Raw genomic sequence first — 54820 nt, 5'->3', positions numbered from 1 at the left:
CCCACCACACTCAGCGAAGAACAAGCCTGGGTGACCGAGTTGCGGGAGGCCGACTACGACCCCGACACGTTGCGCCGACCCGCGCACCGTGCGCCGGCGTCGCTCGATGACCTCTCGGTGCAGACCGTTGCAAACCGGGCGCTGGATCGCTGCGCCGCCGGTAGTTCGGCGTGGACGCGGCATACGGTGCAGGAGCACGCGACCCGGATCATGACCGAGTATGGCGTGCAGGCTGCACCGGCCGAGATACGCGAGTTCGTGCAGGTTGCAACACTGTTGGCGATGGAGGATTGCTTCTCGATCCTCCCGTCCGGCGCACCGGCCCCGGAGCATGTGGCGCATCTCACGTCGCTCAGGGTGGTGCAGGCGGAGACGGAGCTGCGCGACCTGATCGCCGCGCGCCTCCTGCAACAAGATCCTGGGCACCCGGACGTGCGCAAGGCGGCGCGCAAGCGCGGCCTGGACGCCGGGCAGGAGCGCGCCGCCGCCGCGGTCGCATCGACCGACTCGCTCGTGGTTGTGGAAGGTGCAGCGGGGAGTGGGAAGACGACGATGCTCGGCGTTGCAATCGAAGTCGCTACACGACAGGGGCGGGCGTCGCGGGTGGTTGCGCCGACGTTGCGCGCCGCACAGGTCGCACACGACGAACTCGGCGTGCCCGCAACATCGGTTGCGGCGCTCGTGCACGCGCACGGTTGGCGATGGAACAGCGACGGCGTATGGACGCGCCTCGCACCCGGCGACACCGACCCCGAAACCGGACGCACCTACCGCGGCCCGGCAGAGGGCGCACGGCTGGTACGGGGTGAGCGGGTGATCGTGGACGAGGCCGGGATGCTCGACCAAGACACCGCAATCGCGTTGCTCACCGTCACCTCAGAGGCGGGCGCGACCGTCGCGCTCGTCGGTGACCGGGCGCAGCTCGCCGCAGTCGGGCGCGGCGGGGTGCTCGATATGGCCGCACAGCTCCGAGGACGCACGTTCGACATGGCCGAGGCGCATCGCTTCACCGACCCCGCTTACGCCGAGGTCACGGTGCGGATGCGCGACAGGCGCGACCCTGGCGAGGTGTTCGATCGGCTCACCGCGCTCGGCCTTGTGCGCCTACACGCGAGCGACGAGGAGGTGCGCGAGCACATCGCCGGACACCGCCGGGAGGGAGAGGCGGTCACGGTCACGTCCAACGACGAGGCCCGCGCTGTCAACGCGCGTATCCGTGACGAGCGCGCGGCGCGCGGCGAGGTCGACGGCCACCGCACTGCGACCGGCAGCGACGGCCTCCCCATCGGGGTCGGGGACGTGATCCAGACGCGCAAGAACAACACCGGCATTGGTGTGGCGAACCGGCAGAACTGGATCGTGCAACACGTCGAGCAGGACGGCACGCTCAGAGTGCGCGAGGCGGGGAACGGGCGGAAGCGGCAGCGCACCGTGCTCCTACCCGCCGAGTACGTGGCAGAGCACGCGCACCTGTCATACGCGGCAACTGCCTACGGGGCGCAGGGCGCAACCGTCACCGGGTCGCACACGATCCTCACCGACGCGACCAGCGCCGCGGGGGTCTATGTCGGCATGACCCGGGGCAGGGAAGAGAACCTGTTGCACGTCGTCGCCGAGAGCCAGGAGCAGGCGCGGGAGCAGTTCGTCGCGGCGATGGAACGCGACCGCGCCGACCGCGGCCTCACCGACGCGACCGAACGCGCAGCGGACGCCGTGCGGGGGCTCGTGGAGGATGGGCCGGTGCGTCTCGTACAGACCGAGCGGGCACGCCTCACCCAGGTCATCGAACGCGCGGAACAGCACGCGGCCGTGTTCGAGGACGCCGCCGCGCGATTCGTCGCGCAGAAGCAAGCGCAGCACGTCGAGGCCGAGGAGCACGCCGCGCGTGTGACCCACGCGAAGGAGACTGCCGAGCACACCCGCCACACGGTCACCACAGAGGTGGAGACGCGAGCACGCACCGACGGGCAAGAACTCGTAGAAGCTCGCGCGCGCCTCCACGCCGCGCGCGATGAGGCGCGGGCGGGAAGATTCGGGCGCAGGCGCGCCGCCGCCCGGAACATAGACACCGCGGCGGAGTCGGTCGAGAAGATCGAGGAGCGCGTCACCCAGACCTGGGGCACCGCGCCCTCTTTCTTGCGGCCCGCCACCGAGTGGGCGCAGACGATCGCAACGCAACGGGCCGCCGCCCATCCCGAGGTGCGGGCGGCTGAACAGGCCCTCAGCGACACCGAGGCCGCGAAGCAGCAGGCGGCCCAGCGGCAGGCCGTCGAGCGGGAGCGTCTCACCGTCCAGTTGTACGGGGCGGAGCAGGCGCGGCAGATGCGGGGCACGTTCCGAATCCCCAACCCCAGAGCAGACGCCGAGCACGCCAGACGGCGCGCGGCCGAAGCGCGGCGGGTCATTGCGGAGCTGGACGCGCGCCCTGTCGCGGAGGCCGCCGAATGGCTCACCCAGCGACGCGAGCAGCAACGAGCCGAACGCGAAGCCCTGCAAGCCCGTCAGGAAGCCCTCACGCGCCGCAACGACGGGCTGACGAGAACCGGCCCGGATCAGCGGCGAGAAAGCCCGGGGCGCAGCTTGTGATCTGGTCTGGTGAGGCTACAGAGACAGCCCGCCGTGGGGCGTTGGGGGTTCCGGGCGGCGTGTCTCCGTACTGAACGGCTCCGGGGTCGGGTGAGTACGTCGGCGGCGGGCTGCGTCGAGTTCGCGATCCAGCGCGTCCGGTATCCGGGAGATGCCCCGTGCTTGGAAGCTGCGCACCTGCTCGGCCGTCAATGCCTCCGCAGGTGGCCTGCCTGCGTCGAGCCGGTGGAGGTTCGGTCGGATCAGCGCGTCGATGCCTGTGTGGTCTTCCACGATGGCGAGGGTGCGGGCGTGGGCGAACACGTCGCCGGGAATCTGCGACCAGTCGATGACCCATCCGGCGTCGCGGGCGAGCTGGTTGAACATGATGTGCTGGCTGCGGGTGTTCACGTCGCGGAACGGGTGGATCGCCGTCGTCTCACCCCACGCCCATGCCAGCTGATCGGAGAACGCATCCGCGTCCAGTCCGCGGAGGTGGTCGCGGGCGGCGAGTTCGCCGAAGACGCGCTCGGCCTCGGGCACGATGAACGGCGGGCGGCAGTGCGCGATGCCCGTGCCGCCGGGGTGCGTGTCGGTGTCGCGGATGTCGCCGCCCCAGACATACAGGTCGTGCGTCAGATGCCGGTGGATGGCCTGCAAGTGTGGGAGGTCGTATCGGCCGGGGATCGGGTGTTCGGTGAGTTCGACCATGCGCTGATGGATCGCGGCCGTCTCGACGGCTTTCCATCGGTCGTAGTCGGTGATGCCGAGTTTGTTGATCAGAACCAGGCTGTTCGGGTAGCTGTAGCGGTCGGGCACTGGTGCTCCTGCCCGGACGGGTTACTTCTCGGGGAAGCGGTCAAGCGTCGCCGCGATCGCCTCGCGCACTGCCTCGTCCGCGGACAGCTCGCCGCGCACCTGGCGGCGGGCGATCTCCCGATCCGTCTCAGAAACGACGGCACCGGCCGTGACCTGCCCGGCTTCGACCTCCGCGAGCACGCGCCGGACATGAGCCTCGGATACCGGAGTCTTGAGAGCCATGCGGGTGCCTCCTTGTGGTTGGCGTTCTGGGGCTAGTTTACGTCGCTCCTCCGACATTCACCGGGAAGCCGGACACGGGGGTGCCGAATCGGCACCGCCGTATCCGAGTGTCAGGACTCGCCGGTATCGGTCACGGCATCGGCGAAGAGGGCAAGGAACTTCTCGCGCGGGATCACGATGCGCCGCCCGAGCTTGACATGCGGGATCGTGCCCTCGTTGATGCTCGTGGTGATCGTGCGGGGATCGACGCCGAGGGCTTCGGCGGCTTCCTTGCGGGTGATGACCAGGCTGCGCCGCTTGCGGAGGTCGTCCATGTCGAGGGTGCTCTGCCGCATGTCGCACCATCCGTTCGTGTCAGCGCCGAGAAATGTGGTTCATCCCACCGTAGAGAATCGCACTTGCGCTGTCAAGCATTGCGTTGTAGTTTTCTACTATGGAAACCGAGAGGGTGCGGGGCAACCCCGCAGGCATCACGAACACGCACGTCGCGCAGAACATCCGCGCGGCACGTCAAGCAATCGGGATGGACTTGCGCACCATGTCCGACGGGCTGAAAGCCGCTGGGCGCAAGCTCTCCACTTCGGGCATCAGCAAGCTGGAGGCCGGGGATCGCCGCGTGGACGTGGACGACCTGACCGTGATCGCCTACCTGCTCCGCACTACCCCTGCCGCACTCCTGACGCCCCCGGACGAGCAGACGACGCTGACCGGGGTGCCGGAGGGGTATGAGCCGGAAGAGATCGACAGGTGGATGCGCGGGGAACTCGTCCTCACCGACGAGGGGCTGTTCAACTACTGGCAGCAGGAATGGGTGATCTGCACCGACCGCATCCATCACCTCGAAACCACCCTCGCAGGCATGACCGCCCCAAGCCCGGACGCCCCCGAGAAGCCCAGCGCGCACCCGAAGACCATCGCCGCCTACCAGGAACGCTTGGAGGCGGCGCGGGCACGCGCGCGCGTGATCCAGGAGCGGGGCGTGCAGCTCGACCCGGAGGGGCGCGTGTTCAACGCCGCCGACTACGCCGAGAACTACGCCGACAGCCACCGGCCTGGCAAGACCACGGCAAGGAGCACCCTGTCATGACAAAGAAACAGCACGCCGACACAGGCGGCGAGGGTGAGAAGCAGCAGCGGCGTTCCCGTTCGCGGCAGCCAGGCTCTATCCAGGCCTACGACACCGACGCAGGGAAGCGGTGGCGGTTCCAGATCTACGTCCTGAAAGACCCCGAGTACCCCGAGATGGGATCGCGCAGGCTCACCCGCTCCGGGTTCACCAGCACCGACGAGGCCAACGACGCCTTGCAGGAGGCGTTGAAGCAGCGGAAGCAGAACGAGAAGTTCGGCAACAAAGTCCCGACCGTGGGCACCTATGCGGACGAATGGGTGGCGGGGCTCAAACTCGCAGCCTCCACGATCACGGGGTACAAGAAGATCATCCGCAACCACATCCGCCCCCAGCTCGGCGCGATCCGGCTCGACAAGCTCACCGCCACGAGGATCGCCCGCCACTACCGCGACCTCGAAGACCACGGCCGCAACGACGAATACGGCAAAGGACAGCCGCTCTCGGCCAACTCGGTTCACAAGGTGCACGTCGTGCTCGGGGCGATCCTCGACGCCGCGATCGACGACGGGCACCTGACCGTGAACCCGGCGAAGAAGAAGCGCACCGTGAAGCCCCCGAAGTCCAGCGAGGTGCGGGCGCAGAAACCCGAGATCGCGACATGGACAGCCGAGCAGTTGCAGACCTTCCTCACCTGGAACCGCGACACGCTCGAAGACGAGCTGTTCCCGCTGTGGCGACTCATCGCCTACACCGGCATGCGCCGCTCCGAAGCCCTCGCCCTGGAATGGTCGGACATCAACACCAAGACGATGCGCGTCAGCATCCGCCGCGCCGTCGATACCGACGACTGGACGAAGACGAAGACCACCAAGACCGGGCAAGCCCGCGTCATCGACATCGACGCCGAAACTCTCAAGGTGCTCGCCTCGTTCAAGGTGGCACGCGCCGAGGTGTCGTTCGAGCTTGCGAAAGCTGACGCCTACATCTTCGGCGACGACGACGGGAAGCTCCGCTCCCCCGACGCGATGACCAGCCGATGGGATCGCCGCCTCAAGTGGGCCACCGCGACGTTCGACTCCCTGCACCGCGTCACGATCAAAGGGCTACGTCACACCCACGCGACCCTGCTGCTCGAACTCGGAGAACACCCCAAGGTCGTACAAGAACGACTCGGACACTCAACGATCACCACGACGATGAACATCTACTCCCACGTCACCCCGACCATGCAGAGGTCGGCAGTTGACCGTTTCGCGGCCCATCTCGGCAAGGCTTAGCACTCTTTCTAGCACTTCCGACGAAAACGACCCCCAACCTGGAACATAAAATCCCAGGTCAGGGGCCATTTCATTCGCGTGCGCGAGGGGGGACTTGAACCCCCACGCCCTATACGGGCACTAGCACCTCAAGCTAGCGCGTCTACCTATTCCGCCACCCGCGCAACCGGGTGCCCGATCTCTCGACCGGGGCTGTGGCCGCCGTGGCAACCGAAAAGAAACACTACCACGCGGTGAACCCGGTGACGAATCGCGCCGCGGACCCGGGCGCGTCCTCGGGACCGGGTCAGGCGAGCGTCACGCCGAATGCGAGGCCGAGGAGGTACGTAACGGCGGCCGCGCCGTAGCCGATCGCGAGCTGGCGGAGGGCGCGCTTCAGGGGCGAGGCGCCCGACAGCAGGCCCACTGTCGCCCCGGTGCCGAGGAGCGCGAGACCCACTAGGACGAGCGCCGTCACGACCGCCGGCACGCCTGTGAGCCCGAACAGCCAGGGAAGGACCGGGATGACGGCGCCGCTCGCGAAGAACAGGAAGCTGGATCCGGCGGCGCGCCACGCACCGCCGACCACCTCGTGCGTGTCGATGGGGCCGGTGTGCACGGGAGCCCGGCCCGCGTGGGCCTCGGCGATCGCCTTCCGCGCGCGCTCGATCGCCGCCTCCTCCGGGATGCCGCGCGCGCGGTAGACGAGCGCGAGCTCGTTCGAATCGATGTCGAGGTCGGGCAGGGCCGTGTCGCCGTAGGTGCTGCCCGGATCGGTCGCATCGAGCATCTCGCGCTGCGACCCGACGGAGACGAACTCCCCCGCCGCCATCGACAGCGCACCCGCGAGAAGGCCCGCGATGCCGCTGAAGAGGACGAGCTGCGGTGCGACGCCGGTCGCCCCGATGCCGAGGACGAGCGCCAGGTTCGATACGAGGCCGTCGTTCGCTCCGAACACGGCCGCCCGGAACGTGCCGGATAGCCGTCGGCGGCCGCGCGCCGCCAGGCCGCGCACGACCTCGTGGTGCACCTTCTCATCGGCGCGCATGGCGGGCGTCGCGTACCGCTCGCCGTCGTACGGCGACCGCGCTTCCGCCTGCTGGGCCAGGGCGAGCACGAAGATCGTGCCGAACCGGCCGGCCATCCAGCCGAGTATGCGCGTGCGAAGGCTCGCGCGCGGCATCCGCTTCGGTTCGCCTCCGAGCAGCGTCAGCCAGTGCGCCTCGTGGCGACCCTCCGCGGCGGCGAGCTGCTCGAGGATCGCACGCGTCTCGCCCTCCTTCGAGGCGGCGAGCCGGCGGTACACGTTCGCCTCGGCGCGCTCGTCGGCGAGGTACTGCGCCCAGCGGCGACGGTCGGCGGATGTGGCGGCGGGCGCGCTCAAGAGGCCTCCAGAGAGGGAAGACGAGGGGGATCACTCCACGGTAGCCAGTCGACGGCGGCTTCCCCCGTCAGGCGCCGGGATTGGCAGGTTTTCGGGCCCCCGAAGGGGCGTCCCGCACCGCGCGGCGCAGTCCGCGCTCCCCCGCGCGCATCACGATGCGGTGGCCGAGCGCGAAGACGCGTCGCAGCACCGGGCCCGCGGCGATCATCCAGCGTCGCCGCGCGGTCACGTCCCACTCGAATCGCAGCTCGCTCCCCGAGCCCCGAGGATGGACCTCCACGCGCCCGCGCCCCTCGAGGTCGCCGACGCTCACGGCGTCGATGGCGCGTCCCTTGTCGACCGCCGTGACCCGCAGGACGAACCGCAGGGAGTAGCCGAAGGGCGCGCGAACGCGCGCCCCGATCTCGGCGCCCGGTTCCGCCCTGGTGGCCGGCGCCGTCACGCGCAGCGACCGCCACCATCCGTCGGATCGCCCCGTCGCCACCGCCACGAGCTCCTGCCAGGACCGCTCCGGCGACGCGTCCACGCTCCAGCGGGTGCGGAAGGAGTAGCGCGTGGACATGCCGGCGACACTACCGGCGGAGCGAACCCGCTGCCGTGGCCTGAGCCTCAGGAGCGGACGCGCTTGCGCAGCACGTCGATGCGCGCCTGCAGCTGGGCGACCGTCGCCTTCGCGACCTCGGGGCCGCCGCAGCGGCGGCGAAGCTCCGCGTGGATGACGCCGTGCGGCTCACCCGTCTGGCGGGCGTAGACACCCACCAGGCTGTTGAGCAGCTGCCGCTGCTCACGCAGCGTGCGGTGAAGCGGGGCGGGCAGCGTCGATACCGGCTCCTCGCCACTCTCCGACTCGCGCGCCTCGCGCACCTGGCGGTGCCGCGACTGCCGCGCGACCCGCTGCATCAGCAGCTCGTGCACGTGCTCCGGCTCGAGCAGGCCCGGCAGGCCGATGAACTCCAGCTCCTCCTCTGTGCCGGGAACGGCGAGCTGGCCGAACTCCTTGCCGTCGAACACAACGCGGTCGAAGTGCGCGACGGATCCGAGGGCCTCGAACGAACCCTCCTCGGTCAGCGCGTCGGAGGCCTTCTCCTCGCGCTCCGCCGCCTCGAGCAGGGAGTCGTCGAGGCCGTCCTCGTCCTTCTCGCCGCGGTCGAGCACGTGGTCGCGCTGACGCTCCATCTCGTTCGCGAGCGTCATCAGGGTCGGCACGTGCGGCAGGAAGACGCTCGCGGCCTCGCCACGGCGGCGGGCGCGCACGAAGCGGCCGATCGCCTGCGCGAAGAACAGCGGCGTCGACGACGACGTGGCGTAGACGCCGACGGCGAGGCGCGGCACGTCCACACCCTCCGACACCATCCGGACGGCGACCATCCACCGATCGGTGCTCTCCGAGAACCGCTCGATGCGGCTGGACGCCTCCGCATCGTCCGACAGCACGACCGTCGCGCGCTGGCCGGTCATCGAGTGGAGCAGCTTGGCATAGGCACGCGCGGCCGTCTGGTCCGTCGCGAGCACGAGGCCGCCGGCATCCGGCACGTGCTGACGGATCTCGGTGAGCCGCTGATCCGCTGACTTCAGCACCGCCGACATCCACTCGCCCTGGGGGTCGAGCGCCGTGCGCCATGCCTGGGACGTGACGTCCTTGATGTTGTCCTGGCCGAGGTGCGCCTCGAGCTCGTCCCCTGCGCGCGTGCGCCACTTCATGTGGCCCGCGTACACGTGGAACAGGACGGGCCGCACGACGCCGTCGGCGAGCGCCCTGCCGTAGCCGTACGCGTAGTCGGTGACCGAGGTGCGCAGGCCCTGGGCATCGGGGGCGTACTCGACGAACGGGATCGGCGCGTCGTCGCTGCGGAACGGCGTGCCGCTGAGCAGCAGCCGCCGCTTCGCCGGGCCGTACGCCTCGCGGAGGGCGTCGCCCCAGCTGAGCGCCTCGCCGCCGTGGTGCACCTCGTCGAGGATGACCAGCGTGCGGCCGCCCTCGGTGAGCGCGCGGTGCACGGATGCCTTCACGGCGACCTGCGCGTAGGTCACGACGACGCCGTGGTACTGACGGGAGAACGTCGTGTGGCTGTTGCGGAAGACCGGATCTAGCCGGATGTGCGCCCGCGCCGCGGCATCGGCCCACTGCGTCTTGAGGTGCTCGGTCGGGGCGACGACGATGATCCGGTCGACCTCGCGCGTGCGCAGCAGCTCGCCCGCGAGCGTGAGCGCGAAGGTGGTCTTTCCGGCACCAGGGGTCGCCGCGACGAGGAAGTCGCGCTTGTCCGCCTCGAAATACGCGTCCAGGGCCTCCTGCTGCCAGGCGCGGAGCTTGCCCGCGGTTCCCCACGGAGCTCTCTGCGGGTAGGACGGTGACAGCATGGGGTTCAAGCGTAACGGCCCGCGCCGACGTTCCGCCGAGCACTCCCCCACCGACCCCGGCCGCGCAGGATCATCCGCGCGACGGATCCGCCGGAACGCGCCGAGTCGTAGTCTTCTGCACGTCCCGTCCCGTCCATCCCGTCCCCCTGGAGGATTCGATGTCAAACGACGCCGCGCAGGCCCCGATCGATGCAAATGAGGGGCCCCACCCCTGGCGCCGCTTCGTCGCCATCGGCGATTCCTTCACGGAGGGAATCGGCGACCCCGAGCCCGGCTCTCCCGGCGGCCACCGCGGCTGGGCCGACCGCGTCGCCGAGGTGCTCTCACGCCAGGTCGAGGACTTCGCGTACGCGAACCTCGCGGTGCGCGGGCGTCTGATCACACAGATCGTCGACGAGCAGCTCGAGCCCGCGATGGCGCTGAAGCCCGATCTGGTGACCCTCTGCGCGGGCGGGAACGACGTCATCCGGCCGGGCGGCGACCCGGATGCGGTCGCGGCGCAGTTCGAAGCGGCGGTCGCGCGGCTCAGCAGCGAGGGGGCGACCGTGGTCGTCTTCACCGGGATCGACACGCGCTTCACGCCGGTGTTCCGCCCGCTGCGCGGCCGCATCGCGATCTACAACGAGAACATCCGCGCGATCGCCGACGCCTACGACTGCGTCGTGGCCGACCAGTGGGCGCTGAAGACCATCCAGGACCCGCGGTTCTTCGACGACGACCGGCTGCACATGAACTCGCTCGGCCACCATGAGGTGGCGCGGATGGTGCTGCGCGCGCTCAACGTGCCCAACGACCTGCAGCCGATGCAGCCCGACCCGCTCCCGCCGACGACCTGGCGCGAGGCGCGGCGCGGCGACCTCATCTGGGCCCGCACGCACCTTGTGCCGTGGGTGCTGCGGCGCGTGCGCCACCAGTCATCCGGCGACAACGTCACTGCCAAGCGGCCCGAGGCGGCGCCGTTCGCCACCCTCGAGCCCGAGGACTGACCCGCGGCGCGTCAGCCGCGCTGGCCGCGGCCGACCGCCCAGAGGGCGACGGCGCTCGCGGATGCGACATTGAGCGAGTCCACGCCGCCCGCCATCGGGATCGTCACGACCGAGTCCGACGCCGCCAGCGCGCGGCGGGAAAGCCCGTCGCCCTCCGCGCCCATCAGCAGCGCCACGCGTTCCGGCGGAGCCGCGGCGAACTCGTCGAGCGAGACCGCCTCGTCCGAGAGCGCGAGCGCGGCGATGTGGAACCCGGCGGCGTGAAGCTGCTCCCGCGCCTCCGGCCATTCCGGAAGACGCGTCCAGGGCACCTGGAACACCGTCCCCATGCTCACGCGCACGCTGCGCCGGTAGAGCGGATCCGCGCACCGGGGCGTCACGAGCACCGCATCCGCCCCGAGGCCCGCGGCCGCACGGAAGGCGGCGCCGACGTTCGTGTGGTCGACGATGTCCTCGAGGATCACCGCGAGGCGCGCTCCGGCGAGCACGTCAGCGACCGCCGGCGGCTCGGGACGGTGCATCGCCGCGAGCACGCCCCGGTGCACCGCGTATCCCGTGACGCCCTCGGCCACCTCGGCGGGGACGAGGTAGACGGGCGCCTCGTCGAGGCCCGCAAGCACGCCCTCGAGCTCGGGCAGCCAGCGCTCCTGCGTCAGCACCGAGCGCGGCCGATGCCCCGCGGCCAGGGCGCGGGCGAGCACCTTCGCGGACTCCGCCATGTACAGGCCTCCCTCGGGCTCGAGCACACGGCGGAGCGCGACGTCGGTGAGGTCGCGGTAGTCGGCGAGGCGCGGGTCGGACGGGTCGTCCACGGGGAGGATCTTCACCCATCCAGCATTCCCTAGACTCGGCTTCGTGCCCGTCCCCGAACTCGACGCCCCCGCGACCGCGGCCGTCGGCCGCGCCGTCGACGCCCTCGCCGGTCGCCGGGTCGCGGTGCTCACCGGCGCCGGGGTGTCGACCGACTCCGGCATCCCCGACTACCGCGGCAAGGGCGCCCCGAAGCGCACACCCATGACCGCGCAGACGTTCCTCAGCGACGAGGCCGCCCGCCGCCGGTACTGGGTCGGATCCCACCTCGGATGGCGCGCCTTCACCGCGGCCGCACCGAACGGCGGGCACGAGGCCCTCGCCTCGCTCGAGCGCGACGGCATCGCCACCGGCATCATCACGCAGAATGTCGACGGCCTGCACCTTCGTGCCGGCAGTCACCGCGTCGTCGAGCTGCACGGCACGATGCGCCGGGTGTTCTGCACGCACTGCGGCCAGGTCTTCGACCGTCGCGACATCGGCGAGCGGCTCGAGCAGGCGAATCCCTGGATCACGGTGCCCGAGAACGTCGCGCTCGGCCCCGACGGCGACGTGCTTCCCGAGTCGGCCGAGGACTTCGTGGTGCCGGAGTGCACCGTCTGCGGCGGCATGCTGAAGCCCGACGTCGTCTTCTTCGGCGAGTACATCCCGGCCGAGAAGTTCCGCGAGGCCGAGCAGCTGCTGCTCAGCAGCGACGCCCTGCTGATCGCCGGCTCGTCGCTCGCGGTGAATTCGGGCATCCGGTTCGTCGAGCGCGCCCGCCGCCGGAAGCTGCCGGTCGTGATCGTGAACCGCGGCGAGACGCGCGCCGACAACCGCGCGACGGTGCGGATCGAGGCGGGCACCACCGAGGTCCTCCGGGAGCTCGCCCGCGCGCTGCCCGCCGCGCGCTGATCCGCCCGCCGGTGCCGCGCCCATCCGCCGAGCGGAGCCCGCTTCTCCGGAGGCGCCATAAACTCGAGGGGTGACCCTCCTTGCTCTCGTGCGCCATGGCCAGACCGACTGGAACTTCGACCGGCGCATCCAGGGCCGCACCGACATCCCCCTGAACGACACGGGCCGCGCACAGGCGCTGCTCGCCGCAGAGGCGCTGCGGGACGGCGGGTGGACGCGGATCGCCTCGAGCACGCTTCAGCGGGCAAGCGAGACCGCGCAGATCATCGCCGATTCGCTCGGCCTCGACGCTCCGAAGACCTACGCGGGGCTCGTCGAGCGCGACTACGGCATCGGCGAGGGAACTCTCGTCTCCGACTTCCACGCCCGGTACGACACCGGCGTGGCCCCGGGCGGCGAGACGCTCGAGGAGCTCGCCGAGCGCGTTCTCGCGGCCCTCGGCGAGGTCGCCGCCGACTCCGCCGGAGAGCCGACCATCGTCGTGGCGCACGGCGGCGTCATCCGGTCGCTTCTCGGCATCGCCACGGACGGCGCTCTGCCGCGGCCCGGCGAGCGGATCGACAACGCGTCGGTGACGGTGTTCCGCCTCACCTCCGACGGGCTCGCCCTCGAGTCGGCGTCGCTCGTGGCGCCGCAGGCGGACACCGAGGCGTAGGCAGAGCCCTCGCCGTGGTGCGCCTGCGCCGGTCCTCCCCCGATCAGCCGGGCTGGACGAGACGCGCCGCGGGGCGGGGATTCGTCTACCTCGACGAGCAGGGATCCCGCCTTCCGGACGACGCGGTGGAGCGGATCCGGTCGCTCGCGATCCCGCCCGCGTGGAAGGACGTGTGGATCTGCCCGTACCCGCACGGACACCTTCAGGCCGTGGGCACGGACGACGCGGGAAGGCGCCAGTACCTCTATCACCCCGATTGGCGCACCCGCCGCGACGCCGCGAAGTTCGATCGCGTCCTCGACTTCGGTCGTGCCCTCGGCACCGCGCGCGGCCGGGTGCTCGACGACCTCGCGCTCGACGGCATGCCGCCTGAGCGCGCCTGCGCGCTGGCGGTGCGGCTGCTCGATCTCGGCTGCTTCCGCATCGGGAACGACGTCTACGCCGACACCCACGGCAGCTTCGGCCTGACCACGCTGCGCCGCGACCACGTGACGCGCCATGGCCGCGCGCTCGTGTTCGAGTTCACCGGCAAGTCGGGGGTCGATCACCGCATCGAGATCGAAGACGAGCCCGTCACCGCGGCGGTCGAGACCCTCCGCCGGCGACGCGACGACGCCGAGACCCTGCTCGCCTGCCGCAACGGCTCGTGGCGCACGCTGACCCCCGCGATGGTGAACGAGTACGTGCGCGAGATCACGGGCATGGAGGCGACGGCCAAGGACTTCCGCACGTGGCACGCGACCGTCCTCGCCGCCGCCGAGATCGCCGCCGGGGCGGACGAGCTCGAGCGCTCCGGCCGCGGCGGCGTGACGCGGCGTCGCCGGGTCGTGAGCGATGCGATGCGCGAGGTCGCGGACTTCCTCGGCAACACGCCGACGCTCGCCCGCACGTCCTACGTGGATCCTCGCGTCGTCTCGGCCTACGAGGAGGGCCGGACGATCATCCGCGCCGTCCGCCGCACCTACGACTCCGCGGATGACCGCCAGCTCTCCCTCGAGCGGGCGACGCGCCGGCTGATCCGGGAGACCGACGAGGCCTGATCGGATCGCCCACGGCACTCTGCCGCGCATCAGGCCAGGCCGCGCAATCGATCCGATAACGACTGAGCAGGATGCCCAAGAGCTGGTCTCAGAGACTGCTAATGTCTCGCACTATGGCTTCCCTGGATCACGTCGACCTCGAGTTGCTGGCCGCGCTGAGCGAGGACCCGCGCGCAACGGTCGTGGCGCTCGCGGAGCGCCTCCGCCTGTCCCGCAACACCGTCCAGGCGCGCATGGCCCGGCTCGACAAGGCCGGCGTCTTCCGGTCGTTCGAGCGCTCCATCTCCACGGCCGCCCTCGGGTTCCCGCTCGAGGCGTTCCTCGCGATCGGCGTGCGCCAGGTCGACCTGCCCCGCATCACCGGCGAGCTCGCCTCGGTCCCGGAGGTCGTGCAGGTGCACGGGCTCTCCGGTCAGACGGATCTGCTCGCCCTCGTCGCGTGCCGCGACGCGCGTCATCTCTTCGACGTCGACGCGCGCATCCTGGGCATCGAGGGCGTCGAGCGCACCGAGACGTCGCTCGTGATGAGCGAGGCGGTGCCCTACCGCGTGAACGGCCTCATGCAGCTCGCCCGCCGCGAGCCGTAGCCTGCCCGGGCACGCCTTGCCGGCGCCGCGACGTCGCGCGGCAGAATGACCGTGTGAGCCAGCTGCCGCCCGTCCCGCCGCCTCCGGTCGCGGGCCCCTTCGATCCGCCGCCGCGCCCCTACCGCCCGGGTCTGCGGGGCTGGGGAGTCGGGCTGATCTGGACCGGCAGCGTGCTGCTGGTGATCGCCATCGCGGCGGGGACCTTCTCGCTCTTCTTCTTCCTCCGCACGGTGCCCTTCGGGGTGCTCGACCTGTCGGGCAGGCCGGGCCCCGAGGTCATCGCGTCCGGATCGCTTCCCGGCGAGGCGACGCTCGACGTGGCGGAACCTTCGCGCTACACGATCTGGCAGATGTCCTCGTCGTCCGATCCGGACTTCCTGAGCTTCGAGGACGTGACGGTCACGGGCCCCGCGCCCGTCCGCGTCGATCCGGCGTTCGTGGCGGAGACCTCGAGCTCGGGGTCCACGGTGGCATCCGCGGTCGCGTCGTTCCGGGCCGACGAGGCGGGCTCGTACCTGATCACGGTGGCATCCGGTGCGGATGCGCCCGCAGACGCCCTCTTCCTCGTCACCGAGGGCGGTGGTTTCGGCGAGTTCTTCCTCGGTCTGAACGCGACGATCCTGCTGGGCTTCGCGGCAATCGGCGGCGGCCTTCTCAGCACCACGCTGCTCACGATCGGCATCGTGCTGCGCGCGCTCGCCGGGAAGAAGCCTGCGCGCGGCTGACCCGCTGTCTCAGGCGAGGAAGGACCGGATCGCCGCGGCCGCCTCGGCCGGCTTCTCGTAGTGGATGAGGTGGCCGACGTCGGCGATCTCGACAAGGCGCGCGTCGGCGAAGCGCGTCGCGAGCACCCGCTCCGCCTCGATCGGAGTGATGTCGTCGCGGTCGGCGGCGATCAGCAGCGTCGGTGCGGCGATCCGCTCGGCGTACTGGCTGACGTCGTGCGACACGCTCGTGACGAACGCGTCGTGCAGCACGTCGCGGTCGGCGAAGTTCGAGAAGTAGCGGTCGTGCTGATCGTGGATGAAGGCCCGCAGCTGCGGGTCGCGGGTCTTCGCCATCGCGATCGACATGACCCGCACGATCAGCTTGCTGCGCAGCAGCCACGTGCCGATCGCGCGCGGCAGCCGCGCCCCCGCCCAGTAGTAGAAGATCGCGAGCCGCGTCAGGATGCCACGGGGGCCCTCGAGCGCGGGAGCGCCGATCGGGTTGACGAGGACGAGCCGGGGCGTCCGGAGGCCGCGCGCGACGGCGGCGGCCGAGACGATCGAGCCGAAGGAATGGCCGAGGATGATCGACTCGGGAGCGACCGCGGCGTGGAACGCGTCGAGCCAGTCGGCGTACGCCTCGATGTCGTGGCGCCGGCCGGGAAGGGGCGCCGTCTCGCCGAACCCCGGAAGATCCGGCATGATCAGCCGCACCTCGGGAAGGAACGCCACAACGGGTTCGAGCCCGTGGTGCTCCCCGCGGAACCCGTGCACCGCCAGGACCGTGATCGCGGCGTCGTCGGGCCCGTACGTCCAGTAGGCGGTGCGACCGCCCAGCACATCCACCTCGTGCCTTGCCACGGGGATCTCGGCGAGCTGGGCGGCGTAGGGCGAGGCGACGGGCACCCGTCGAGTCTACGGAGGGTCCGCTGGGCGTTCGTGAGCGCTCCGCGGTGTGGCTTCCCGGTGATGTCGGCGGCGCGCTCTACGGTGTGGATCATGACGAGGTCGTGGCCGGATCCGCCCCCGCTGTTCGAGCTTGACGAGCTCGACCACCCGGGCGAGGCGATCACCTGGGTCCCGCGCGTCGAGACGACCGTCGAGGTCGACACGCGCGTCGAGGTGGCGGTCGCCCCCGAGCCCGAGCCGGTGATCGAGGTCCACGTCGAGACCGTGGTGGAGGCGACCGTCGAGGTCGCACCGTCCGTCCGGGTCGAGGCCGAGGCATCCGTCGAGGCGCTCGTGGAGGTGGCTCCCGACCGCTGGACGAGCAGGATCGGCGTGTTCGATCTGGAGACGACCGGCGTGGACGTGGCCGAGGACCGCATCGTGACTGCCTACGTGGGCCTGCTCGATGCGTCGGGCGAGGTCGTGCACGAGGAGCACTGGCTCGCCGACCCCGGAATCGAGATCCCGGAGGGCGCGACCGCTGTCCACGGCATCACGACCGAGCACGCACGGGCGCACGGCAGGCCCGCCGGAGAGGTCGTCGCGGAGGTGACTGCGGCGCTGCGCACGCTGCTCGCGGGCGGCATCCCCGTCGTCGCCTACAACGCCGCCTACGACTTCTCGCTGCTGAAGTACGAGGGAGAGCGCCACGGGCTCGAGTGCCTCGACTCCCCCGCGCCGGTGATCGATCCGCTGGTGATCGACAAGACGCTCGACCGCTACCGCAAGGGAAAGCGCACGCTTGACGTCGTCGCCGCGCACTATGCCGTGCCGCTGGAGTCGGCCCACGAGGCATCCGCCGACGCGATCGCCGCGGGGCGCGTCGCCCTCGCGCTGGCGAACCGGTTCGCCGATCGCCTGCCCGAGGATCCGCTCGAGCTCCACACCCGCCAGATCGGCTGGGCGCGCGAGCAGGCCGAGAGCCTCACGGAGTACTTCATCTCGATCGGCCGGCTCGAGCCGACCGAAGCGCTCGACGGATCCTGGCCCGTGCGCTGACCCCGGCGTAACCTCGCCCCATGGCGCACGACGACGGGATGGACCGCCTGAGGCGGAAGTACCCGCTGCAGGGCGCAGGATCCGCGATGGACGCGGTCTGGCGTCCCTCGGCTCACAACGCCGACATCGAGGCGCAGTCGCTCAAGATCATCCCGGTCCCCGCGCCGAGCCCCGACACGGGCCCGGGCGTGCTCGATTTCGACAACGGGACCATCGAGATCCACGTCGACGAGTGATCCGTCACCCCGGAAAACGCGAAAGGCCCCGCCGAAGCGGGGCCTTCTGAAGAACGAGGGCTTACTTGGAGCCGAAGTTCTTGAAGCGCTGGTTGAACTTCTCGACGCGACCGGCCGAGTCCATGATGCGCTGCTTACCCGTGTAGAACGGGTGCGACGCCGACGAGATCTCGACATCGATGACCGGGTACTCGACGCCGTCGAGCTCGATGGTCTTGTCGCTGGTCACGGTCGAACGGGTGAGGAAGGTCTCGCCCGAACCGAGGTCGCGGAACACGACCGCCTTGTACTCGGGGTGGATGTCAGTCTTCATGGGGGTCCTTGCCAAGAGATTTTGAAAAGTCTTCCGGTGCTTGGGCACCAGCGAACGAGTCTACCAGACTCAACCCGCCGTTGAGACCGCTGTCAGTGGGCGCGTGCGGCGTAGCGGCCGCCGTCCTCGCTCAGCTTGATCTGCACGCCGAACGTCTCCGAGAGGTTCTCCTCGGTGAGCGTCTCGGGGATCGGGCCGGCGGCGACGATCTTCCCGTCGCGCAGCAGCAGCACGTGGGTGAACCCGGCGGGGATCTCCTCGACGTGGTGCGTCACCATAACGAGGGCCGGCGTGACCGGCGACTTCGCATACTCGCTGAGCAGACCGACGAGAACCTCGCGCGAGCCGAGGTCGAGGCTCGCGGTGGGCTCGTCGAGCAGCAGCAGCTCGGGGTCGGTCATGATCGCGCGGGCGACCTGGACGCGCTTCTGCTCGCCCTCGCTCAGGGTGCCGAAGGTGCGGTCGGCGAGGTGGTCGAGACGCCACTCCTGTAGCACACGCAGTGCGCGGCGCTCGTCGATGTTCTCGTACTGCTCGTTCCAGCGGCCGAGCACCGAGTAGGCGGCGGTCAGCACCGCGTTCAGCACGGTCTCGTCCGCCGGGATGCGCTTTGCCAGCGCGGAGGACGCGAAGCCGATGCGGGGGCGCAGCTCGAACACGTCCGTCCGGCCGAGGCGCTCGTCCAGGATGTCGACAGTGCCGGCGGTCGGGTGGATGAGCGTGTCGGCGAGCTGCAGGATCGTCGTCTTGCCGGCGCCGTTCGGGCCGAGCACAACCCAGCGCTCGTCGTCGTTCACCGCCCAGGTGAGTCCATCCACGATGTTCCGACCTTCTCGGCGGACCACGACGTCTTCGAAGGAGAGCACAGTGGGCATGCGTTCAGCCTACCTATCCGGATGGGGCCCCCAGCGCGGACGCGCGGGCTCGGTCGGGCACGGGCGCGGTGTGCCGGGCGCTACGCTCGTCACTCGTGACCGCGCGCTTTCTCGTCGTCCTCGACGCCGACTCCACTCTGATCCGCAACGAGGTCATCGAGCTGATCGCGGATGAGGCCGGGCGGGGCGCGGAGGTCGCCGCCGCCACCGAGGCGGCGATGCGCGGCGAGGTCGACTTCGCCCAGAGCCTGCGGTCGCGGGTGCGGGAGCTCACCGGGGTGCCGGTCGCCTCGTTCGTGCGGGTGCGGGCCCGGATCGAGCCGACGCCGGGCGTGACAGCCCTGATCGACGCCGTGCACGCGCGCGGCGGACTCGTGGGCGTCGTCTCCGGCGGGTTCCACGAGATCCTCGACGAGCTCGCCCCGCATCTCGGCGTCGACCTCTGGCGCGCGAACCGCCTGCTCGCCGCGGATGGCGTGCTGACGGGCGAGGTCGACGGCCCGATCGTGGATGCCGCCGCCAAGCGCGAGTGGCTGACCCGCTGGGCACACGAGCACGGTGTGCCGATGTCGCGCACGATCGCGATCGGCGACGGGGCGAACGACCTGCTCATGCTGGAGGCCGCCGGCCTCGGCCTCGCCTTCAACGCCAAGCCCGCCGTCCGTCGCGCGGCTCCCCTGGTGATCGGTCCGGTCAACCTGTCCCAGGTCATCCCGCTGCTGCCGTTCTGAGGCGAGCATGAAGTCCGCGCTACCGCTCGGCCTTGACTAGGTTTCCGAAGGCACATCGCGAGGCTCGTCACGATGGTGTCCACATGCCCGTGTCGCCATATGTCCGCGCAATGCGCGAGAGGATCGAATGGATCGACCAGGTGCTTCGCGACGTGTGAGCCGAGGAGTCCGCGCGCTCGCTGAGGCCGCGTAGTGAAGCCCGCTCAGGCCTCGTAGTGCAGGAGGTCACCCGGCTGGCAGTCGAGGACGCGGCAGATGGCGTCCAGGGTGGTGAACCGCACGGCGCGCGCCCGCCCGTTCTTGAGCACCGCGACGTTCGCCGGGGTGATGCCGATGGCGTCGGCGAAGTCGCCGACGCTCATCCCGCGCTCCCGCAGCATCCGATCGATCGAGATGCGGATCGCCATCACACGACCTCGTCGAGTTCGGTGCGCAGCCGGATCGCGTGGCCGAGGAGTGACCGCAGCACGAGAGTGATGCAGGCGAGCGCGGTGAGGGCGAGGCACGCGGTCACCAGGATGAGCGCAAGCCAGGGGCTTCCCGCCTGCCCCACGCCGATGACGACGAATGCGACGACCACCAGCGCAGCGGCGCAGATCAACGTCGAGACGATCACGTCGACCCACAGGAGGAACGGTCGCGCGAGGACGGTGCCGGCGTGGATCCGTTGGACGAGCAGAGCGACCATGGCGAGCGTGACGAGAGCGAGCAGGACGATCGCGATCGCGAGAGCGAGCAGGGGCGTCCGCAGAGATGCGTACTCGGGAAGCGCCGCGGCGACGCTCGCCGACATAGCCGGCAGGAGGGCGATCACCCCGATGCCGCCGAGGAGCAGCGCCGCCAGGAGCGCCTGGGTGAGGACGACAAGCGCGAGCGGCGGCTTCGGGAGATCGTGGTCCATGCATCGATCTTCGATAGATCACCTATCGAAAGTCAATAGATGCTGGGCGCACTGTCGTCCACACAGGAGGTGAGCCCCTCGATTCTCCACATAGGCCAGAGATTCGAACGGATGTCCGAGGCTCGTGGGACGCTTGATGCATGCCGAAGTTCGCGGATTCCGATGGTCTCACCTGGGGTTTCACCTCGGGCGAGAAGGCCCGGACGCGCGCGGGCGTCGAGCGGCTGAAGGAGATCCGGGCCGAGCGAGCGCGGCTGGATGCGCAGGAGGCGGCAGAGCTGGCAGCCCTGAACAGCATCGCGGTCGGGCAGCTCGAGCGGATGCCCTCGCACAGCGACTACGCGTTCCCGATCCGGTCAATGGCTACCGAGCTCGCATTGGCGCTTCGGGAGTCGCCCCGGGCGATGCAGGGGCGAATGGAGCGCGCCGCCGAGCTGGTCGAGAAGTTCCCGGCCACGCACGCCGCCCTGGCGGCGGGGCGGATCACCGACCGTCACGCCCGCGAGATCACCGCCGCCGGGATCGGGATCCCCGGCCCCGAAGCGCGGGCCGCGTACGAGACGGAAGTCGTCGCGCTGGCGGAGAAGACCACGCCGCACCGCACAAAGGAGACCGCCGCGCTGGCGGCCGAGCGGCACCACCCCGACGCGCTCGCGGTCCGTCACGAGAAGGCCCGCGCGGAGCGACGGGTGTTCCTGGATGACCTCCCCGACGGGCAGTCGATGCTCGCCATCATCGGCAACGCCGTCGTGATTCACGGGGCCTACGACCGCCTCACCGCCGGTGCCCGCGCCGTCAAACGCGACCGGCGCCGGGTGACCCGGGAACTCGACGGCATCGAGCCAGCGCCGCAGTCCCCGGACGCGGCGAAGTACCACGACGATCGTCACCTCGGCCAGCTGCGCGCCGACCTCGCCCTCGACCTCCTCCTGACCGGCATCCCCACCGGGCACGACATCGAGCAGGACATCCGCGCCACGGTGGAGGTCACCATCCCCGTCACCACCCTCATCGGCCTCGACGACGGCCCCGCCCTCCTTGCCGGCTACGGCCCCATCGACCCCGACACGGCCCGCCGTCTCGCCGGCACGACCGCCGGCTGGGAGCGGATCTTCCTCGATCCCGACACCGGGGCGCTGCTCACCGTCGACCACTACACCCCCACGGCAGCCCAACGCCGGTACCTCCTCGCACGGGACAAGACCTGCCGCGTCCCCGGGTGCGAGACCAAGGCCAAACACTGCGACCTCGACCACACGATCCCCTACTCGGCGGGCGGAGTCACGGACGTCGACAACCTGAACTGCGTCTGCGAGCAGCACCACATGCTCAAGCACCACGCCCCCTGGCGATGGCAGAACCTCGGGCACGGTCGCACCCGCATCACCAGTCCCTGCGGCTACGACTACACCGAAGGCCCACCCCTCATCTACACCGGCGGGCCACGCGCCCCCTTCTGACGCGCCTGCCACCATGGACGCATGGGCACGGGTGAACTCTGGGACCTGACGGACCATCGCGGACGCACGGTGGAACGCACCCACCGGCGCGGGATCGGCGAGATCCCGCCCGGGTTCTTCCACATCGTGTCCGCGACCTGCGTCTACCGGCCTGATGGTGCGGTGTTGATCACTCGCCGCGCCGCCGGGAAGGACTATCCCCTGACGTGGGAGTTCCCTGCCGGAAGCGCCCTCGCCGGCGAGACGAGCGTCGAGGCGGCCACCCGTGAGCTCCGCGAGGAGACCGGCCTGTCCCCCGATCCGGCTCGCTTCCGGTTCGTCGGCCGATTCACCGAGCCCTCGGCGCTCGTCGACGTCTATACGGCGCCGTTTCCGGATGGGTCAGTGCTGGCGCTTGATCCCGAAGAGGTGGCGGAGGCCGAGTGGGTCACCACGGACGACGTCGAGCGCCTCCGGCGCCTCGACGCGTTCGCAGCGCCGTGGCTCCCACGTCTCGAGGCGCTCTGGCAGCCGATGAAGGACGCCATCGCCGAGGGTCTGCGCTGATGCTGCTGAATGTCGTGGAGGCCGGCAGCGGGCCTCGCTGCGCGGTCCTGCTTCACGGGATGCTCGGCTCCGCCGAGAGCTGGCAGCGGGTCGTGCCCCAGCTCCTCCATGCCGGATACCGGGTGCTCGCCGTCGACCTGCCGGGGCACGGGCTGTCGCCGCGCGACCCGACGATGACGCTCGAGGGCGCCGCCGACGCTGTCGTCGACACGGTGCGGGCGTTCGTCGACCATCCGCCCGCCGTCGCGATCGGACACTCGTACGGCGCACTCCTGCTCGCGGCGGCCGCGGAGAGGATGCGGCCCCGTCTCGCGGTGTATGTGGACGCGCCCCTCGCGTTCCCCGGTGGCGCGGATCGCGACGCCACCCTGGCGCGATACAAGCGCGACAAGCGGGTCCGGACCCCGCAGCGGCTGCGTGAGACCCGCTCCCACTACAGCGAGGCGGACGCCGTCGTCGAGGGACGCGCAGCCGAGCGATTCGATCCGGCGACGTCCGCCTCGATCTCTGCCGGCCCGGGCGGCTCGTGGGCGCCTTCCCCGGGATCTATCGTCCTGCGCGCCGAGCCGAGCGAGTTCGTCACCGACGCGGACGCCCGGGTGCTGCGGGACCACGGCGTGGACGTCCGCAGCATCCCCGGCGCCGCCCACACCGTCTGGTACAGCCACTTCGACGCCTTCGTCGCGGCTCTGCCCGAGATCTTCTCGCCGGATGTCGGTGGCCCGTCATAGCCTGCGGGCATGGCAGACATCATCCTGATCCCGGGCCTCTGGCTCGACGCCTCCTCGTGGGACGACGTGGTCCCGACGCTCGAAGCCGCGGGACACCGCGTGCACCCGCTCACCCTCCCGGGCGTCGGCGCGCCCGCGACCGAGTCGCAGGACATCGGCATCGACGACTGGGTCGACGCGGTCGTGCAGCGCGTCGACGCGGCCGCAGGCCCCGTCGTCGTGGTCGGCCACTCGGGCGGCGGCAACGTCGCATGGGGCGTCGCCGATCGCCGCCCCGAGAAGATCGCGCGCGTCATCCTGGTGGACACGATGCCGCCGCCCAGCGGCTCGGGCATCTCCGAGTTCCCGGTCGTCGACGGCGTGGTGCCGTTCCCCGGCTGGGACTTCTTCGGCGACGACGCCGCCGATCTCGATGACGAGACGCGCAGGCGCACCGCGCCGACGACGAAGTCCGTCCCTGCGCGCGTGCCCACCGATGAGCTTCAGCTGAACGACGACCGCCGCTTCGCGGTGCCGGTGACGGTTCTGGCGGGCGGGCAGGACGAGGCCGAGCTGCGCGGGATGCTCGCGGAGTGGCCGGCCTGGGGCGAGAACTTCGACCGGATCCAGGACGTCGAGGTCGTCAAGCTCGGCACGGCCCACTGGCCCCAGTTCTCGAAGCCGGAACTGCTGGCGGCCGAGATCCTGAAGGCCGCCGACCGGGTCTAGTGCCCCATCCCGAGGCCACCGTCGACCGGGATCACGGCGCCGGAGATGTAGCCGGCGTCATCGGAGGCGAGCCAGGTGACGGCCGCGGCGACCTCGGCGGCGCTGCCGTAGCGGCCCGCGGGGATCGACTTGCGGTACTCGGCCTGCGTCGCCTCGGGAAGCTCGGCGGTCATGTCCGTCTCGATGAAGCCCGGGGCGACGACGTTCGTGGTGATGCCGCGCGCTCCCAGCTCCCGGGTGAGCGAGCGAGCGAAGCCGACCAGTGCGCTCTTCGACGAGGCGTAGTTGACCTGGCCCGCCGAACCCAGCAGACCGACGACGCTCGAGATCAGGATGACGCGACCGAACCGCGCCTTCAGCATCCCCTTCGACGCGCGCTTGACCACGCGGAACGATCCGCCGAGATTCGTGGCGACGACGCTGTCGAAGTCGTCCTCGCTCATCCGCATGAGCAGCGTGTCCTTGGTGATGCCGGCGTTCGCGACGACGATCTCGACCGGGCCGAGCTGCTGCTCGACCTCGGCGAACGCGGCGTCCACCGCGGCGCCGTCGGTCACGTCCGCACGCACCGTGAGCGTGCCCTCGGGTCCTTCGCCGCTGCGGGCGGTCACCGCGACGCGGTACCCCTCCTCCACGAAGCGCTCGGCGATGGCCCGACCGATGCCGCGGTTGCCGCCGGTGACGAGGACGACGCGTCCCTCTGCACTGCTCACGATGCTGCTCTCCTGTCCTGGCGATCCACTGGCTCGCCGATCCTGGCAAGCCTACTGACGCACCTCACGCCGACCCCGGTGCGGGCGCGCACAAGCATCCCGACGCACGGCTGTACCGGAGGGACAGCGGCGTAGGCTTGATGGACCGTGAGATCCCCCCGCCGAGAGCCCTCCTCCGCCGCGCAGTCGGCGACCTCGCTGCCGGTCGCCCCGGCCGACGACGCGGGCGTCCGCGTGCGCAACTACCTGCTCACGATGGGGATCCGGATCACCTGCCTGCTGCTCATGGCACTCATCACGCCCTACGGCTGGTACACGTTCGTCTTCGCCGTCGGCGCGATCTTCCTCCCCTACATCGCCGTGGTCGGCGCGAACGCCGCGAGCGGCCGCAACGTTCCCGTCGCCGAACGTCCCGTGGCGGCGGCGCTCGACGCTGCTCCGGTCGAGGAGAAGACGGAAGCGGCCCCCGCGGAGCCGACGGTGATCCGCATCGCCGAGACCCCCGCGCGTCCCGCCGCCGAGACCCCCGCGCGTCCCGCCGCCGAGACCCCCGCGCGCCCCACCGCCGACCCCGCCGCGCGGCCCACCTTCGCGCCCGACGACGAGGACCGCACATGATCGGCGACCTGCTCAACGGCGGAGGCCTCGCGGAGCCGACCTGCTCGCGTGCCGGCTGCGGCGACACGGCGACCTGGTCGATCGCGTGGCGCAACCCCAAGATCCACACGGCCGATCGCCGCAAGATCTGGCTCGCGTGCGACGCGCACGTCGACTACCTGCGCGAGTTCCTCGCGGCACGCGACTTCCCGCTCGAGGTCACTGCCGGCGTGCCCAAGGAGGCTGACGCATGAGCGCCCCCTTCTCGCAGAACCGCGCCACGCGCTGGAGCGTCTACGCACTCATCGCCGTCCTGTTCGCCATCGCGTGCGGATTCCTGTCGCACTGGCAGTTCACGCGCAACGAGGACCGCGCCGCGATGCTCGAGCTCGTCGAGGCGAACTACGACGCCGCTCCCCTGCCGGTCGAAGAGGTGCTCGACCGCGGGTTCGCCCCACAGGACGAGTGGCACCCCGTCCGTCTCGCCGGGCGCTATCTGGCCGAGGAGCAGCTGCTCGTCCGCAACCGCGCGCAGGGCGGCACAAGCGCGTTCGAGGTGCTTGTGCCCTTCCAGCTCGCCGACGGCCGGATCGTCGTGATCGACCGCGGCTGGGTTCCGCCGGGCGAGGACGCCGTCCCGGATGCGGTGTCCGCCCCGCCCACGGGCGAGGTCACCGTGATCGCGCGGATCCGTCCCGGCGAGCCCCTGCCGTCATCCGGTCGCTCCGCACCCGAGGGTCAGCTGCCGACCATCCACCTGCCGTCGGTGGCGGACCTCACGGGTCCCGAGACCGAGACCGCGTTCTACGGCCAGCTCGTCAGCGAGAACCCGGCGCCGGCGGAGGCCCGCCCCGCCGCGGTCGCCGCACCCACCGAGGACCCCGGACCGCACCTGTCGTACGCGATCCAGTGGATCCTGTTCGCCATCATGGGCTTCGTCTTCATCGCCTACATGATCCGCACGGAGGTCAGGGCGCGCCACGAGGACGCCGAGGGTGACGACGACGATGAGCTCCCGACTGCGGCGCCCGCGCGCGCGAAGCCGCGCCGCCGCGACCGCGACGCTGACGAAGAGGATGCGCTCCTCGACGCCTGATCGCGCGCCTACGCGAGCGTGATCAGGTCGAGGTACGACTTGTTCCAGATGTCCTCGACGCCGTCGGGCAGCAGCAGCACCCGCTCGGGGTTCAGCGCCTCGACGGCGCCCTCGTCGTGCGAGACGAGGACGACCGCACCCTCGTAGTGCGCAAGGGCGCCGAGGATCTCCTCGCGCGATGCCGGATCGAGGTTGTTCGTCGGCTCGTCGAGCAGCAGGACGTTCGCGCTCGAGACCACGAGGGTGGCGAGCGACAGGCGGGTCTTCTCGCCGCCCGACAGCACGCCGGCCGGTTTGTGGACGTCGTCGCCCGTGAACAGGAACGAGCCGAGCACCTTGCGCGCCTCGGTCTCGTTCAGGTTCGGCGCGGCAGAGACCATGTTCTCGAGCACCGAGCGCTTCACATCGAGGTTCTCGTGCTCCTGCGCGTAGTAGCCGATCTTCAGGCCGTGGCCCGGCTCGATCTGCCCGGTGTCGCTCTTGTCGGCGCCCGCGAGGATCCGCAGCAGCGTGGTCTTGCCCGCGCCGTTGAGGCCGAGCACAACGACCTTCGAGCCGCGATCGATCGCGAGGTCGACGCCCGCGAAGATCTCGAGCGCGCCGTACGACTTCGACAGCGACTTCGCCATCAGCGGCGTCTTACCGCAGGGCGCCGGCTTCGGGAAGCGCAGCGCCGCGACGCGGTCGACCTGGCGCACCTCCTCGAGCCCCTCGAGCAGCTTCTCGGCGCGCGCGACCATCTGGTGCGCGGCGGCCGCCTTCGACGCCTTCGCACCGAAGCGGGCGGCGCGATCCTGCAGCGCCGACGCCTTCTTCTCGGCGTTGGCGCGCTCCTTCTTGCGGCGCTCCTCGTCGGCCACGCGCTGTCGCAGGTAGTGCTTCCAGCCCATGTTGTAGATGTCGATGACCTGGCGGTTGCCGTCCAGGTAGAACACCCGGTTCACGGTCTCCTCGACGAGGTCGACGTCGTGGCTGATCACGATCAGCCCGCCCTTGTACGACTTCAGGAAGTCGCGCAGCCACACGACGCTGTCGGCGTCGAGGTGGTTCGTCGGCTCGTCCAGGATCATCGACTCCGCGTCGGAGAACAGGATGCGCGCGAGCTCGATGCGGCGACGCTGGCCGCCCGAGAGCGTCTTCAGCGGCTGGTCGAGGATGCGGTCGGGAAGCGAGAGGTTGTTCGCGATCGTCGCCGCCTCGGCCTCGGCCGTGTACCCGCCGAGCGCCTCGAACCGCTCCATGTAGTGCGCGTAGCGCTTCATCGCCTTGGCGGCGACCTTCTCGTCCGTGGAGGCCATCTCGAGCGACGCCTCGTGCATCCCGAGCTGCAGCGAGCCGAGCCCGCGGGCGTCGAGGATGCGGGTGCGCGCGAGCTGCTCCGGATCGCCGCTGCGGGGGTCCTGCGGCAGGTAGCCGAGCTCTCCGGTGCGCTCGACGCGGCCGTTCGCCGGGATGAGGTCGCCCGCGAGCACCTTGGTGAGCGTGGTCTTGCCGGCGCCGTTGCGGCCGACGAGGCCGACCTTGTCGCCGGGGCTGACGCGGAACGAGACGTCGGACATGAGCATGCGCGCGCCGACGCGGATCTCGAGGTCGTGCACGGCGAGCACAGCGGACATCCATTCCCCGCGCGTCGCGCGGCCTGCTCAGGGGGTGTCGGCCCGAGAACCTGTCGAAGGCGGGCCAGCGTCCCAGTATAGGGACCCGCGTCCGAGCGTCTCCCGAGCGCCGGCCCGCTCTCAGGCGAAGTAGAGGTGGTGGTGGAGGCAGTTCGGGTTGAACCCGGCGCGACAGCGGGCGCACTCCCCGGCGGCGAGGTACTCGTCGATCGACGACGTCTCGCCGCAGACGCCGCACAGCAGCGCCTGCGCCTCGCGGACGCGGGCCGGCCACGGGCGTGCCGGATGGTCCGCGTGCTCCTCGTGGCACGAGTGACACGGGTACCACCGGCCGCAGCAGGGGAACAGGATCGCCAGCACGTCGAGCGGGCCCGCCCAGTGCGCGCAGCGCGTCTGCGCGTCGACCACCGCACCGTGGACGCGGTGAACGCCGACCCGAATGCCCGCACTCACGCGATCTCCCGTGCTCACGCGATCCCCCGTGCCGTGAGCGCGTCGGCGACATCGTCCGCGTGCCGCAGCGACATCACAAGCAGCGTCACGATGCCGCGCGGGCCGATCCGCACCCCGCGGGCTCGCTGGGCCTCGCGGATGCGCGCGGCGAAGTCGGCGACGACCGGCACCAGCGCGATCGTCAGCGTGAGCGTGAAGCCCACGCGCCACGGATCGACTCCCAGGCGCCGCAGCGGCGACAGCACCCGCTGCAGGGCCCCGAGCAGCTCCGAGGTGCGCGTGGTGAGGGTCAGCAGCCCCGCGAGCATCACCACGGAGACGACCCGCGTGGTGTTGACCACAGCATCCGCGGGGGTCAGGAACACGAACTGGGTGACCGCGACGAACACGGCGATCCAGCGCGCAGCCCACAGCTGCCGGAGCCACGTCACCGGTCCGAAGCCGCCGAGCAGGAAGGCACCGAAGACCGTGATCACCGCGACGCCGGCCATCAGCGGCGTGCGGGCGACGAGGGAGATCGCCACCGCGAGCACCGCCATGCCGGCGAGCTTCGCGCCCGCCGGCGCGCGGTGCAGGGGGCTCGTACCCGGCCGGTAGAGGGAGATCACCGTCGTGCGTCCTCGTGCTCCGCGCGATACCGCGCGATCACCTCGGCGGGCGCCCCCACCTCGACGAGGCGCCCCTCCGAGAAGCGCAGGGCGACGTCGCAACGTGCCGCGAGATCCAGGTCGTGGGTGACGATCACGGTCTGTGCCGCGATCGCCTCATCCGCGGCCGCGGGGGCGAGGAGTTCGCCGATCCGCCGCGCGTTGCCGAGGTCGAGAAGCGTCGTCGGCTCGTCCGCGACGAGCACCGCCGGCCGGCGGATGAGCACGGCGATCAGGGCGACCAGCTGCTTCTGCCCGCCGGAGAGGCTGTACACGGGCTGGTCGCCTCGGTCGGCGAGCCCATAGCGCTCGAGCTCAGCCATGACGCGCGCCGCGACCGCGTCGCGCGGCAGGCCGGTGCCTCGCAGGGACAGCGCGATGTCCTCGGCGACCGTGGGCATGAGGATCTGGGCATCCGGGTTGGTGAAGACGAAGCCCACGAGGTCCCGGATGCGTCGCGCCTCGCGGGAGGCATCGATGCCGTGCACGCTCACCCGGCCGGACGTCGGCGCGACGAGGCCGTTGAGGAGCCGCGCGAAGGTGGACTTGCCGGATCCGTTCGCCCCGATCACGGCGATCCGGCCCTGATCCAGCCGCACCGAGACGTCACGCAGCACCGCCCGCCCCCCGAGCTCCACCGAGACCCGGTCGAGCTCGATCACCGGCGCACCGGGCTCCGACGTGCGCGTCATCGGGCGGCGGGCACGGATTCCCCGGCGCGCGGCGCGGCCGGTGCGAGGGCGAACGCCGGCGGGTACGCCCGCCACAGCGCGAGCGCCAGCACGGTCGCGACGACGGCCTTCGCCAGGTCGCCGGGGAGGAAGACAAGGCTCGACACCGCCGCGTCCGCCAGCGGGATGCCGACGACCAGGGCGACGCCCGGCACGCCGAACGCGTAGACGACCCCGATCCCGCCGACGATCGCGCCGAGCGCGACGCGCCACCACACGGGGTCGGCCCCGCGGGTCCGTCCGGAGCGAGCGAGGAGGCCGGTGAGGATCACACCGGGAATCCAGCCGATCATGTAGCCGACCGTGGGCCCGAAGAACACATCCAGCCCGCCGCGGCCACCGGACAGCACGGGGAGGCCGACGGCGGCGAGCAGCAGGACCACGAGCACGGCCGCCGCACCACGCACCGGGCCGAGCACGATCCCCGCGAGCATCACCCCGAGCGTCTGGAGGGTGATCGGCACGCCGACGGGCAGCGGGACCTGGCCGGCGACGCCGAGCACGACGATGATCGCGGCGAAGATCGCGATGCGCGCGAGATCGCGCGACTCGAAACGGGCGGACGACGCCATGGTTCCTCCTGAGGGACTCGAACAGCGACCTGAACACTGTTCACCTGAACACCGTTCACTATACTGAGCCGCATGGAATCCCGTGACCCGCGCCCCGTCATGGAGCGCAACACACGGGACGGCATCATCGACACGGCCCTGCGCCTGCTCGAGGAGACGGGCCTCCCCGACCTCTCGATGCGGCGCCTCGCGAGCTCCCTCGGCGTGCAGCCGAGCGCCCTCTACTGGCACTTCGAGAACAAGCAGTCGCTGCTCGCCGCGGTGGCCGACCGGATCGTCGGGGCGGCGGAGCCCGCGCCGGCCACGGGCGACCGCGACGTGGATGTGACGGCGGCGGCCCTCGGCCTGCGCGACGCGCTGCTGAGCCACCGCGACGGCGCGGAGGTCGTGCTGAGCACGCAGGCGCTCGGCCTCGGCTCCGACACCACCCACCGGCGCCTCGCCGACGCGCTCGGGGACGGCGGCGCCGCCGCGTCCGGGGCGACCGTGCTGCTGCAGTTCATCCTGGGACACGCATCCCTCGTGCAGCAGCGCATCCAGGCAGCGCGATTCGGCGCCTATCCCCAGGACGAGGCGGATGTCGTCGCGCAGACCTCCGCCGACTTCGCGGCCGGCGTGCGGATGATCCTCGCCGGCCTCGACGCCACGCGCTGACGCGGCTCAGCCGGTGCGCTCGGCGATTCCCCGGCGCCAGTAGCCCATGAACGCCACCCGGCGGCGGTCGACGCCGTGCGTCGAGACGAGCAGCCGGCGCAGCTGCTTGATGGTCGCCGCCTCGCCCGCGATCCAGGCGTAGAACTCGCCCTCGATCGGGTCGGGGCTGTCCCACAGCATCTCGCGGTCGACGTCGACGTCGGCGAGTTCCTGCGGTCGCGGGGCCGCGGCCACGGCCACGGACAGCACATCGCGGTGAGCCTGCGCCCAGTCGGCGACGGCCTCGATCAGCGCCTCGCCGTGCTCCCGCTCGGTGCCGCCCTCGCGCTCGCGCACGATCCAGCGGATGTTCACGCCCGCGTTCGGCGCCTCGAACACCCCGGCGTCGGCAACACTCGGAACCTCGACGAAGACGTCGGCCGTCCGCCCCTCGGGCAGGCAGTCGAGGATGCCCCCGATCGCGGGCACGGCGGTCTCGTCGCCGATGAGCAGCAGCCGCGAGGCGTTCGCGGGCCGGAAGTCGATGCCGCCCCGCGAATGCGGGCTGCGCTCGTCCGGGCCCACGATGACGATCTCCTCGCCGCCGCGCACGTTCTCGGCCCAGGTGCCGGCGGGGCCCGCGTCGTGGTGCACAACGAAGTCGACGGTGAGCAGACAGGCAACCGGATCGATCCGGCGGACCGTGTAGGTGCGGAACGGGTTGCGGCGCTCCTCGGGCAGCGCGCGCCAGGTGTCATACCAGTCGCCGGCGAGCCGGCGCTCCTCGTCGTCCTGACCCACGTCACAGAGCGATCCGTCCGCGAACGGGAAGATCAGCTTGATCCGCTGATCGAGGCCCGCCGTGCCGAAGTGCTCGAACTCGTCGCTCGCGAACGTGATCCGCGCGAAGTGCGGGCTCAGCCGTTCGACGCGCCGCACGACAGCACGGTACGGGCGGTACGCGGGGCGGATGACAGGCGGCGCGATGGTGGTCACGGCGACGAGTCTACGGGATGAAGTTAGGACAGCCTCACCTGTGTTGAGTCAGTTCGTGGGCGTGACCGAGACGCAGGCCCGGCACGAGCGCGAGGATCGCGAGCGCGCCGGCGATCGCGAACACGACCGGGAAACCGGCCCCGGTGCCCGCAAGCGACGTGAATGCAAGGCCCATCACGGCGATGGTCGCCGACGCACCGACCGAGTCGCTGATCTGCAGCGCGGCGGAGTTGAAGCCCTCGTTCGCGCGATCCGAGTACGCGAGCGTCAGCACGGTCAGGCGCGGGTACATCAACCCCATGCCGAAGCCGGCGAACGACCACAGGGCGATCGGCACGACCGGCGGCAGCGCGAGCAGCGCCGTCACGCCGCAGGCGACCGCCGCGACGAGGAGCAGGACGACGCCGGTCGCGGCGGTCCTCGTGTTGCCGATCCGGTCGCCGTAGCGGCCTGACACCTGGGCGCTGATCGCCCAGGCGATGGCCGCGGTCGTCAGTCCGAGCCCGGCCCAGGTCGGCGTGAAGTCGTAGTGGTCGATCAGCAGGTAGGGAACGTAGATCTCGGCGCCGAACAGCGCACCGGCGATCAGCCCGCGCATCAGCACCACGCTGGGAAGCCCTCGCCCGCTGCGCAGCGTGCGCCTGGGAAGCGGCGGCAGGATCGTCACGCCGATCACAACGAGCGTCACACCGGCGATTCCCCACCCGAGCGCGGGATCGAGCGACTCCGCCAGCTCGCCGGTGATGCCGAGGGCAAGCGCCGCGACGGCCACGAAGACGGCGAACATCAGCCGGCGGGCGACCCCGCCCTGCGGGGTGGCGCCGCCCGCCGCGGGACCGCGCAGGTGAAGCAGCCGCGGCAGGATCATCGCGAACGCGACGATCGTGAGAGCTCCGAGACCCGCGAACACCCAGCGCCAGCCGAGGTGCTCGGTGACGATGCCGGCGACGGACGGGCCGACGAGCGACGGCACCACCCACGCCGCCGAGAACGCGGCCATCACACGCCCGTGCAGCGCGGACGGGTAGACGCGGGCGACGACGACGTAGAGGGCGACGACCTGGGCACCCGACCCCAGCCCGGTGATCAGCCGCCCGAGGACCAGGATCTCCATCGTCGGCGCCAGGGCGTCGATCGCGAGGCCCGCGACGAAGAGCGCCACCGCGGTGAACAGCGGCAGCACGGGACCCGACCGGTCGGACCAGGCGCCCGCGGCGACCATGCCGATCACGCCGGTGGCGAGCGTGCCGGAGAACGCCAGCGCGAACAGCGCGTCGCCGTCGAGGGCCTCGCTCACGACCGGCATGACCGTGGTGAGGGCGAGCGACGTCAGCGCCGCCAGGAAGATCAGCGAGACGGAGCCCGCGGTCACCCAGGCGACGCGAGGGTCCCACAGCGAGCGTGCACCCTCCGCATCCACATGGGCGACGGGGATCGGACGGGTGAGGCCGTGCGGTTCCGGGTTGAGGGGGCCGGTCATCGCGCGAGCGCACCGATGCGCGTGACGGCCTCCGTGAGGATCTCCGGCCCGGTGCCGAAGTTGATCCGGACGTGGCCGCGTCCCTCGTCGCCGAACAGCGGACCGAGGTGGAGCGCGACGCCCGCCTCCTTCCGGATCCGGGCGGCGGGGTTGTCGCCCCACCCGAGGGCGGACAGGTCCACCCATGCGAGGTAGCCGCCCTGGCCGGGCAGATAGCGGGCCCCGGGAACGTGCTCGGCGAGGAGGTCGCGCAGCAGGAAGCGGTTGAGGTCGAGCCGCGCGATCAGGGCGTCGAGCCACTCGTCGCTCTCCTCGAACGCGGCGACGTTGGCGAACACGCCGAACAGGGACGTGCGCCACTCGACCTCGGCCGGCAGGTCGCTGACGATCCGGGAGGGTGCGTCCGCGGCCGTGATGATGAACGCGCATTTCAGGCCGGCGAGGTTGAACGCCTTGCTCGCGCTCGTCAGCGCGAACCCGACCTCCGCGGCCTCCGGCGCCGCGTCGAGGAAGGGCGTGAAAGTCGCGCCGGGAAGGGTCAGCGGGGCGTGGATCTCGTCGCTGATGACCCACGCGCCGTGCCGATGGGCGATGCGTGCGAGCTCGGCAAGCGCCTCGCGCGAGTGGACCGTGCCCGTGGGGTTGTGGGGGTTGCACAGCAGCATCGCCTTCGCGCCGCGCGCGAACGCGGCGTCGATGCCGTCGAGATCGAGGCTCCAGCCGTTCTCGTCGGCGAGGAGCGGCACGCGCTCGACCTCGGTGCGCGACTCCTCGTTCACCATGAAGAACGGCGGATACACGGGCGGGGTGACGATGACCCGGTCGCCCGGCTCGGTCACCGCGCGCAGCAGTTCCGCGACGCCCATCATCACGTCGCACGTCGTGCGCACGCGCTCCTGGTCGATGGTCCAGCCGAACCGGCGCTCGGCGAAGCCCGCGAACGCGGCGGGCAGCCCCGTGCGGGGCGGGGTGTAGCCGGTGTCGCCGCGCTCGACCGCGGCGGCCAGCGCGCGCGTGATGGCGGGCGCCAGCGCGAAGTCGGTCTCCGCGACGAACAGGGGCAGGATGTCGGCGGGGTACGTGCGCCACTTCGAGCTGCTCCGCCTGCGGAGTTCCTCCAGGGGCAGCGTTTCCAGCGGGGTGATGCTCACCCGCTCGAGCCTACCGGCGAACGCCGAAGGGCCCGGGGTCTCCCCCGGGCCCCAAAGCGTGCGAGCCGCTTCAGATAGCGAACCCCAGCGCCCGCATCATGTCGCGGCCGTCGTCCGTGATCCGCTCCGGACCCCACGGCGGCATCCAGACCCAGTTGATCCGGAATCGCTCCACGACGTCGTCCAGCGCCTGCGCCGTCTGCTCCTCGAGCACGTCGGTCAGCGGGCAGCCGGCGCTGGTGAGGGTCATGTGGATGATGAGGGCGTCGTTCTCGTCGTCCCAGGCGAGGTCGTAGATGAGGCCGAGATCGACGACGTTGACACCGAGCTCGGGGTCCATGACGTCCTTGAGGGCCTCAGTGACCTCGTCATATTTCTCTGGCGTGAGGGTCGCGCTCATGGCGGCGATCCTACGCCTCGAGCGGGGCGTCGGCAGGCAGGTATGCCGTGTAGCCCTCGTTCTCGAGACGCTCGGCGAGCTCGGGGCCGCCCTCTTCGACGATCTGGCCCTTGACCATCACGTGCACGAAGTCGGGCTTGATGTAGCGCAGGATGCGCGTGTAGTGCGTGATGAGCAGAACGCCGAGGCCGGTGTTCTCCTTCGCGCGGTTCACGCCCTCCGACACGATCTTCAGCGCGTCGACGTCGAGGCCGGAGTCGGTCTCGTCGAGGATCGCGAGCTTCGGCTGCAGCAGCTCGAGCTGAAGGATCTCGTGGCGCTTCTTCTCGCCACCCGAGAAGCCCTCGTTGACGTTGCGCTGGGCGAACTTGTCGTCCATGCGGAGGTTCTTCATGCCCTCCTTGACCTGCTTGGTCCAGGTGCGCAGCGAGGGCGCCTCGCCGTCGATCGCCGTCTTCGCGGTGCGAAGGAAGTTCGTGACCGTGACGCCGGGGATCTCGACCGGGTACTGCATCGCGAGGAACAGGCCGGCGCGGGCGCGCTCGTCGACGGCCATCTCGAGCACGTCCTCACCGTCGAACGTGATGCTGCCGCTCGTCACCGTGTACTTCGGGTGGCCGGCGATGGTCGACGCGAGCGTCGACTTACCTGAGCCATTGGGGCCCATGATGGCGTGCGTCTCGCCGGAGCGGACCGTGAGGGTCACGCCGTTGAGGATCGGGATGATGCCTTCGTCGGTTTCGACCGTGACATGCAGGTCGCGGATCTCGAGAACGGACATTTCAGACTTCCTTCTTCAGGCTGGGGTCGATGAGCACGTCGTCGCCGTCGATCTGGACGGCGAACACCGGGACGGGCTCGTAAGCGGGGAGGTTCAGGGGCTTGCCGGTGCGGAGCGAGAACGCCGAGCCGTGGGCCCAGCATTCGAGCGTGTCGCCCTCGACGAAGCCCTCGGAGAGGGAGATGTCGCCGTGCGTGCAGGTGTCGCCGATGGCGTGCACCTCACCGGCGGAGTCGAGCACCACGGCGATCGCGACGCCGTCGACGTCGACCTTCAGCGGGGTGTCCTGCTCGAGGTCGCTCAGCGCGCAGACGCGCGTGGCGCTCACGCGCCGGCTCCGATCGGATCCGCTCCCTCGGCGAGCTCCTTCTCGATGAGCGCCGTGAGCTCCTCCTCGAGGGAGGGGACGCCGATCTTCTGCACGGTCTCGGCGAGGAAGCCGAGAACGACGAGGCGGCGAGCCTCCTCCTCGGAGATGCCGCGAGCCTGCAGGTAGAACAGCTGCTCGTCGTCGAAGCGACCGGTCGCCGACGCGTGGCCTGCGCCCTTGATGTCGCCCGTCTGGATCTCGAGGTTCGGGATCGAATCGGCGCGCGCGCCGTTCGTGAGCACGAGGTTGCGGTTCGCCTCGTACGAGTCGGTGCCGGTGGCGTCGGGGCCGATCAGCACGTCGCCGATCCAGACGGTGCGGGCGCTCTCGCCCTGCAGCGCGCCCTTGTAGAGCACGTCACCCACGGTCTCGACGCCCTTGTGGTGCAGATACACCTGGCTCTCGAGGTGCTGGCCTGCGTCGCTGAACGCGAGGCCGTACATCTCGCCGTTCGATCCGGCGCCCGACAGCTCGAGGTTCGGGTTGACGCGCACGACGCCGCCGCCGAAGCTGACGACGACGTGGCGCACCGTGGCGTCGCGGTCGACGCGCGTCTGGTGTGCCGCGGCGTGGATCGCGTCGTCGTTCCACTGCTGGACGGTCACGACCGTGAGGTTCGCGCCGTCGCGGGCAATGATCTCGACGTTCTGCGCGTACTGCGCGGATCCCGCGTGGCGCAGCACGACTGTCGCCTTGCTGTGCTCGAGCGCCTCGATGACGAAGTGGCCGTCCGCACGGCGGTCGGCGCCGGCGCCGGTGATCTCGATCACGATGGGCTCGGCGACCTCGGCCTCGCGCGGCACGCGGACGTGAAGGGCCTCGGCCGCGCCCTGCCATGCGATGGCCGCGGGCAGGTCCTCGGGGACGAAGAACTCGCCGCGAGGGGCGTGGCCGATCTTCAGCGGCGCGCCGACGAACTCGCTGCCGGCCGTCACCTCGACCGTCACGCCGTCGTTCACGGCGGCGGGCGCGAGGAGGGGCTTCAGGCGGTTCAGCGGCGTGTGCTTCCAGTTCACCTCGCGGCCCGTCGGCACGCCGAAGTCGGCGGGCTCGTACGAGCGGAGGCGCTCCGAGCGGGTCTGCACCGGCACGCTGCCGGCGCGCGCGCTCGTGTCCGCGACCTGCGCCGCGGGGTCCACGTGGGCGTGCGTATCCTGCGCCGTCTCCGGCGCCGACGTCGACGTCGTCATATCAGCCGACCGATCCTTCCATGCCCATCTCGATGAGCTTGTTCAGCTCGAGGGCGTACTCCATGGGCAGTTCGCGTGCGATGGGCTCGATGAAGCCGCGCACGATCATGGCCATCGCCTCGTCCTCCGGCATGCCGCGCGACATGAGGTAGAACAGCTGCTCCTCGCTCACCTTCGACACGGTGGCCTCGTGACCGAGCTGCACGTCGTCGACGCGGATGTCGATCGCGGGGTACGTGTCGGAGCGCGACATCGTGTCGACGAGCAGCGCATCGCAGCGGACCGTGTTCGCCGAGTGATGGGCGTTCGCGTCGACGCGGACCTCGCCGCGGTAGCCGGCGCGGCCGCCGCCGCGGGCGATCGACTTGGAGACGATCGACGACTGCGTGTACGGCGCCATGTGGATCATCTTCGCGCCGGCGTCCTGGTGCTGACCGGGACCGGCGAAGGCCACGGAGAGGGTCTCGCCCTTCGCGTGCTCGCCCATCAGGAAGATCGACGGGTACTTCATCGTGACCTTCGAGCCGATGTTGCCGTCGATCCACTCCATGGTCGCTCCCTCGTGCGCCACGGCGCGCTTGGTGACCAGGTTGTAGACGTTGTTCGACCAGTTCTGGATCGTCGTGTACCGAACGCGGGCGTTCTTCTTCACGATGATCTCGACCACGGCCGAGTGCAGCGAGTCGCTCTTGTAGATCGGGGCGGTGCAGCCCTCGATGTAGTGGACGTAGGAGTCCTCGTCCGCGATGATCAGGGTCCGCTCGAACTGGCCCATGTTCTCGGTGTTGATGCGGAAGTAGGCCTGCAGCGGGATCTCGACGTGCACGCCCTTGGGCACGTACACGAACGATCCGCCCGACCAGACGGCGGTGTTCAGCGCGGCGAACTTGTTGTCGCCGGCCGGGATCACCGTGCCGAAGTACTCCTCGAAGAACTCGGGGTGCTCGCGCAGCGCCGTGTCGGTGTCCATGAAGATGACGCCCTGCGCCTCCAGGTCCTCGCGGATCTGGTGGTAGACGACCTCGGACTCGTACTGCGCGGCGACGCCGGCGACGAGGCGCTGGCGCTCGGCCTCGGGGATGCCGAGCTTCTCGTACGTGTTCTTGATGTCCTCCGGAAGGTCCTCCCACGACTGGGCCTGCTTCTCGGTGGAGCGCACGAAGTACTTGATGTTGTCGAAGTCGATGTCGCTGAGGTCGGCACCCCACGTCGGCATCGGCTTCTTGCCGAACAGGTCGAGACCCTTCAGACGGGTCTTGAGCATCCATTCGGGCTCGTTCTTGAGGGCGGAGATGTCGCGGACGACGGTATCGCTGAGTCCGCGACGTGCGCTGGCACCCGCGGCATCCGCGTCGTGCCAGCCGAACTCGTACACCCCCAGACCCTCGAGCTCGGGACGGTCGATCAGCACATCGGACATGGCGTCACACTCTCCTCATCAGGCCTCAGACGGTGTCAGCCGCCCCGACGATGCACTGGACGAGCCAGCACCTGCGCCGTAGGGCCTTTCACATGAGGCGCGAAGAACTCGCGCCTAGACTTGGAGCGGCGCGGCGAGACTCCTCGCGCGCATCCGCAGCACTCCCGATTCTACAGGTTCCGCCCTTCACCCGGCCGTTCGGCACCTGTCTTACGGGGTAACGCCAGGAGGCAAACCGTCATGTCCGCCGACGTCCTCGCGCCCGTCTCCCCTCGCCGCCCCGTGGCGAGCCACCGGCCCGGCCGCTCGCTGATGACCTTCGCGTGGCTGTCGTTCATCGCGGAGGTCGTGATCATCGGCACCGGCGGCGCGGTCCGCCTGACCGGATCGGGCCTCGGCTGCTCGGAATGGCCGCTGTGCACGCCCGAGTCGCTCGTGCCCACCGAGGAGCTCGGCATCCACGGGCTGATCGAGTTCGGCAACCGCACGATGACGGGAGTCGTCGGCATCCTGGCGCTTGCGGTGCTGGCGCTGACGCTCGTTCACCTGCGGGCTCGCCGCCTGCTCGTGACGGTCGGTTGGTTCGCGCTCGGCGGCATCGCGCTCGCCGCCTTGACGCTCGTCATCACCACGTCCTTCGTCGCCGCGGTCTCGGCCGCCCTCGTGGCCGTGATCGCCGCCGCGATCGTCACGATCCGGCGCGTCCCCGCCCGCCGCGACCTCCTGGTCCTCGCGTGGCTCGCCCTCATCGGCATCGTCGCGCAGGGCCTCGTCGGCGGGATCACGGTGCTCACCGGCCTGAACCCGTTCATCGTGGGATTCCACTACGCGAGCTCGGTCGTGCTCGTCACGCTGACCGCCGCCTATCTCGTGCGGGCATATGACGAGCCGGGGCCGCGCGAGCGCGCGGTGCCTGCATGGTTCGCCATCCTGACGCACGTGACGACGCTCGTCCTGGCGGCGACCATCGCGTTCGGCGTGCTGACGACCGGCAACGGGCCGCACTCCGGCGACCGGAACGTCATCCGGACCGGCTTCGACGCCACCGTCCTCGCGCACATCCACTCGTGGCCCGGCTACATCCTGCTCGGCCTCGTCGTGGTCCTGACCGTGGCGGCGGCGATGCTGCGGCTGCGCCCGCTGCGCTGGCTCGTTGTGCTGCTCGTGGTGATCGCCGTGCAGGTGGTCGTCGGCGTGATCCAGGCGCGCAACGGGCTCCCCGAGCTGCTGGTGGGAATCCACATGGTGCTGGCGGCGCTGTCCGCCGCGGCGTTCACCGTGGTTGTGCTGCGGCTGAAGCGCCCCGTGTGATCTCCGCTGCGACTGCGGGGCGCACGATTCCGCGAAGGTGGGGCCCGGGTCGCTTCGCTCCCCCCTCCTTCGCAGAATCGGCGCCCCTCCGTCTCCGCTGAGACGCGGCGGTCACTCGGCGCTCGTGGCCGTCGGCACCAGGATGCCGCGCGCGAGCGAGTGGAAGTGCCGGTTGAAGCCGAGGATGGCGGGCGTCGCCTCGTCCGGCAGCTCCAGGTGCTCGACGTCCAGCGCGTCGACCACGAAGAAGTAGCGGTGGACGCCGGTGCCGGGCGGCGGGGCGGCGCCGATGAACTGGCGCGTGCGCTGCTCGTTCGGCAGGGTGATGCCGGCCGGGGTCTCCCCCGTCGGGAACGATGTCACGTCGGCCGGGATGTCGTAGACCGCCCAGTGCCAGAAACCCGAGCCGGTCGGCGCGTCCGGATCGAAGCACGACAGCGCGAACGACTTCGTGCCCTCCGGCGCGCCCGACCAGGTGAGCTGAGGCGAGGTGTCGGATCCGCCGGCCTGCGACCCCCAGTGGACCTTGGCGAGCGGCTGATCGTGCGAGATGTCGGTGCTCGTGAGTGTCAGCGGCGCGAAGTCGCGCAGCGTGGCGAGTTCGGCATACGGGTCGTAAGAGAACATTGACCCTCCTTTCGCGGCCAGACTAGAGCGCCCGCATCCCGCGCGCGCGGGCCTTGACGGGACGCGTCCAGCAGATCCATAGGGGCCGCATGAGTCCCGCACCGGCTCGGTGGGAAAGGTGGGTGGCTGCCCGACCCGGCCGCCGTTGCGGCCAGACCATGGAGGAACATGTCCGTCGCTCAGACCACCCCCGTCCGCCGTCCGCGTCTCGTGCGCAGCGTCGCCTACTGGGTCCTTGTGCTCGCCTCGGTCGCGAGCCTCGCACTCGGCGTGCTGCTGACCGTGCCGAACATCGGCGTGATGACGTCGAGCCTGCTCGACGGCAGCGCCACGGGTGTCGAGGTGTACTCGGGGCAGGCGTGGGTCACGCTCGGCGCGGCGCTCGCCGGTGCCGGCGTGCTCGGCATCCTGTTCGCCCTGGCGCTCGCCGCCGCGGCTTCGCTGATCCCGCGCGCCGTTGTGACCGAGACGGCCCCGGAGGTCGTCGCGGAGCCCGAGAGCGAGGCCGCCGACGTCGACCTCGCGACCACCGGCGCGCGCGACTGACGCCCCACCCCTCGGGCCCCGTCCTGTGCCACGCCTTCGCGTGCGCGCCGGGCGGGGCTTTCGGCGTCCGTCAGGCTGCGGCGGCCGCGCTGCGGCGGCGCTGCAGGAGGTCGGCGACGCCGGCGAGGAGCGCGACGAGCAGGAATGCGCCCACCGCCGCCATCCCGAAGGCGTAGGCGTCGTGGTAGACGACGACATCCGTCGCCGTCCCCTGCTCGCGGTACACCGTCGCGTAGAACAGCGACAGCGCGACCGCGGTGCCGATCGCCGTGCCGAAGCGCTGACCGAGCTGCCCGACCGATCCGGCGAGCCCCGCCTGGTGGACCGGCACCTCGGCGTACATCAGCGTCTGGTTCGGCGAGATCACGAGGCCGCCGCCGAGGCCGGCGATGACCATGATCCCGGCCATGATGAAGCCGACCGCGCCCACCGGGGCGAAGACGGCCGCCGCGACGAGCCCGACGGCGCCGGCGAGCATCGTGGCGACGCCGGTGACGACGAGTGCGCGCCCTATCCGCGCGACGAGGCGTCCGCCGAGCCACGCGGTCAGCGAGCTGGTGAGCGCGAAGCCGATCGTGACGAGAGCCGCGTGAAGCGGATCGAAGTGCACGCCGATCTGCAGGAACAGCGTGGTGAGCAGGAACATCGCCGGCATCGCGGAGAAGTACGCCGTGCCGACGAGCGCGCCGTTGCGGAACGAGGAGACGCCGAACAGCCCCAGGGGCAGCAACGGCGCGCGCCCGATCGCGGCGTAGCGCCGCTCCCACCACAGCGTCACGGCGAGCAGCACCGCGAAGGCCGCGAGCGACCACCAGCGGGCTGGCGGGTCCTCCGGCGATCCGGTCGTGAACAGGAACGGCAGCATCAGCGCGATCACCGTCGCCCCGAACAGCGCCGTGCCGACCGGGTCGAGCTCGAGGCGCGGTCGCGGCCCGTCGGCGGCCCGGTGCCCGTCGCGGGGAAGCAGCCGCACGGCGAACCAGATCGCGATCAGCCCGGCGGGGAGGTTCATCCAGAAGATCCCGCGCCAGCCGTCCGCGGCGCCGCCGAGCCCGATCAGGATGCCGCCCGTCAGCGGGCCGAATGCGGTGGCGAGGCCGATCGTCGCGCCGAACAGACCGAAGGCCCGTCCCCGCTCCGCGCCCCTGAACAGCTGCTGGATGAGCCCCATCACCTGGGGCATGTGGATTCCCGCCGCGACTCCCTGCAGCACGCGTCCGACGAGCAGCACCTCGGCGTTCGGCGCGACGGCGCACAGCACCGACGCGAGCGTGAACAGCGCGAGGCCGACGACGAACAGCGTGCGCCGCGACCGCTGGTCGCCGACGCGCCCCATCGGCACCATCAGCAGACCGAGCGCGAGCACGTAGCTCGACACCACAAGCTGCAGCTCCGTGGAGCCGACCTCGAACGCCGCCTCGATCGACGGCAGCGCGACGTTGACCTTCGTCATGTCGAGGATCGTCAGGCTGGCGACGCCCGCACAGACCCAGAACGCGGGCCAGGGGCTGAGGCCGGCGGTGGACGAGGGCTCGACGGAGCGTGCGCCGCTCACGTCAGAACGGCAGCAGCGGGTCGATCGCGACGGCGACGAAGACGAGCGTGAGGTACGTGATCGAGGCGTGGAACACGCGCATCGGCCCGGCGGTCTCGCGCCTCACCGTGCGGTTGTACAGGCGGTGCGACTCGTAGAGGAACCAGCCGCCGAACACCAGCGCCGACACCGTGTAGACCAGGCCCATGCCGGCGACCGGGATCAGCAGCAGCGAGCACGCCACCGTGGCCCACGCGTACAGGATGATCTGCAGGCCGACCTGCACGCCGTCGCGCGTCGCGCCCAGCATCGGCACGTCGGTGTTCGCGTAGTCGGCCGCGTACTTGATCGAGAGCGGCCAGTAGTGCGGCGGCGTCCACAGGAACACGAGCGCGAACAGGATGAAGGCCGCCCAGTCGAGCGAGTTCGCGACGGCCGCCCAGCCGATCAGCACCGGGAAGCAGCCCGCGATGCCGCCCCACACGATGTTCTGCTCGGTACGGCGCTTGAGGATCATCGTGTAGATGACGACGTAGAAGAAGATCGCCGTCGCGGACAGCGCCGCGGTCAGCACGTTGGTGGTGAGCAGGAACCACACGGTCGAGACGATCGCCAGCGTCCACGCGAAGATCAGCGCGTTGCGCGGCGGGATCTCGCCGGTCACGATCGGCCGGTTCTCGGTGCGCTGCATGTGCGCGTCGATGTCGCGGTCGATGTACATGTTGAACGCCGCGGCGGATCCGGCGCTCATCGAGCCGCCGATCACCGTGGCGAGCACCAGCCAGAGGTTCGGCATCCCGTCGGCGGCGAGGAACATCACCGGAACGGTCGACACCAGCAGCAGCTCGAGCACGCGGGGCTTCGTGAGAGCCACGTACGCGCGCACCTTGCGGCCGAAGCCGGCCCTGCTGCGGTTCGACGTCGAGGTCTCCGGCGCGATCGTCGACATGCCGATGCTTCTCCTTCTGCGACCTCGATTACGACCTGGGCGCCGTCGCACGCGGGTGACGGTGCGGACGCGCCCGGGAACGGCCCTTCGATTCTAGGGCATCGGCGGGACCTCACGACGCGCACGGCACCCCGGTGAGCGGCACGATACGCGCCCGTCACCGCGCCGTCTCAGAGCGCGCGATCGGGTATGTCACGCTCCGTCTCGGGACTCGATCCCGGCCATTTCCCCAGCGCTATGCTGGGGGCACACGCGCGCCACGCGCCGGTTGCTCCACCGTGCTTTTCACTCCAGTGCTGTCACGGCCACGATGCGCCGGCGCACGGGCGCACCACCCCACCACGAAAGGCGATCCGGTGACGGCACTGCGTTGGGATGAGATCGACAGGCGCGCCGTGGACACGGCCCGCGCCCTTGCGGCGGACTCCGTCGAGAAGGTCGGCAACGGCCACCCGGGGACGGCGATGAGCCTCGCCCCCGCGGCGTACCTGCTGTACCAGCGGGTGCTGCGGCACGACCCGAGCGACGTGCACTGGCCCGGTCGCGACCGGTTCATCCTGTCGGCCGGCCACTCGTCGCTGACGCAGTACGTGCAGCTCTACCTCGGCGGCTTCGGGCTCGAGCTCGACGACCTCAAGGCGCTGCGCACGTGGGGCTCGCTCACCCCGGGCCACCCGGAGTACGGCCACACCGACGGCGTCGAGATCACGACCGGCCCCCTCGGCCAGGGCCTCGCCTCGTCGGTGGGCTTCGCGTACGCTGCCCGCTACGAGCGCGGCCTGTTCGACCCGGAGGCCCCGGCGGGCGAGAGCCCGTTCGACCACTTCGTCTACGTCATCGCCGGTGACGGCGACCTCCAGGAGGGCGTCACCAGCGAGGCCGGATCGCTCGCCGGTCACCAGCAGCTCGGCAACCTCATCGCGATCTACGACTCGAACCAGATCTCGATCGAGGACGACACGAACGTCGCCTTCACCGAGGACGTCGCCGCGCGCTACGAGGCGTACGGCTGGCAGGTGCAGGTCGTCGACTGGAAGACGTCGGGCGAGTACGTCGAGGACGTCGCCGCGCTCCACGCCGCGATCGAGGCCGCGAAGGCCGAGACCACCAAGCCGTCGCTGATCGTCCTGAAGACGATCATCGGATGGCCCTCGCCCGGCAAACAGAACACGGGCAAGATCCACGGCTCGGCGCTGGGCGCCGACGAGCTCGCCGCCACCAAGAAGGTGCTCGGCTTCGACCCCGAGCAGACCTTCGCGGTCGCCGACGACGTCCTCGCGCACACCCGCGCGCTCGCCGAGCGCGGTGCCGCGGCGAAGGCCGAGTGGCAGCAGAAGTTCGACGCGTGGGCCGAGGCGAACCCCGAGCGCAAGGCGCTGTGGGACCGCCTGCAGGCCGGCACCCTGCCCGAGGGCATCGAGAGCGCGCTGCCGGTGTTCGAGGCGGGCAAGGACGTCTCGACCCGTGCCGCGTCGGGCCAGGTCATCAACGCCCTCGCCGCCGAGCTCCCCGAGCTCTGGGGCGGATCGGCCGACCTCGCCGAGTCGAACCTCACCACGATCAAGGACGCCAAGTCGTTCATCCCGGCCGAGTGGTCGACGCACGAGTGGAGCGGCAGCCCTTACGGCCGTGTGCTGCACTTCGGCATCCGCGAGCACGCGATGGGCGCGATCGTCAACGGCATCGTGCTGCACGGCCCCACGCGCGCCTTCGGCGGCACGTTCCTGATCTTCAGCGACTACATGCGCCCCGCGGTGCGACTCGCGGCCCTCATGGACATCCCGAGCGTGTTCGTCTGGACGCACGACTCGGTCGCCCTCGGCGAGGACGGCCCGACGCACCAGCCGATCGAGCAGCTCGCGACGCTGCGCGCCATCCCGAACTTCACGGTGGTGCGCCCGGCCGACGCCAACGAGACCGCCGTCGTGTGGCTCGAGATCCTCAAGCGTCGCGGCGGCCCGTCGGGAATCGCCCTGACCCGCCAGAACATCCCGGTGTTCGAGCGCGGCGACGGCGAGGCGACGGGCGACACGTTCGCGTCCGCGTCGCTCGCGGCCAAGGGCGCGTACGTCCTCGCCGAGGCGCCCAACGGCACGCCCGACGTCATCCTGATCGCCACCGGCTCCGAGGTGCAGCTGGCGGTCGCCGCCCGCGAGACGCTCGCGGCCGAGGGCGTGAACGCCCGCGTTGTGTCGGCCCCCTCGCTCGAGTGGTTCGCTGAGCAGGACGAGGCGTACCGCGAGAGCGTGCTTCCCTCGGGCGTCAAGGCGCGCGTGTCCGTCGAGGCCGGCCTCGGCCTCACGTGGCGCGGCATCGTCGGCGACAGCGGCCGCTCGGTCTCGATCGAGCACTTCGGCGCCTCGGCCGACTACAAGACCCTGTTCGAGAAGTTCGGCATCACCGCCGAAGCCGTGGTGAACGCGGCCCGCGAGACCATCAAGGAGAACGCATGACCACCCCCACCGCAGCTCTCGCCGCACAGGGCGTCAGCATCTGGCTCGACGACCTCTCGCGTCAGCGCATCACGACGGGCAACCTCGCCGAGCTCATCGAGACGCGCGACGTCTCCGGCGTGACGACGAACCCGACGATCTTCCAGGGCGCCATCTCGGCCGGCATCGGCTACGAGGAGGCGATCGCTGCCCAGGCGGCCGCCGGTGCGTCCGTCGACGAGGCGATCTTCGCCATCACGACGACGGACGTGCGCGACGCATCGGACATCTTCCGTCCGGTCTACGACGCCACGGGCGGCGTCGACGGCCGCGTGTCGATCGAGGTCTCCCCCGACCTCGCCCACGACACCGAGGCCACGATCGCCCAGGCGAAGGAGCTGCACGCCGCGGTCGACCGTGAGAACGTCCTGATCAAGATCCCCGCGACCCTCGCTGGCCTGCCGGCGATCACCGAGGTCATCGGCGCCGGGATCAGCGTCAACGTCACGCTCATCTTCAGCCTCGAGCGGTACGACCTCGTGATCGATGCCTACCTCGCCGGCCTCGAGAAGGCGCAGGCCGCCGGCCTCGACCTCTCGAAGATCCACTCGGTGGCGTCGTTCTTCGTCTCCCGCGTGGACACCGAGGTCGACAAGCGCCTCGCCGCCCTCGGCACGGACGACGCGAAGGACCTGGTCGGCAAGGCGGGCCTCGCGAACGCCCGTCTCGCGTACGAGCTGTTCGAGAAGCGGTTCGCCGAGAGCCGCGCGAGCGACCTCGTCGCCGCGGGTGCAAACGTCCAGCGTCCCCTGTGGGCGTCGACCGGCGTCAAGGACCCGGCGCTGCCCGACACGCTCTACGTCACGGGCCTCGTCGCGCCCGGCACTGTCAACACCATGCCGGCCAAGACGCTGGAGGCGACCTTCGACCACGCCGAGATCACGGGTGACACCGTGACCGGCGCGTACGCCGAGGCGCACGACGTGTTCGACAAGCTCGCCGCGGCGGGAATCGACCTCATCGACGTGACCGAGGTGCTCGAGGTCGAGGGCGTCGACAAGTTCATCGCCTCGTGGCACGACCTCCAGGAGACCGTGAAGGCCGCCCTGGAGAGCGCCGCGAAGGGGACGGACGCGTGACCTTCTCGATCCGCGTCTCGGGCGATGCCGAGACCGCGGTCGCCACGCACCTGCCGACGCTGATCGGCGACTACGTCGCCTCGAGCATCACGAACCTCAACCCCACCCTGTGGGGCCCCGAGGCCGAGGAGGAGTCGGCGAAGCGCCTCGGCTGGGTGCAGGCCGTCGAGGTCTCGCGCCCGCTCGTGGCCGAGATCCTCGCCCTGCGCGAGGAGCTCGCGGCAAAGGGCGTCGACCGCTTCGTGCTCGGCGGCATGGGCGGCTCGTCGCTCGCGCCCGAGGTCATCACCCAGACGGCCGGGGTCGAGCTCACCATCCTCGACTCGACGTCCCCGGGCCAGGTCCTCGCCGCACTCGACGGCGGCCTCGAGCGCACCGCGCTCGTTGTGTCGTCCAAGTCGGGCTCGACCGTCGAGACCGACTCGCAGCGCCGCGCCTTCGAGGCAGCCTTCCGCGACCTCGGCATCGATCCCGCCGAGCGGATCATCGTCGTCACCGACCCCGGATCCCCGCTCGACGAGTCGGCGCGCGCCGCGGGCTACCGCGTGTTCAACGCCGACCCGAACGTCGGCGGCCGCTACTCGGCCCTCACCGCGTTCGGGCTCGTCCCCTCGGGGCTCGCCGGCGTCGACATCGACGAGCTCCTGGACGAGGCCGAGGCCTCGCTGCTCGAGGTCGCGATCGACGCGCCCGAGAACCCCGCGCTGGTGCTCGCCGCGGCGATCGCCGGCACGCAGACGCCCGATGGCTCGACCCGGCGCGACAAGCTCGGCCTGATCACGGACGGCACGCACATCGTGGGCCTGCCCGACTGGATCGAGCAGCTCATCGCCGAGTCCACGGGCAAGCAGGGCACGGGCATCCTCCCCGTCGTGCTGCTGCCGGTCTCCCCCGAGCTCGAGTCGAAGCCGGCCGACCTGCAGATCGTGCGCCTCGTCGACGACGCCGACGAGGTGGAGCACCGTCACCACGGCGAGATCCTCGTCAGCGGCACGCTCGGCGCGCAGTTCGTCGTGTGGGAGTACGCAACGGCGATCGCTGGTCGCATGCTCGGCATCAACCCGTTCGACCAGCCCGACGTCGAGTCGGCGAAGGTCGCGGCCCGCGGCCTTCTCGACGCGCGCCCCGAGCCGACCGCTCCGGCGTTCGTCGAGGCCGGCGTCGAGGTGCGCGTGAGCGACCCGGCCCTCGCCGCCAGCGGCACGGTGCAGGGCGTCCTCGACGCCCTCTGGGCCGCGCTGCCTGCCGACGGCTACGTGTCGATCCAGGCATACGTGAACCGCCTCGAGGTCCCGCAGCTGCAGGGCCTGCGCGAGATGGTCGCGGCCGACTCCGGTCGCCCGACGACCTTCGGCTGGGGTCCGCGCTTCCTCCACTCGACCGGCCAGTACCACAAGGGCGGTCCGGCGCAGGGAGTGTTCCTGCAGATCACCGAGCGCACCGAGGTCGACGTCGAGATCCCCGAGCGTCCGTTCACGTTCGGTCAGCTGATCGAGGCGCAGGCCGCCGGCGATGCGAACGTGCTCAGCGAGCACGGCCGACCCGTCGTCACGCTGACGCTCACCGACCCGCAGGCCGAGATCGTCGCGCTGTTCGAGGCGGCACAGTGACGGACGCCGCTGGACCGGTGCAGATCGCCCGCGGGATCAACCCGCTGCGGGACCCGTCAGACCGACGGCTCAACCGCATCTCGGGGCCGAGCGCGCTGGTGATCTTCGGCGTGACGGGAGACCTGTCGCGCAAGAAGCTCATGCCGGCCGTGTACGACCTCGCCAACCGCGGCCTCCTGCCGCCCGGATTCGCGCTCGTCGGCTTCGCCCGCCGCGACTGGGAGGACCAGGACTTCGCGAAGGTCGTCCACGACGCCGTCAAGCAGTACTCGCGCACGGAGTTCCGCGAGGAGACGTGGCAGCAGCTGCAGCAGGGAATCCGGTTCGTGCAGGGCGAGTTCGACGACCCCGAGGCGTTCCGGCGACTGCGCGAGACGGTCGACCGTCTCGACGTCGAGCGCGGCACGATGGGGAACCACGCGTTCTACCTGTCGATCCCGCCGAAGGCATTCCCCGTGGTAGCCCAGCAGCTGCTCGACTCGGGACTCGTCGACGACAGCCCGGACGACGACCGCTGGCGCCGCGTGGTGATCGAGAAGCCGTTCGGCCACGACCTCGCCTCGGCGCGCGAGCTGAACGACTCGCTCGAGGCCGCGTTCCCCGCCGACTCGATCTTCCGGATCGACCACTACCTCGGCAAGGAGACGGTCCAGAACATCCTGGCGCTGCGCTTCGCGAACGAGCTCTACGAGCCGATCTGGAACCGCAACTACGTCGATCACGTGCAGATCACCATGGCCGAGGACATCGGCGTGGGCGGTCGCGCGGGGTACTACGACGGGGTCGGCGCGGCACGCGACGTCATCCAGAACCACCTGCTGCAGCTCCTCGCGCTCACCGCGATGGAGGAGCCCATCAGCCTCTCGGCCGAGCACCTGCGCGCCGAGAAGGAGAAGGTGCTCGCCGCCGTCCGGCTGCCGGAGGACCTGTCCACCGCCACCGCGCGCGGCCAGTACGCGGGCGGCTGGCAGGGCGGCGAGCAGGTGTGCGGCTTCCTCGAGGAAGAGGGCATGAACCCTCAGTCGACGACGGAGACGTACGCGGCGATCAAGCTCGAGATCAACACCCGCCGCTGGGCGGGAGTGCCGTTCTACGTGCGGTCGGGCAAGCGCCTCGGCCGCCGCGTGACCGAGATCGCGGTCGTGTTCAAGCGCGCCCCCGAGCACCTGTTCACGCGCGGTCAGACGGCCGAGCTCGGGCAGAACGCGCTGGTCATCCGAGTCCAGCCGGACGAGGGCGTCACCATCCGCTTCGGCTCCAAGGTGCCCGGCTACGGCACCCAGGTGCGCGATGTGACGATGGACTTCGGCTACGGCCACGCGTTCACCGAGGCGAGCCCCGAGGCGTACGAGCGTCTCATCCTCGACGTCCTGCTCGGCGACCCGCCGCTCTTCCCCCGTCACGAGGAGGTCGAGCTGTCCTGGAAGATCCTCGACCCGGTCGAGGAGTACTGGGCCTCGCTCGGCGGCCCGCTCGAGCAGTACGACTCGGGCTCGTGGGGTCCGCCCTCGGCCGATGAGCTCCTTGCCCGCGACGGCCGCGTCTGGAGGCGCCCGTGATCATCGATCTGCCCGACACCACCGTCAGCAAGGTCGCCCGCCAGCTCGTCAGCACGCGCGAGGAGGGCGGCGCCGTCGCCCTCGGCCGCGTGCTCACCCTCGTCATCAAGTCGCACCGCGGCTTCGAGGAGGAGGCGATCGAGGCGGCCAACGACGCGTCGCGCGAGCACCCGATGCGCGTCATCGTGCTCGTGACGGACGCCGAGGGCGACGCGCGTCTCGACGCGCAGATCCGCGTCGGCAGCGACGCGGGCGCCAGCGAGGTCATCGTGCTGCAGGCATACGGCGACGCGGCGAGCAACGAGTCGACGCTGCTCACCGGTCTGCTGCTTCCCGACGCGCCCGTCGTGGCCTGGTGGCCGGATGAGCCGCCGTCCCAGCCGGGGGCGTCGGCCCTCGGTCGGATCGCGCAGCGCCGCATCACCGACACGTCCACCGCGCCGTATTCATCGGACCGGCTCGCGAAGCTCGAGGAGTCGTACACGCCCGGCGACACCGACCTGGCGTGGACGCGGCTGACGAACTGGCGCGAGCAGCTCGCGGCGGTGCTCGACCAGCCGCCGTACGAGCCCGTCACCGCGGTCTCCGTGCGCGGCGCGTCGACCTCCCCGTCGACCGCGCTGCTCGCGGCCTGGCTCGGGCTCGCGCTCGACCTTCCCGTCGACTGGCAGTACGAGGATCCGGCGGTCTGGGATCACGGGATCCACTCGGTGCGCCTCACGCGGCCGAGCGGCGACATCCTGCTCGAGCGTCAGACCGAGTCGCTCGCGCTGCTCACGCAGCCCGGGCAGCCCGACCACGAGCTGCACCTCCCCCGTCGCTCGCTGCGCGAGTGCCTCGCGGAGGAGCTGCGCCGCCTCGACCCCGACACGCTCTACGGGCGGGTCATCAGCGACGGCTGGTCGCGCCTGACCGAGCCTCGGGAGTCGGCATGAGCGATCGTCGTGTCGTCGTCCTGCCCGACAAGGCGCAGCTCGTCGAGGGAGTCGCGAACCGCTTCGTCGGCCGCCTCGCCCAGCTGACGCAGGAGGGCCGGCCGGTGCACATCTCGCTCACCGGCGGGTCGATGGGCTCCGCCGTGCTCGCCGCGACGGCCGCGCACGGCTGGGCGTCGAACATCGACTGGTCGCTTGTGCACTTCTGGTGGAGCGACGAGCGGTTCGTGCCGCGCGCCGACGCCGAGCGCAACGCGGGACAGGCGCGTGACGCGCTGCTGGAGCGCATCAGCGTTCCCGCGGAGAACGTGCACGAGCCTGCCGCGTCCGACGACGGCATCACGCTTGACCAGGCCGCCGACGCCTACGCCGCCGAGCTCGCGCGCTACGGCGAGGACGACCGGCCGTGGCCCGCGTTCGACGTGTGCTTCCTCGGGGTCGGCCCCGACGGCCACATCGCGTCGCTGTTCCCCGACCGCAGCGAGGTGCTCGTCACCGACCGCGCGGTGCTGCCTGTGCGCGAGTCGCCCAAGCCCCCGCCCGAGCGGATCACGTTCACGCTGCCGGTGATCAACACCTCGGCCGACATCTGGATGGTCGTCGCCGGCGCCGACAAGGCGTCGGCCCTCGGCCTCACGCTCGCGGGAGCGGGCCAGGCGGGCGTCCCGGCCGCCGGCGCGTCCGGCACCGCCGACACGGTCGTGTTCGTCGACCAGGATGCCGCCGCGGACGTCCCCGAGGATCTGATCGACCCGGAGTACTGAGCACTCCCGCTCGTTGAGCGAGCGAAGCGAGTCGAAACGGCCCGGACTTCCCATGGCATCTGCCGCAGGGGAGTCCGGGCCGTTTCGTCTCGTCGCTTCGCTCCTCGCTCAACGACCGGAGTCGGGTGGGAGCAGCAGACGCGTGCTGCGCGTGAAGGCTTACTGGCCGCGCTTCTCGCGCAGCTTCTGGAGCGCCTCGTCGAGCAGCTCCTCGGCCTCGTCGTCGGTGCGACGCTCCTTCACGTAGGCGAGGTGCGTCTTGTACGGCTCGTTCTTGGCGACGGCGGGAGGGTTGTCCTTGTCGCGCCCCGCGGGAAGCCCCGAGTGCGGGTGGTCGACGATGTCGGGGATCTCCTCCTCGGGGAGCCCCGCCGCATAGTGGCGCACCGTCTCGTTGCCGAGCCCGTCCCAGTAGCTCACCGAGATGCGGTCGGCGTGGTGCCCGTGGTCCTGCTCCCCCATGGGGCCGGAGCCGACGCGCGTGCCGCGGATCGCGTTACCACCGACGGCCATGTCAGAGCACCGAGGCCTTCGTGATGAGGCCGAGGCCCACGATGGAGAAGAACCACACGAGGGCGAGCACGATGGTCAGGATGTTGAGGTTTCGCTCGGCGAGGCCCGACGAGCCCATCGCCTGCGACATGCCACCGCCGAACATGTCGGAGAGCCCGCCGCCCCGTCCCTTGTGCAGCAGGATCAGCAGCGTCAGGAGCAGGCTGGTGAGCCCCAGCAGCACCTGGAGGATGAATTCGATGACCGACACTAAGGAGACCTTTCGTGGGTGCGGAACGGAGAACCCGCACGAAGGATCAGTATACGGCCCACCCCGCCGCGCGGTCGTGCGCGGCAGGGCGGGTCGACGACGACTCAGACGCCGACGTGCTTCTGGAAGCGGATGATCGAGGCGAACTCGTCGACGATCAGGCTCGCGCCGCCCACCAGGGCGCCGTCGACATCCGGCTGGCGCATGAAGCTCGCGATGTTCGCGGCCTTCACCGAACCGCCGTACAGGATGCGGGTGCGCGCGGCAGCGTCGTCGCCGAGCTTCGTCTTCACGACGTCGCGGAGCTTCGCGCACACCTCCTGCGCCTGCTCGGGCGTCGCCGCCTGGCCCGAACCGATCGCCCAGACCGGCTCGTACGCGACGACGATGTCCGCCGCGGCGTCCACGCCGTCGAGCGCGATCTCGAGCTGACCGACCGGCACGGCGCTGGCGCCGTGGGTCTCGAGGTCCTCCGCCGTCTCGCCCACGCAGATCACGGGGACGAGCCCGTGCTTCAGGGCCGCCTTGACCTTCGCGGCGACGATGTCGTCGCCCTCCGCGTGGTACTCACGACGCTCGGAGTGGCCGATGATGACCGATCCGACGTCGAGGCGCTTCAGGAACGCGCCGGAGATCTCGCCCGTGTACGCGCCCGACTCGTGGACGGACAGATCCTGCGCGCCGAGGCCGAACGGGATCTTGTCGGCGTCCATCAGCGTCTGCACGCTGCGCAGGTCGGTGAACGGCGGGAAGACCGACACGTCGACCGACTCGAAGTCGTGCTTCGCGTCCTTGAGCGCCCAGTGCAGCTTCTGCACGAATGCGACCGCCTGAAGGTGGTCGAGGTTCATCTTCCAGTTGCCCGCGATGAGCGGGGTGCGGATCATGCCCATCCGAGGACCTCCAGTCCGGGAAGCTTCTTGCCCTCGAGGAACTCGAGGCTGGCGCCGCCGCCGGTCGAGATGTGGCCGAAGGCCGCATCCTCGAAGCCGAGCTGGCGCACCGCCGCGGCGGAGTCGCCGCCGCCGACGACGCTGAGGCCGTCGACCTCGGTGAGCGCCTTGGCGACGACCTTCGTGCCGTTGGCGAAGTTGGGGAACTCGAACACGCCCATCGGACCGTTCCAGAACACCGTCTTGGAGCCGCGGACAGCCTCGGCGAACGCCGCGGCGCTGTCGGGGCCGATGTCGAGGCCGATGCCGGAGGCGCCGAAGGGCGTGTCCTCGATGGCGTCTGCCGCGGTCACGGCGTGCTCCGCGTCGGCGCCGAACTTGGCGGCGACGACGATGTCGGTCGGCAGGACGAGCTCGACGCCCTTCTCCTGCGCCTCGCGGATGTATCCGCGCACCTTCTCGAGCTGGTCCTCCTCGAGGAGGCTGGAGCCGACCTTGTGGCCCTGGGCGGCGAGGAAGGTGAAGAGCATCCCGCCGCCGATCAGCAGGCGGTCAACGCGCGGGAGCAGGTGGTCGATGACGCCGAGCTTGTCGGACACCTTCGAGCCGCCGAGGACGACCGTGTAGGGCCGCTCCGGGGTCTCCGTGAGGCGGTCGAGCACCTCGAGCTCCGTCGCGATCAGCAGGCCAGCCGCGCTCGGCAGCCGCTGCGCGAGGTCGTAGACGCTCGCCTGCTTGCGGTGGACGACGCCGAAGCCATCCGAGACGAGCACGTCGCCGAGGGCGGCGACCTGCTCGGCGAAGGCGCCGCGCTCCGCGTCGTCCTTCGACGTCTCGCCCGGGTTGAAGCGCAGGTTCTCGAGGACGGCGATGTCGCCGTCCTCGAGGGCCGCGACCGCATCCCGAGCCGACTCGCCGACCGTGTCCCGCGCGAACGCGACCGGCTTGCCGAGCAGCTCGGACAGTCGCTGCGCGACCGGCTCCAGGCTGTACTTGGCGTCGGGCGCGCCCTCGGGACGACCGAGGTGCGAGACGACGATCACGCGGGCTCCCGCGTTGATCAGGGCGTTCAGGGTGGGGAGCGACGCGCGCACGCGCCCGTCGTCCGT

General features: G+C 70.8%; 61 protein-coding genes and 1 tRNA gene (2 of these 62 running past the window's edge). 28 read left to right on the top strand and 34 right to left on the bottom strand.

Going from position 1 to position 54820, the window contains the following annotated elements:
• Positions 1-2586, top strand: the 3' portion of a protein-coding gene (gene mobF, locus ABD161_RS04440; protein ID WP_344000113.1) for a MobF family relaxase. Its footprint begins 873 nt before the window's first position; only the last 2586 of its 3459 coding nucleotides appear in the window; the start codon falls outside the window, past its left edge; the stop codon is at positions 2584-2586.
• 15 nt (positions 2587-2601) lie between these two features.
• Here mobF and ABD161_RS04435 read toward each other — a convergent pair whose 3' ends face one another.
• The 3 genes from ABD161_RS04435 to ABD161_RS04425 all read right to left on the bottom strand — a co-directional run bounded on the left by ABD161_RS04435 (position 2602) and on the right by ABD161_RS04425 (position 3941).
• Entirely contained in the window at positions 2602-3384 is a 783-nt protein-coding gene (locus ABD161_RS04435) for a Fic/DOC family protein (protein ID WP_341579082.1), read from the bottom strand.
• A gap of 21 nt (positions 3385-3405) precedes the next feature.
• Positions 3406-3606 carry a hypothetical protein gene (locus tag ABD161_RS04430; RefSeq protein WP_341579081.1) on the bottom strand — a complete coding sequence of 67 codons (201 nt, stop codon included), beginning with the start codon at positions 3604-3606 and terminating at the stop codon, positions 3406-3408.
• Positions 3607-3716: 110 nt separating this feature from the next.
• Positions 3717-3941 carry a helix-turn-helix domain-containing protein gene (locus ABD161_RS04425; RefSeq protein WP_248539278.1) on the bottom strand — a complete coding sequence of 75 codons (225 nt, stop codon included), beginning with the start codon at positions 3939-3941 and terminating at the stop codon, positions 3717-3719.
• Between the two features lie 98 nt (positions 3942-4039).
• Here ABD161_RS04425 and ABD161_RS04420 point away from each other — a divergent pair, with 98 nt between their 5' ends.
• Together ABD161_RS04420 and ABD161_RS04415 are read left to right on the top strand one after the other, a co-directional pair.
• Positions 4040-4693: a helix-turn-helix domain-containing protein gene (locus ABD161_RS04420; protein ID WP_341579080.1), complete on the top strand. Its 654-nt coding sequence runs from the start codon at positions 4040-4042 to the stop codon at positions 4691-4693.
• Positions 4690-5952: a tyrosine-type recombinase/integrase gene (locus ABD161_RS04415; protein WP_344000031.1), complete on the top strand. Its 1263-nt coding sequence runs from the start codon at positions 4690-4692 to the stop codon at positions 5950-5952. The genes ABD161_RS04420 and ABD161_RS04415 overlap by 4 nt, the downstream gene beginning before the upstream one ends.
• Before the next feature lie 79 nt (positions 5953-6031).
• On the opposite strand, the gene ABD161_RS04410 is transcribed toward ABD161_RS04415, so the two are convergent.
• From ABD161_RS04410 to ABD161_RS04395, 4 genes are all read right to left on the bottom strand, one after another.
• A tRNA-Leu gene (locus tag ABD161_RS04410) sits at positions 6032-6116 on the bottom strand.
• 122 nt (positions 6117-6238) lie between these two features.
• Complete coding sequence (locus tag ABD161_RS04405) at positions 6239-7315, bottom strand: VIT1/CCC1 transporter family protein (RefSeq protein WP_344000029.1); 1077 nt, start codon at positions 7313-7315, stop codon at positions 6239-6241.
• A gap of 67 nt (positions 7316-7382) precedes the next feature.
• Complete coding sequence (locus tag ABD161_RS04400) at positions 7383-7877, bottom strand: SRPBCC family protein (RefSeq protein ID WP_344000027.1); 495 nt, start codon at positions 7875-7877, stop codon at positions 7383-7385.
• Between the two features lie 47 nt (positions 7878-7924).
• On the bottom strand, positions 7925-9676 hold the full coding sequence (locus ABD161_RS04395; RefSeq protein WP_344000026.1) for a DEAD/DEAH box helicase: 1752 nt from the start codon (positions 9674-9676) through the stop codon (positions 7925-7927).
• Between the two features lie 158 nt (positions 9677-9834).
• Here ABD161_RS04395 and ABD161_RS04390 point away from each other — a divergent pair, with 158 nt between their 5' ends.
• Positions 9835-10662 (top strand): SGNH/GDSL hydrolase family protein, encoded by an 828-nt coding sequence (locus ABD161_RS04390; RefSeq protein ID WP_344000024.1) that lies wholly within the window; start codon positions 9835-9837, stop codon positions 10660-10662.
• Between the two features lie 11 nt (positions 10663-10673).
• Here the strand turns inward: ABD161_RS04390 and ABD161_RS04385 are convergent, their stop codons facing one another.
• Positions 10674-11489, bottom strand: coding sequence for a TrmH family RNA methyltransferase (locus ABD161_RS04385; protein ID WP_344000022.1), 816 nt, complete (start codon positions 11487-11489; stop codon positions 10674-10676).
• Positions 11490-11517: 28 nt separating this feature from the next.
• On the opposite strand from ABD161_RS04385, the gene ABD161_RS04380 reads away from it, so the two are divergent.
• From ABD161_RS04380 to ABD161_RS04360, 5 genes are all read left to right on the top strand, one after another.
• Positions 11518-12366, top strand: a complete 849-nt coding sequence (locus ABD161_RS04380; protein WP_344000020.1) for a Sir2 family NAD-dependent protein deacetylase — start codon at positions 11518-11520, stop codon at positions 12364-12366.
• Between the two features lie 70 nt (positions 12367-12436).
• The gene (locus tag ABD161_RS04375; protein ID WP_344000018.1) at positions 12437-13021 is read left to right on the top strand and encodes a histidine phosphatase family protein; all 585 of its coding nucleotides are present in this window, start codon (positions 12437-12439) and stop codon (positions 13019-13021) included.
• A gap of 14 nt (positions 13022-13035) precedes the next feature.
• Entirely contained in the window at positions 13036-14061 is a 1026-nt protein-coding gene (locus ABD161_RS04370; RefSeq protein WP_344000016.1) for a DNA topoisomerase IB, read from the top strand.
• A gap of 113 nt (positions 14062-14174) precedes the next feature.
• On the top strand, positions 14175-14648 hold the full coding sequence (locus ABD161_RS04365; RefSeq protein WP_135113506.1) for an Lrp/AsnC family transcriptional regulator: 474 nt from the start codon (positions 14175-14177) through the stop codon (positions 14646-14648).
• A 53-nt stretch (positions 14649-14701) separates the two neighbouring features.
• Positions 14702-15373, top strand: a complete 672-nt coding sequence (locus ABD161_RS04360; protein WP_344000014.1) for a hypothetical protein — start codon at positions 14702-14704, stop codon at positions 15371-15373.
• A 9-nt stretch (positions 15374-15382) separates the two neighbouring features.
• On the opposite strand, the gene ABD161_RS04355 is transcribed toward ABD161_RS04360, so the two are convergent.
• A complete protein-coding gene (locus ABD161_RS04355) occupies positions 15383-16261 on the bottom strand; it encodes an alpha/beta fold hydrolase (protein WP_344000012.1) in 879 nt (292 codons plus the stop codon).
• A 336-nt stretch (positions 16262-16597) separates the two neighbouring features.
• Here ABD161_RS04355 and ABD161_RS04350 point away from each other — a divergent pair, with 336 nt between their 5' ends.
• Positions 16598-17302, top strand: a complete 705-nt coding sequence (locus tag ABD161_RS04350; protein ID WP_344000111.1) for a 3'-5' exonuclease — start codon at positions 16598-16600, stop codon at positions 17300-17302.
• A 20-nt stretch (positions 17303-17322) separates the two neighbouring features.
• A complete protein-coding gene (locus ABD161_RS04345) occupies positions 17323-17538 on the top strand; it encodes a hypothetical protein (RefSeq protein WP_344000010.1) in 216 nt (71 codons plus the stop codon).
• 61 nt (positions 17539-17599) lie between these two features.
• Here ABD161_RS04345 and ABD161_RS04340 read toward each other — a convergent pair whose 3' ends face one another.
• Positions 17600-17851, bottom strand: a complete 252-nt coding sequence (locus ABD161_RS04340) for a type B 50S ribosomal protein L31 (RefSeq protein WP_135113515.1) — start codon at positions 17849-17851, stop codon at positions 17600-17602.
• 92 nt (positions 17852-17943) lie between these two features.
• Positions 17944-18726 carry an ABC transporter ATP-binding protein gene (locus tag ABD161_RS04335; protein ID WP_135113517.1) on the bottom strand — a complete coding sequence of 261 codons (783 nt, stop codon included), beginning with the start codon at positions 18724-18726 and terminating at the stop codon, positions 17944-17946.
• Positions 18727-18821: 95 nt separating this feature from the next.
• Between ABD161_RS04335 and serB the strand changes: the two genes are divergently transcribed.
• Positions 18822-19457: a phosphoserine phosphatase SerB gene (serB, locus tag ABD161_RS04330; RefSeq protein WP_233441095.1), complete on the top strand. Its 636-nt coding sequence runs from the start codon at positions 18822-18824 to the stop codon at positions 19455-19457.
• Positions 19458-19660: 203 nt separating this feature from the next.
• Here serB and ABD161_RS04325 read toward each other — a convergent pair whose 3' ends face one another.
• Together ABD161_RS04325 and ABD161_RS04320 are read right to left on the bottom strand one after the other, a co-directional pair.
• Positions 19661-19864: a helix-turn-helix domain-containing protein gene (locus tag ABD161_RS04325; protein ID WP_135113521.1), complete on the bottom strand. Its 204-nt coding sequence runs from the start codon at positions 19862-19864 to the stop codon at positions 19661-19663.
• Positions 19864-20358, bottom strand: coding sequence for a DUF2975 domain-containing protein (locus ABD161_RS04320; RefSeq protein ID WP_344000007.1), 495 nt, complete (start codon positions 20356-20358; stop codon positions 19864-19866). Before ABD161_RS04320 ends, ABD161_RS04325 begins: the two co-directional genes overlap by 1 nt.
• Before the next feature lie 140 nt (positions 20359-20498).
• On the opposite strand from ABD161_RS04320, the gene ABD161_RS04315 reads away from it, so the two are divergent.
• Genes ABD161_RS04315 through ABD161_RS04300 form a run of 4 tightly spaced genes read left to right on the top strand, consistent with a single transcriptional unit; the run spans position 20499 to position 23803 of the window.
• Positions 20499-21818 (top strand): HNH endonuclease signature motif containing protein, encoded by a 1320-nt coding sequence (locus ABD161_RS04315; RefSeq protein ID WP_344000005.1) that lies wholly within the window; start codon positions 20499-20501, stop codon positions 21816-21818.
• A gap of 21 nt (positions 21819-21839) precedes the next feature.
• Positions 21840-22364 (top strand): NUDIX hydrolase, encoded by a 525-nt coding sequence (locus tag ABD161_RS04310; protein ID WP_344000003.1) that lies wholly within the window; start codon positions 21840-21842, stop codon positions 22362-22364.
• Positions 22364-23095, top strand: coding sequence for an alpha/beta fold hydrolase (locus ABD161_RS04305; RefSeq protein ID WP_344000002.1), 732 nt, complete (start codon positions 22364-22366; stop codon positions 23093-23095). The genes ABD161_RS04310 and ABD161_RS04305 overlap by 1 nt, the downstream gene beginning before the upstream one ends.
• A gap of 9 nt (positions 23096-23104) precedes the next feature.
• On the top strand, positions 23105-23803 hold the full coding sequence (locus tag ABD161_RS04300; protein ID WP_344000001.1) for an alpha/beta fold hydrolase: 699 nt from the start codon (positions 23105-23107) through the stop codon (positions 23801-23803).
• Here ABD161_RS04300 and fabG read toward each other — a convergent pair.
• Positions 23800-24516 carry a 3-oxoacyl-ACP reductase FabG gene (gene fabG / locus ABD161_RS04295; protein ID WP_343999999.1) on the bottom strand — a complete coding sequence of 239 codons (717 nt, stop codon included), beginning with the start codon at positions 24514-24516 and terminating at the stop codon, positions 23800-23802. The two genes, ABD161_RS04300 and fabG, sit on opposite strands and share 4 nt — an antisense overlap.
• 147 nt (positions 24517-24663) lie before the next feature.
• Here fabG and ABD161_RS04290 point away from each other — a divergent pair, with 147 nt between their 5' ends.
• From ABD161_RS04290 to ABD161_RS04280, 3 genes are read left to right on the top strand one after another with little or no spacing between them, the layout of a single operon-like run.
• On the top strand, positions 24664-25134 hold the full coding sequence (locus ABD161_RS04290; protein ID WP_343999997.1) for a DUF3099 domain-containing protein: 471 nt from the start codon (positions 24664-24666) through the stop codon (positions 25132-25134).
• Positions 25131-25367, top strand: coding sequence for a hypothetical protein (locus ABD161_RS04285; RefSeq protein ID WP_135113535.1), 237 nt, complete (start codon positions 25131-25133; stop codon positions 25365-25367). The genes ABD161_RS04290 and ABD161_RS04285 overlap by 4 nt, the downstream gene beginning before the upstream one ends.
• On the top strand, positions 25364-26209 hold the full coding sequence (locus ABD161_RS04280; protein ID WP_343999995.1) for an SURF1 family cytochrome oxidase biogenesis protein: 846 nt from the start codon (positions 25364-25366) through the stop codon (positions 26207-26209). The genes ABD161_RS04285 and ABD161_RS04280 overlap by 4 nt, the downstream gene beginning before the upstream one ends.
• A gap of 8 nt (positions 26210-26217) precedes the next feature.
• Here ABD161_RS04280 and ABD161_RS04275 read toward each other — a convergent pair whose 3' ends face one another.
• From ABD161_RS04275 to ABD161_RS04255, 5 genes are all read right to left on the bottom strand, one after another.
• On the bottom strand, positions 26218-27816 hold the full coding sequence (locus ABD161_RS04275) for an ABC-F family ATP-binding cassette domain-containing protein (protein WP_135113648.1): 1599 nt from the start codon (positions 27814-27816) through the stop codon (positions 26218-26220).
• A 129-nt stretch (positions 27817-27945) separates the two neighbouring features.
• On the bottom strand, positions 27946-28278 hold the full coding sequence (locus ABD161_RS04270) for a CHY zinc finger protein (RefSeq protein ID WP_343999994.1): 333 nt from the start codon (positions 28276-28278) through the stop codon (positions 27946-27948).
• A gap of 14 nt (positions 28279-28292) precedes the next feature.
• Complete coding sequence (locus tag ABD161_RS04265) at positions 28293-28886, bottom strand: energy-coupling factor transporter transmembrane component T family protein (RefSeq protein ID WP_343999992.1); 594 nt, start codon at positions 28884-28886, stop codon at positions 28293-28295.
• Complete coding sequence (locus ABD161_RS04260; protein ID WP_343999990.1) at positions 28883-29617, bottom strand: energy-coupling factor ABC transporter ATP-binding protein; 735 nt, start codon at positions 29615-29617, stop codon at positions 28883-28885. The genes ABD161_RS04265 and ABD161_RS04260 overlap by 4 nt, the downstream gene beginning before the upstream one ends.
• Entirely contained in the window at positions 29614-30228 is a 615-nt protein-coding gene (locus ABD161_RS04255; RefSeq protein ID WP_343999988.1) for a biotin transporter BioY, read from the bottom strand. The genes ABD161_RS04260 and ABD161_RS04255 overlap by 4 nt, the downstream gene beginning before the upstream one ends.
• 72 nt (positions 30229-30300) lie before the next feature.
• On the opposite strand from ABD161_RS04255, the gene ABD161_RS04250 reads away from it, so the two are divergent.
• Positions 30301-30882 (top strand): TetR family transcriptional regulator, encoded by a 582-nt coding sequence (locus tag ABD161_RS04250; protein ID WP_343999986.1) that lies wholly within the window; start codon positions 30301-30303, stop codon positions 30880-30882.
• A gap of 6 nt (positions 30883-30888) precedes the next feature.
• Here the strand turns inward: ABD161_RS04250 and ABD161_RS04245 are convergent, their stop codons facing one another.
• The 8 genes from ABD161_RS04245 to sufB all read right to left on the bottom strand — a co-directional run bounded on the left by ABD161_RS04245 (position 30889) and on the right by sufB (position 38649).
• On the bottom strand, positions 30889-31857 hold the full coding sequence (locus tag ABD161_RS04245) for a siderophore-interacting protein (protein ID WP_343999984.1): 969 nt from the start codon (positions 31855-31857) through the stop codon (positions 30889-30891).
• Positions 31858-31891: 34 nt separating this feature from the next.
• Positions 31892-33337 carry an MFS transporter gene (locus ABD161_RS04240; RefSeq protein WP_343999982.1) on the bottom strand — a complete coding sequence of 482 codons (1446 nt, stop codon included), beginning with the start codon at positions 33335-33337 and terminating at the stop codon, positions 31892-31894.
• Positions 33334-34488 (bottom strand): MalY/PatB family protein, encoded by a 1155-nt coding sequence (locus ABD161_RS04235; protein ID WP_343999981.1) that lies wholly within the window; start codon positions 34486-34488, stop codon positions 33334-33336. The genes ABD161_RS04240 and ABD161_RS04235 overlap by 4 nt, the downstream gene beginning before the upstream one ends.
• 70 nt (positions 34489-34558) lie before the next feature.
• Entirely contained in the window at positions 34559-34888 is a 330-nt protein-coding gene (locus tag ABD161_RS04230) for a metal-sulfur cluster assembly factor (RefSeq protein ID WP_135113548.1), read from the bottom strand.
• A gap of 10 nt (positions 34889-34898) precedes the next feature.
• Positions 34899-35669, bottom strand: a complete 771-nt coding sequence (gene sufC, locus ABD161_RS04225) for a Fe-S cluster assembly ATPase SufC (RefSeq protein ID WP_135113550.1) — start codon at positions 35667-35669, stop codon at positions 34899-34901.
• Position 35670: 1 nt separating this feature from the next.
• On the bottom strand, positions 35671-35997 hold the full coding sequence (locus ABD161_RS04220) for a non-heme iron oxygenase ferredoxin subunit (protein ID WP_343999978.1): 327 nt from the start codon (positions 35995-35997) through the stop codon (positions 35671-35673).
• Positions 35994-37229 (bottom strand): Fe-S cluster assembly protein SufD, encoded by a 1236-nt coding sequence (sufD, locus tag ABD161_RS04215; protein WP_343999976.1) that lies wholly within the window; start codon positions 37227-37229, stop codon positions 35994-35996. Before sufD ends, ABD161_RS04220 begins: the two co-directional genes overlap by 4 nt.
• A gap of 1 nt (position 37230) precedes the next feature.
• Complete coding sequence (gene sufB, locus ABD161_RS04210; RefSeq protein ID WP_135113556.1) at positions 37231-38649, bottom strand: Fe-S cluster assembly protein SufB; 1419 nt, start codon at positions 38647-38649, stop codon at positions 37231-37233.
• Positions 38650-38889: 240 nt separating this feature from the next.
• On the opposite strand from sufB, the gene ABD161_RS04205 reads away from it, so the two are divergent.
• Entirely contained in the window at positions 38890-39960 is a 1071-nt protein-coding gene (locus tag ABD161_RS04205) for a COX15/CtaA family protein (protein ID WP_343999973.1), read from the top strand.
• Between the two features lie 111 nt (positions 39961-40071).
• Here ABD161_RS04205 and ABD161_RS04200 read toward each other — a convergent pair whose 3' ends face one another.
• Complete coding sequence (locus ABD161_RS04200; RefSeq protein WP_343999971.1) at positions 40072-40587, bottom strand: YbhB/YbcL family Raf kinase inhibitor-like protein; 516 nt, start codon at positions 40585-40587, stop codon at positions 40072-40074.
• 168 nt (positions 40588-40755) lie between these two features.
• Between ABD161_RS04200 and ABD161_RS04195 the strand changes: the two genes are divergently transcribed.
• Positions 40756-41133, top strand: a complete 378-nt coding sequence (locus tag ABD161_RS04195) for a dinucleotide-utilizing enzyme (RefSeq protein WP_343999969.1) — start codon at positions 40756-40758, stop codon at positions 41131-41133.
• 70 nt (positions 41134-41203) lie between these two features.
• Here the strand turns inward: ABD161_RS04195 and ABD161_RS04190 are convergent, their stop codons facing one another.
• A complete protein-coding gene (locus ABD161_RS04190) occupies positions 41204-42688 on the bottom strand; it encodes an MFS transporter (protein WP_343999967.1) in 1485 nt (494 codons plus the stop codon).
• Position 42689: 1 nt separating this feature from the next.
• Positions 42690-43616 carry a heme o synthase gene (locus tag ABD161_RS04185; RefSeq protein WP_135113562.1) on the bottom strand — a complete coding sequence of 309 codons (927 nt, stop codon included), beginning with the start codon at positions 43614-43616 and terminating at the stop codon, positions 42690-42692.
• Positions 43617-43972: 356 nt separating this feature from the next.
• Between ABD161_RS04185 and tkt the strand changes: the two genes are divergently transcribed.
• The 6 genes from tkt to pgl are packed head-to-tail and all read left to right on the top strand — an operon-like array spanning position 43973 to position 52055.
• Positions 43973-46069: a transketolase gene (gene tkt / locus ABD161_RS04180; protein ID WP_343999965.1), complete on the top strand. Its 2097-nt coding sequence runs from the start codon at positions 43973-43975 to the stop codon at positions 46067-46069.
• Complete coding sequence (gene tal / locus ABD161_RS04175) at positions 46066-47187, top strand: transaldolase (protein WP_135113566.1); 1122 nt, start codon at positions 46066-46068, stop codon at positions 47185-47187. The genes tkt and tal overlap by 4 nt, the downstream gene beginning before the upstream one ends.
• Positions 47184-48797: a glucose-6-phosphate isomerase gene (locus tag ABD161_RS04170; protein ID WP_343999963.1), complete on the top strand. Its 1614-nt coding sequence runs from the start codon at positions 47184-47186 to the stop codon at positions 48795-48797. Before tal ends, ABD161_RS04170 begins: the two co-directional genes overlap by 4 nt.
• A complete protein-coding gene (gene zwf / locus ABD161_RS04165) occupies positions 48794-50356 on the top strand; it encodes a glucose-6-phosphate dehydrogenase (protein WP_343999961.1) in 1563 nt (520 codons plus the stop codon). The genes ABD161_RS04170 and zwf overlap by 4 nt, the downstream gene beginning before the upstream one ends.
• The gene (locus ABD161_RS04160; protein ID WP_135113570.1) at positions 50353-51291 is read left to right on the top strand and encodes a glucose-6-phosphate dehydrogenase assembly protein OpcA; all 939 of its coding nucleotides are present in this window, start codon (positions 50353-50355) and stop codon (positions 51289-51291) included. Before zwf ends, ABD161_RS04160 begins: the two co-directional genes overlap by 4 nt.
• Entirely contained in the window at positions 51288-52055 is a 768-nt protein-coding gene (gene pgl, locus ABD161_RS04155) for a 6-phosphogluconolactonase (protein ID WP_343999958.1), read from the top strand. The genes ABD161_RS04160 and pgl overlap by 4 nt, the downstream gene beginning before the upstream one ends.
• A gap of 159 nt (positions 52056-52214) precedes the next feature.
• Here pgl and ABD161_RS04150 read toward each other — a convergent pair whose 3' ends face one another.
• The 4 genes from ABD161_RS04150 to ABD161_RS04135 form a co-directional block, all read right to left on the bottom strand.
• Positions 52215-52568, bottom strand: coding sequence for an RNA polymerase-binding protein RbpA (locus tag ABD161_RS04150; RefSeq protein WP_135113574.1), 354 nt, complete (start codon positions 52566-52568; stop codon positions 52215-52217).
• Between the two features lies 1 nt (position 52569).
• A complete protein-coding gene (gene secG / locus ABD161_RS04145; protein ID WP_135113576.1) occupies positions 52570-52818 on the bottom strand; it encodes a preprotein translocase subunit SecG in 249 nt (82 codons plus the stop codon).
• A 104-nt stretch (positions 52819-52922) separates the two neighbouring features.
• Complete coding sequence (gene tpiA / locus ABD161_RS04140) at positions 52923-53705, bottom strand: triose-phosphate isomerase (protein WP_406916379.1); 783 nt, start codon at positions 53703-53705, stop codon at positions 52923-52925.
• A protein-coding gene (locus ABD161_RS04135; RefSeq protein WP_343999953.1) for a phosphoglycerate kinase crosses the window boundary here: on the bottom strand, positions 53702-54820 show its 3' portion. Its footprint extends 96 nt past the window's final position; 1119 of the gene's 1215 nt are visible here — the last part of the coding sequence; the start codon falls outside the window, past its right edge — the gene reads right to left on this strand; its stop codon occupies positions 53702-53704. The genes tpiA and ABD161_RS04135 overlap by 4 nt, the downstream gene beginning before the upstream one ends.

Source organism: Microbacterium paludicola (assembly GCF_039529675.1).
GTDB lineage: Bacteria > Actinomycetota > Actinomycetes > Actinomycetales > Microbacteriaceae > Microbacterium > Microbacterium paludicola.
Note: the sequence above shows the minus strand (reverse complement) of the source record. Positions and strands in the feature narration are given on the sequence as shown.

Excerpts from the sequence above, each read along its gene's own strand:
- ABD161_RS04430 (WP_341579081.1), bottom strand. The coding sequence starts at position 3,606 with ATGGCTCTCAAGACTCCGGTATCCGAGGCTCATGTCCGGCGCGTGCTC.
- ABD161_RS04425 (WP_248539278.1), bottom strand. The coding sequence starts at position 3,941 with ATGCGGCAGAGCACCCTCGACATGGACGACCTCCGCAAGCGGCGCAGC.
- ABD161_RS04420 (WP_341579080.1), top strand. The coding sequence starts at position 4,040 with ATGGAAACCGAGAGGGTGCGGGGCAACCCCGCAGGCATCACGAACACG.
- ABD161_RS04415 (WP_344000031.1), top strand. The coding sequence starts at position 4,690 with ATGACAAAGAAACAGCACGCCGACACAGGCGGCGAGGGTGAGAAGCAG.
- ABD161_RS04400 (WP_344000027.1), bottom strand. The coding sequence starts at position 7,877 with ATGTCCACGCGCTACTCCTTCCGCACCCGCTGGAGCGTGGACGCGTCG.
- ABD161_RS04395 (WP_344000026.1), bottom strand. The coding sequence starts at position 9,676 with ATGCTGTCACCGTCCTACCCGCAGAGAGCTCCGTGGGGAACCGCGGGC.
- ABD161_RS04390 (WP_344000024.1), top strand. The coding sequence starts at position 9,835 with ATGTCAAACGACGCCGCGCAGGCCCCGATCGATGCAAATGAGGGGCCC.
- ABD161_RS04365 (WP_135113506.1), top strand. The coding sequence starts at position 14,175 with ATGGCTTCCCTGGATCACGTCGACCTCGAGTTGCTGGCCGCGCTGAGC.
- ABD161_RS04345 (WP_344000010.1), top strand. The coding sequence starts at position 17,323 with ATGGCGCACGACGACGGGATGGACCGCCTGAGGCGGAAGTACCCGCTG.
- ABD161_RS04340 (WP_135113515.1), bottom strand. The coding sequence starts at position 17,851 with ATGAAGACTGACATCCACCCCGAGTACAAGGCGGTCGTGTTCCGCGAC.
- ABD161_RS04335 (WP_135113517.1), bottom strand. The coding sequence starts at position 18,726 with ATGCCCACTGTGCTCTCCTTCGAAGACGTCGTGGTCCGCCGAGAAGGT.
- ABD161_RS04325 (WP_135113521.1), bottom strand. The coding sequence starts at position 19,864 with ATGGCGATCCGCATCTCGATCGATCGGATGCTGCGGGAGCGCGGGATG.
- ABD161_RS04320 (WP_344000007.1), bottom strand. The coding sequence starts at position 20,358 with ATGGACCACGATCTCCCGAAGCCGCCGCTCGCGCTTGTCGTCCTCACC.
- ABD161_RS04315 (WP_344000005.1), top strand. The coding sequence starts at position 20,499 with ATGCCGAAGTTCGCGGATTCCGATGGTCTCACCTGGGGTTTCACCTCG.
- ABD161_RS04310 (WP_344000003.1), top strand. The coding sequence starts at position 21,840 with ATGGGCACGGGTGAACTCTGGGACCTGACGGACCATCGCGGACGCACG.
- ABD161_RS04305 (WP_344000002.1), top strand. The coding sequence starts at position 22,364 with ATGCTGCTGAATGTCGTGGAGGCCGGCAGCGGGCCTCGCTGCGCGGTC.
- ABD161_RS04300 (WP_344000001.1), top strand. The coding sequence starts at position 23,105 with ATGGCAGACATCATCCTGATCCCGGGCCTCTGGCTCGACGCCTCCTCG.
- ABD161_RS04285 (WP_135113535.1), top strand. The coding sequence starts at position 25,131 with ATGATCGGCGACCTGCTCAACGGCGGAGGCCTCGCGGAGCCGACCTGC.
- ABD161_RS04280 (WP_343999995.1), top strand. The coding sequence starts at position 25,364 with ATGAGCGCCCCCTTCTCGCAGAACCGCGCCACGCGCTGGAGCGTCTAC.
- ABD161_RS04260 (WP_343999990.1), bottom strand. The coding sequence starts at position 29,617 with ATGACGCGCACGTCGGAGCCCGGTGCGCCGGTGATCGAGCTCGACCGG.
- ABD161_RS04255 (WP_343999988.1), bottom strand. The coding sequence starts at position 30,228 with ATGGCGTCGTCCGCCCGTTTCGAGTCGCGCGATCTCGCGCGCATCGCG.
- ABD161_RS04250 (WP_343999986.1), top strand. The coding sequence starts at position 30,301 with ATGGAATCCCGTGACCCGCGCCCCGTCATGGAGCGCAACACACGGGAC.
- ABD161_RS04240 (WP_343999982.1), bottom strand. The coding sequence starts at position 33,337 with ATGACCGGCCCCCTCAACCCGGAACCGCACGGCCTCACCCGTCCGATC.
- ABD161_RS04230 (WP_135113548.1), bottom strand. The coding sequence starts at position 34,888 with ATGAGCGCGACCCTCACGCCAGAGAAATATGACGAGGTCACTGAGGCC.
- sufC (WP_135113550.1), bottom strand. The coding sequence starts at position 35,669 with ATGTCCGTTCTCGAGATCCGCGACCTGCATGTCACGGTCGAAACCGAC.
- sufD (WP_343999976.1), bottom strand. The coding sequence starts at position 37,229 with ATGACGACGTCGACGTCGGCGCCGGAGACGGCGCAGGATACGCACGCC.
- sufB (WP_135113556.1), bottom strand. The coding sequence starts at position 38,649 with ATGTCCGATGTGCTGATCGACCGTCCCGAGCTCGAGGGTCTGGGGGTG.
- ABD161_RS04205 (WP_343999973.1), top strand. The coding sequence starts at position 38,890 with ATGTCCGCCGACGTCCTCGCGCCCGTCTCCCCTCGCCGCCCCGTGGCG.
- ABD161_RS04200 (WP_343999971.1), bottom strand. The coding sequence starts at position 40,587 with ATGTTCTCTTACGACCCGTATGCCGAACTCGCCACGCTGCGCGACTTC.
- ABD161_RS04195 (WP_343999969.1), top strand. The coding sequence starts at position 40,756 with ATGTCCGTCGCTCAGACCACCCCCGTCCGCCGTCCGCGTCTCGTGCGC.
- ABD161_RS04185 (WP_135113562.1), bottom strand. The coding sequence starts at position 43,616 with ATGTCGACGATCGCGCCGGAGACCTCGACGTCGAACCGCAGCAGGGCC.
- tal (WP_135113566.1), top strand. The coding sequence starts at position 46,066 with ATGACCACCCCCACCGCAGCTCTCGCCGCACAGGGCGTCAGCATCTGG.
- pgl (WP_343999958.1), top strand. The coding sequence starts at position 51,288 with ATGAGCGATCGTCGTGTCGTCGTCCTGCCCGACAAGGCGCAGCTCGTC.
- ABD161_RS04150 (WP_135113574.1), bottom strand. The coding sequence starts at position 52,568 with ATGGCCGTCGGTGGTAACGCGATCCGCGGCACGCGCGTCGGCTCCGGC.
- tpiA (WP_406916379.1), bottom strand. The coding sequence starts at position 53,705 with ATGATCCGCACCCCGCTCATCGCGGGCAACTGGAAGATGAACCTCGAC.